This window comes from Staphylococcus simulans, assembly GCF_002994445.1.
Taxonomy (GTDB): domain Bacteria; phylum Bacillota; class Bacilli; order Staphylococcales; family Staphylococcaceae; genus Staphylococcus; species Staphylococcus simulans_B.
Genome location: NZ_MRZJ01000003.1, coordinates 1 through 57,671 on the forward strand (window position 1 = coordinate 1; position 57,671 = coordinate 57,671).

General features: G+C 38.2%; 63 protein-coding genes and 1 pseudogene (1 of these 64 running past the window's edge). 47 read left to right on the plus strand and 17 right to left on the minus strand.

What is annotated here, in order from left to right:
* The 6 genes and pseudogenes from C7N65_RS05015 to tuf all read left to right on the plus strand — a co-directional run.
* A pseudogene (locus tag C7N65_RS05015) lies at window positions 1-1,365 on the plus strand (DNA-directed RNA polymerase subunit beta'); the annotation flags it as partial.
* A 233-nt stretch (window positions 1,366-1,598) separates the two neighbouring features.
* On the plus strand, window positions 1,599-1,853 hold the full coding sequence (locus tag C7N65_RS05020) for a ribosomal L7Ae/L30e/S12e/Gadd45 family protein (protein WP_105993383.1): 255 nt from the start codon (window positions 1,599-1,601) through the stop codon (window positions 1,851-1,853).
* A 97-nt stretch (window positions 1,854-1,950) separates the two neighbouring features.
* A complete protein-coding gene (gene rpsL / locus C7N65_RS05025; protein WP_002481334.1) occupies window positions 1,951-2,364 on the plus strand; it encodes a 30S ribosomal protein S12 in 414 nt (137 codons plus the stop codon).
* Between the two features lie 70 nt (window positions 2,365-2,434).
* Window positions 2,435-2,905 carry a 30S ribosomal protein S7 gene (rpsG, locus tag C7N65_RS05030; protein ID WP_002481335.1) on the plus strand — a complete coding sequence of 157 codons (471 nt, stop codon included), beginning with the start codon at window positions 2,435-2,437 and terminating at the stop codon, window positions 2,903-2,905.
* A 111-nt stretch (window positions 2,906-3,016) separates the two neighbouring features.
* Window positions 3,017-5,098, plus strand: coding sequence for an elongation factor G (gene fusA / locus C7N65_RS05035; RefSeq protein WP_105993384.1), 2,082 nt, complete (start codon window positions 3,017-3,019; stop codon window positions 5,096-5,098).
* Window positions 5,099-5,282: 184 nt separating this feature from the next.
* The gene (gene tuf, locus C7N65_RS05040) at window positions 5,283-6,470 is read left to right on the plus strand and encodes an elongation factor Tu (RefSeq protein WP_105993385.1); all 1,188 of its coding nucleotides are present in this window, start codon (window positions 5,283-5,285) and stop codon (window positions 6,468-6,470) included.
* A 150-nt stretch (window positions 6,471-6,620) separates the two neighbouring features.
* Here tuf and C7N65_RS05045 read toward each other — a convergent pair whose 3' ends face one another.
* Window positions 6,621-7,802 (minus strand): M20 family metallopeptidase, encoded by a 1,182-nt coding sequence (locus C7N65_RS05045; RefSeq protein ID WP_105993386.1) that lies wholly within the window; start codon window positions 7,800-7,802, stop codon window positions 6,621-6,623.
* Window positions 7,803-8,009: 207 nt separating this feature from the next.
* Here C7N65_RS05045 and C7N65_RS05050 point away from each other — a divergent pair, with 207 nt between their 5' ends.
* On the plus strand, window positions 8,010-9,197 hold the full coding sequence (locus tag C7N65_RS05050) for a glycine C-acetyltransferase (RefSeq protein ID WP_105993387.1): 1,188 nt from the start codon (window positions 8,010-8,012) through the stop codon (window positions 9,195-9,197).
* A gap of 100 nt (window positions 9,198-9,297) precedes the next feature.
* Here C7N65_RS05050 and C7N65_RS05055 read toward each other — a convergent pair whose 3' ends face one another.
* Complete coding sequence (locus C7N65_RS05055; protein WP_105993388.1) at window positions 9,298-10,296, minus strand: choloylglycine hydrolase family protein; 999 nt, start codon at window positions 10,294-10,296, stop codon at window positions 9,298-9,300.
* Window positions 10,297-10,408: 112 nt separating this feature from the next.
* Here C7N65_RS05055 and C7N65_RS05060 point away from each other — a divergent pair, with 112 nt between their 5' ends.
* The 8 genes from C7N65_RS05060 to C7N65_RS05095 all read left to right on the plus strand — a co-directional run bounded on the left by C7N65_RS05060 (window position 10,409) and on the right by C7N65_RS05095 (window position 17,316).
* Window positions 10,409-10,870: a GNAT family N-acetyltransferase gene (locus C7N65_RS05060; protein ID WP_105993389.1), complete on the plus strand. Its 462-nt coding sequence runs from the start codon at window positions 10,409-10,411 to the stop codon at window positions 10,868-10,870.
* A 212-nt stretch (window positions 10,871-11,082) separates the two neighbouring features.
* Window positions 11,083-12,045: an L-threonine 3-dehydrogenase gene (locus C7N65_RS05065; protein ID WP_105993390.1), complete on the plus strand. Its 963-nt coding sequence runs from the start codon at window positions 11,083-11,085 to the stop codon at window positions 12,043-12,045.
* 183 nt (window positions 12,046-12,228) lie between these two features.
* Window positions 12,229-13,266 (plus strand): S66 peptidase family protein, encoded by a 1,038-nt coding sequence (locus tag C7N65_RS05070; protein WP_105993391.1) that lies wholly within the window; start codon window positions 12,229-12,231, stop codon window positions 13,264-13,266.
* Between the two features lie 286 nt (window positions 13,267-13,552).
* Window positions 13,553-14,632, plus strand: coding sequence for a branched-chain amino acid aminotransferase (locus C7N65_RS05075; protein WP_105993392.1), 1,080 nt, complete (start codon window positions 13,553-13,555; stop codon window positions 14,630-14,632).
* A 160-nt stretch (window positions 14,633-14,792) separates the two neighbouring features.
* On the plus strand, window positions 14,793-15,179 hold the full coding sequence (locus C7N65_RS05080; RefSeq protein ID WP_105993393.1) for a YbaN family protein: 387 nt from the start codon (window positions 14,793-14,795) through the stop codon (window positions 15,177-15,179).
* Between the two features lie 137 nt (window positions 15,180-15,316).
* Window positions 15,317-16,033 (plus strand): HAD family hydrolase, encoded by a 717-nt coding sequence (locus C7N65_RS05085; RefSeq protein WP_105993654.1) that lies wholly within the window; start codon window positions 15,317-15,319, stop codon window positions 16,031-16,033.
* A gap of 31 nt (window positions 16,034-16,064) precedes the next feature.
* A complete protein-coding gene (locus tag C7N65_RS05090; protein ID WP_105993394.1) occupies window positions 16,065-16,475 on the plus strand; it encodes a hypothetical protein in 411 nt (136 codons plus the stop codon).
* Between the two features lie 19 nt (window positions 16,476-16,494).
* Window positions 16,495-17,316: an HAD-IIB family hydrolase gene (locus C7N65_RS05095; protein ID WP_105993395.1), complete on the plus strand. Its 822-nt coding sequence runs from the start codon at window positions 16,495-16,497 to the stop codon at window positions 17,314-17,316.
* Between the two features lie 69 nt (window positions 17,317-17,385).
* Here the strand turns inward: C7N65_RS05095 and C7N65_RS05100 are convergent, their stop codons facing one another.
* Both C7N65_RS05100 and C7N65_RS05105 read right to left on the minus strand, forming a co-directional pair.
* The gene (locus C7N65_RS05100) at window positions 17,386-18,051 is read right to left on the minus strand and encodes a deoxynucleoside kinase (protein ID WP_105993396.1); all 666 of its coding nucleotides are present in this window, start codon (window positions 18,049-18,051) and stop codon (window positions 17,386-17,388) included.
* Window positions 18,044-18,661, minus strand: a complete 618-nt coding sequence (locus C7N65_RS05105; protein ID WP_105993397.1) for a deoxynucleoside kinase — start codon at window positions 18,659-18,661, stop codon at window positions 18,044-18,046. The genes C7N65_RS05100 and C7N65_RS05105 overlap by 8 nt, the downstream gene beginning before the upstream one ends.
* Before the next feature lie 64 nt (window positions 18,662-18,725).
* Here C7N65_RS05105 and tadA point away from each other — a divergent pair, with 64 nt between their 5' ends.
* The 3 genes from tadA (at window position 18,726) to C7N65_RS05120 (ending at window position 20,946) form a co-directional block, all read left to right on the plus strand.
* The gene (gene tadA / locus C7N65_RS05110) at window positions 18,726-19,214 is read left to right on the plus strand and encodes a tRNA adenosine(34) deaminase TadA (protein ID WP_105993398.1); all 489 of its coding nucleotides are present in this window, start codon (window positions 18,726-18,728) and stop codon (window positions 19,212-19,214) included.
* A 273-nt stretch (window positions 19,215-19,487) separates the two neighbouring features.
* Entirely contained in the window at window positions 19,488-20,357 is an 870-nt protein-coding gene (locus C7N65_RS05115; protein WP_105993399.1) for a Cof-type HAD-IIB family hydrolase, read from the plus strand.
* Between the two features lie 22 nt (window positions 20,358-20,379).
* Window positions 20,380-20,946: an NADPH-dependent FMN reductase gene (locus C7N65_RS05120; protein ID WP_105993400.1), complete on the plus strand. Its 567-nt coding sequence runs from the start codon at window positions 20,380-20,382 to the stop codon at window positions 20,944-20,946.
* Window positions 20,947-21,047: 101 nt separating this feature from the next.
* On the opposite strand, the gene hxlB is transcribed toward C7N65_RS05120, so the two are convergent.
* The 3 genes from hxlB to nagB all read right to left on the minus strand — a co-directional run bounded on the left by hxlB (window position 21,048) and on the right by nagB (window position 23,049).
* Complete coding sequence (hxlB, locus tag C7N65_RS05125; protein ID WP_105993401.1) at window positions 21,048-21,593, minus strand: 6-phospho-3-hexuloisomerase; 546 nt, start codon at window positions 21,591-21,593, stop codon at window positions 21,048-21,050.
* A 6-nt stretch (window positions 21,594-21,599) separates the two neighbouring features.
* Window positions 21,600-22,229, minus strand: coding sequence for a 3-hexulose-6-phosphate synthase (gene hxlA, locus C7N65_RS05130; protein ID WP_105993402.1), 630 nt, complete (start codon window positions 22,227-22,229; stop codon window positions 21,600-21,602).
* 91 nt (window positions 22,230-22,320) lie between these two features.
* A complete protein-coding gene (nagB, locus tag C7N65_RS05135) occupies window positions 22,321-23,049 on the minus strand; it encodes a glucosamine-6-phosphate deaminase (RefSeq protein WP_105993403.1) in 729 nt (242 codons plus the stop codon).
* Window positions 23,050-23,385: 336 nt separating this feature from the next.
* Here nagB and C7N65_RS05140 point away from each other — a divergent pair, with 336 nt between their 5' ends.
* From C7N65_RS05140 to folE2, 3 genes are read left to right on the plus strand one after another with little or no spacing between them, the layout of a single operon-like run.
* The gene (locus tag C7N65_RS05140) at window positions 23,386-23,745 is read left to right on the plus strand and encodes a YojF family protein (RefSeq protein ID WP_162912164.1); all 360 of its coding nucleotides are present in this window, start codon (window positions 23,386-23,388) and stop codon (window positions 23,743-23,745) included.
* Between the two features lie 12 nt (window positions 23,746-23,757).
* Window positions 23,758-24,423 (plus strand): bacillithiol biosynthesis deacetylase BshB2, encoded by a 666-nt coding sequence (gene bshB2, locus C7N65_RS05145; RefSeq protein ID WP_105993405.1) that lies wholly within the window; start codon window positions 23,758-23,760, stop codon window positions 24,421-24,423.
* Between the two features lie 16 nt (window positions 24,424-24,439).
* Window positions 24,440-25,318 carry a GTP cyclohydrolase FolE2 gene (gene folE2 / locus C7N65_RS05150; RefSeq protein ID WP_105993406.1) on the plus strand — a complete coding sequence of 293 codons (879 nt, stop codon included), beginning with the start codon at window positions 24,440-24,442 and terminating at the stop codon, window positions 25,316-25,318.
* A gap of 625 nt (window positions 25,319-25,943) precedes the next feature.
* Here the strand turns inward: folE2 and thiD are convergent.
* Window positions 25,944-26,774: a bifunctional hydroxymethylpyrimidine kinase/phosphomethylpyrimidine kinase gene (gene thiD, locus C7N65_RS05155; protein ID WP_105993407.1), complete on the minus strand. Its 831-nt coding sequence runs from the start codon at window positions 26,772-26,774 to the stop codon at window positions 25,944-25,946.
* Window positions 26,775-26,880: 106 nt separating this feature from the next.
* Here thiD and C7N65_RS05160 point away from each other — a divergent pair, with 106 nt between their 5' ends.
* The 5 genes from C7N65_RS05160 to C7N65_RS05180 all read left to right on the plus strand — a co-directional run bounded on the left by C7N65_RS05160 (window position 26,881) and on the right by C7N65_RS05180 (window position 30,733).
* On the plus strand, window positions 26,881-27,543 hold the full coding sequence (locus C7N65_RS05160; RefSeq protein ID WP_105993408.1) for a uracil-DNA glycosylase: 663 nt from the start codon (window positions 26,881-26,883) through the stop codon (window positions 27,541-27,543).
* Window positions 27,540-27,914: a DUF5327 family protein gene (locus tag C7N65_RS05165; RefSeq protein WP_105993409.1), complete on the plus strand. Its 375-nt coding sequence runs from the start codon at window positions 27,540-27,542 to the stop codon at window positions 27,912-27,914. Before C7N65_RS05160 ends, C7N65_RS05165 begins: the two co-directional genes overlap by 4 nt.
* A 21-nt stretch (window positions 27,915-27,935) precedes the next feature.
* Window positions 27,936-28,319 carry a DUF423 domain-containing protein gene (locus C7N65_RS05170; RefSeq protein ID WP_105993410.1) on the plus strand — a complete coding sequence of 128 codons (384 nt, stop codon included), beginning with the start codon at window positions 27,936-27,938 and terminating at the stop codon, window positions 28,317-28,319.
* A gap of 66 nt (window positions 28,320-28,385) precedes the next feature.
* Window positions 28,386-29,930, plus strand: a complete 1,545-nt coding sequence (locus C7N65_RS05175; protein ID WP_105993411.1) for an APC family permease — start codon at window positions 28,386-28,388, stop codon at window positions 29,928-29,930.
* Between the two features lie 182 nt (window positions 29,931-30,112).
* Window positions 30,113-30,733 carry a DedA family protein gene (locus C7N65_RS05180; RefSeq protein ID WP_105993412.1) on the plus strand — a complete coding sequence of 207 codons (621 nt, stop codon included), beginning with the start codon at window positions 30,113-30,115 and terminating at the stop codon, window positions 30,731-30,733.
* Window positions 30,734-30,804: 71 nt separating this feature from the next.
* Here C7N65_RS05180 and C7N65_RS05185 read toward each other — a convergent pair whose 3' ends face one another.
* The 4 genes from C7N65_RS05185 to hemQ all read right to left on the minus strand — a co-directional run bounded on the left by C7N65_RS05185 (window position 30,805) and on the right by hemQ (window position 34,596).
* On the minus strand, window positions 30,805-31,593 hold the full coding sequence (locus C7N65_RS05185) for a DUF2812 domain-containing protein (RefSeq protein ID WP_105993413.1): 789 nt from the start codon (window positions 31,591-31,593) through the stop codon (window positions 30,805-30,807).
* Between the two features lie 152 nt (window positions 31,594-31,745).
* Window positions 31,746-32,204, minus strand: a complete 459-nt coding sequence (locus C7N65_RS05190; protein WP_105993414.1) for a threonine/serine exporter family protein — start codon at window positions 32,202-32,204, stop codon at window positions 31,746-31,748.
* A gap of 19 nt (window positions 32,205-32,223) precedes the next feature.
* Window positions 32,224-33,006, minus strand: coding sequence for a threonine/serine exporter family protein (locus tag C7N65_RS05195; RefSeq protein ID WP_105993415.1), 783 nt, complete (start codon window positions 33,004-33,006; stop codon window positions 32,224-32,226).
* A gap of 840 nt (window positions 33,007-33,846) precedes the next feature.
* Window positions 33,847-34,596, minus strand: a complete 750-nt coding sequence (hemQ, locus tag C7N65_RS05200; RefSeq protein ID WP_105993416.1) for a hydrogen peroxide-dependent heme synthase — start codon at window positions 34,594-34,596, stop codon at window positions 33,847-33,849.
* 167 nt (window positions 34,597-34,763) lie between these two features.
* On the opposite strand from hemQ, the gene pta reads away from it, so the two are divergent.
* The 6 genes from pta to C7N65_RS05230 all read left to right on the plus strand — a co-directional run bounded on the left by pta (window position 34,764) and on the right by C7N65_RS05230 (window position 40,589).
* A complete protein-coding gene (pta, locus tag C7N65_RS05205) occupies window positions 34,764-35,753 on the plus strand; it encodes a phosphate acetyltransferase (protein ID WP_105993417.1) in 990 nt (329 codons plus the stop codon).
* Window positions 35,753-36,592 (plus strand): biotin/lipoate A/B protein ligase family protein, encoded by an 840-nt coding sequence (locus C7N65_RS05210; RefSeq protein ID WP_105993418.1) that lies wholly within the window; start codon window positions 35,753-35,755, stop codon window positions 36,590-36,592. Before pta ends, C7N65_RS05210 begins: the two co-directional genes overlap by 1 nt.
* Before the next feature lie 439 nt (window positions 36,593-37,031).
* A complete protein-coding gene (mvk, locus tag C7N65_RS05215; RefSeq protein WP_105993419.1) occupies window positions 37,032-37,955 on the plus strand; it encodes a mevalonate kinase in 924 nt (307 codons plus the stop codon).
* Between the two features lie 5 nt (window positions 37,956-37,960).
* Window positions 37,961-38,956, plus strand: coding sequence for a diphosphomevalonate decarboxylase (gene mvaD, locus C7N65_RS05220; protein WP_105993420.1), 996 nt, complete (start codon window positions 37,961-37,963; stop codon window positions 38,954-38,956).
* Complete coding sequence (locus C7N65_RS05225) at window positions 38,953-40,032, plus strand: phosphomevalonate kinase (RefSeq protein WP_105993421.1); 1,080 nt, start codon at window positions 38,953-38,955, stop codon at window positions 40,030-40,032. Before mvaD ends, C7N65_RS05225 begins: the two co-directional genes overlap by 4 nt.
* A gap of 215 nt (window positions 40,033-40,247) precedes the next feature.
* Window positions 40,248-40,589, plus strand: coding sequence for a DUF1450 domain-containing protein (locus C7N65_RS05230; protein WP_105993422.1), 342 nt, complete (start codon window positions 40,248-40,250; stop codon window positions 40,587-40,589).
* A 147-nt stretch (window positions 40,590-40,736) separates the two neighbouring features.
* Here the strand turns inward: C7N65_RS05230 and C7N65_RS05235 are convergent, their stop codons facing one another.
* Window positions 40,737-40,970: a hypothetical protein gene (locus tag C7N65_RS05235; protein WP_105993423.1), complete on the minus strand. Its 234-nt coding sequence runs from the start codon at window positions 40,968-40,970 to the stop codon at window positions 40,737-40,739.
* Window positions 40,971-41,214: 244 nt separating this feature from the next.
* Between C7N65_RS05235 and C7N65_RS05240 the strand changes: the two genes are divergently transcribed.
* The 13 genes from C7N65_RS05240 (at window position 41,215) to C7N65_RS05300 (ending at window position 53,053) form a co-directional block, all read left to right on the plus strand.
* Window positions 41,215-41,775: a flavodoxin family protein gene (locus C7N65_RS05240; RefSeq protein ID WP_105993424.1), complete on the plus strand. Its 561-nt coding sequence runs from the start codon at window positions 41,215-41,217 to the stop codon at window positions 41,773-41,775.
* A 253-nt stretch (window positions 41,776-42,028) separates the two neighbouring features.
* Window positions 42,029-42,505: a GNAT family N-acetyltransferase gene (locus C7N65_RS05245; RefSeq protein ID WP_105993425.1), complete on the plus strand. Its 477-nt coding sequence runs from the start codon at window positions 42,029-42,031 to the stop codon at window positions 42,503-42,505.
* Window positions 42,506-42,538: 33 nt separating this feature from the next.
* A complete protein-coding gene (locus C7N65_RS05250; RefSeq protein WP_105993426.1) occupies window positions 42,539-43,837 on the plus strand; it encodes an HD domain-containing protein in 1,299 nt (432 codons plus the stop codon).
* 64 nt (window positions 43,838-43,901) lie between these two features.
* Window positions 43,902-44,429 carry a YwhD family protein gene (locus C7N65_RS05255; RefSeq protein ID WP_105993427.1) on the plus strand — a complete coding sequence of 176 codons (528 nt, stop codon included), beginning with the start codon at window positions 43,902-43,904 and terminating at the stop codon, window positions 44,427-44,429.
* Between the two features lie 128 nt (window positions 44,430-44,557).
* Complete coding sequence (locus tag C7N65_RS05260; protein WP_105993428.1) at window positions 44,558-45,736, plus strand: M20 family metallopeptidase; 1,179 nt, start codon at window positions 44,558-44,560, stop codon at window positions 45,734-45,736.
* Between the two features lie 137 nt (window positions 45,737-45,873).
* The gene (locus C7N65_RS05265; protein ID WP_105993429.1) at window positions 45,874-46,290 is read left to right on the plus strand and encodes a DUF1934 domain-containing protein; all 417 of its coding nucleotides are present in this window, start codon (window positions 45,874-45,876) and stop codon (window positions 46,288-46,290) included.
* Complete coding sequence (gene argS / locus C7N65_RS05270) at window positions 46,291-47,955, plus strand: arginine--tRNA ligase (protein ID WP_105993430.1); 1,665 nt, start codon at window positions 46,291-46,293, stop codon at window positions 47,953-47,955.
* 137 nt (window positions 47,956-48,092) lie between these two features.
* Window positions 48,093-48,998, plus strand: a complete 906-nt coding sequence (locus C7N65_RS05275; RefSeq protein ID WP_105993431.1) for an ABC transporter substrate-binding protein — start codon at window positions 48,093-48,095, stop codon at window positions 48,996-48,998.
* Window position 48,999: 1 nt separating this feature from the next.
* Window positions 49,000-49,947 carry a FecCD family ABC transporter permease gene (locus C7N65_RS05280; RefSeq protein ID WP_105993655.1) on the plus strand — a complete coding sequence of 316 codons (948 nt, stop codon included), beginning with the start codon at window positions 49,000-49,002 and terminating at the stop codon, window positions 49,945-49,947.
* Window positions 49,948-50,008: 61 nt separating this feature from the next.
* A complete protein-coding gene (locus C7N65_RS05285; RefSeq protein ID WP_105993432.1) occupies window positions 50,009-50,746 on the plus strand; it encodes an HAD family hydrolase in 738 nt (245 codons plus the stop codon).
* Window positions 50,727-51,545 (plus strand): alpha/beta fold hydrolase, encoded by an 819-nt coding sequence (locus tag C7N65_RS05290; protein ID WP_105993433.1) that lies wholly within the window; start codon window positions 50,727-50,729, stop codon window positions 51,543-51,545. The genes C7N65_RS05285 and C7N65_RS05290 overlap by 20 nt, the downstream gene beginning before the upstream one ends.
* A gap of 169 nt (window positions 51,546-51,714) precedes the next feature.
* Window positions 51,715-52,221 (plus strand): SA0570 family protein, encoded by a 507-nt coding sequence (locus C7N65_RS05295; RefSeq protein WP_105993434.1) that lies wholly within the window; start codon window positions 51,715-51,717, stop codon window positions 52,219-52,221.
* 118 nt (window positions 52,222-52,339) lie between these two features.
* On the plus strand, window positions 52,340-53,053 hold the full coding sequence (locus C7N65_RS05300) for a hypothetical protein (RefSeq protein ID WP_105993435.1): 714 nt from the start codon (window positions 52,340-52,342) through the stop codon (window positions 53,051-53,053).
* Window positions 53,054-53,186: 133 nt separating this feature from the next.
* Here C7N65_RS05300 and sarA read toward each other — a convergent pair whose 3' ends face one another.
* On the minus strand, window positions 53,187-53,561 hold the full coding sequence (gene sarA / locus C7N65_RS05305) for a global transcriptional regulator SarA (protein WP_105993436.1): 375 nt from the start codon (window positions 53,559-53,561) through the stop codon (window positions 53,187-53,189).
* A 328-nt stretch (window positions 53,562-53,889) separates the two neighbouring features.
* Window positions 53,890-54,813 (minus strand): hypothetical protein, encoded by a 924-nt coding sequence (locus C7N65_RS05310; protein WP_105993437.1) that lies wholly within the window; start codon window positions 54,811-54,813, stop codon window positions 53,890-53,892.
* A 311-nt stretch (window positions 54,814-55,124) separates the two neighbouring features.
* Here C7N65_RS05310 and C7N65_RS05315 point away from each other — a divergent pair, with 311 nt between their 5' ends.
* Window positions 55,125-55,364: a hypothetical protein gene (locus C7N65_RS05315; protein ID WP_105993438.1), complete on the plus strand. Its 240-nt coding sequence runs from the start codon at window positions 55,125-55,127 to the stop codon at window positions 55,362-55,364.
* Between the two features lie 43 nt (window positions 55,365-55,407).
* Here the strand turns inward: C7N65_RS05315 and C7N65_RS05320 are convergent, their stop codons facing one another.
* Window positions 55,408-55,620 carry a DUF2922 domain-containing protein gene (locus C7N65_RS05320; RefSeq protein ID WP_105993439.1) on the minus strand — a complete coding sequence of 71 codons (213 nt, stop codon included), beginning with the start codon at window positions 55,618-55,620 and terminating at the stop codon, window positions 55,408-55,410.
* 17 nt (window positions 55,621-55,637) lie between these two features.
* On the minus strand, window positions 55,638-55,841 hold the full coding sequence (locus C7N65_RS05325) for a hypothetical protein (RefSeq protein ID WP_105993440.1): 204 nt from the start codon (window positions 55,839-55,841) through the stop codon (window positions 55,638-55,640).
* Between the two features lie 332 nt (window positions 55,842-56,173).
* Here C7N65_RS05325 and C7N65_RS05330 point away from each other — a divergent pair, with 332 nt between their 5' ends.
* Window positions 56,174-57,671, plus strand: partial view of a cation:proton antiporter gene (locus C7N65_RS05330; RefSeq protein WP_105993441.1) — the 5' portion only. The gene runs 551 nt beyond the window's last position; only the first 1,498 of its 2,049 coding nucleotides appear in the window; its start codon is at window positions 56,174-56,176; the stop codon falls past the right edge of the window.

Consider the following 57,671-nt stretch of genomic DNA (forward strand, 5'->3'; position numbering starts at 1 on the left):
CCATCAGGTAAAATCATCGAGTTGCCGATCACATCTTCATTCCGTGAAGGTTTAACAGTGTTAGAGTACTTCATCTCTACTCACGGTGCGCGTAAAGGTCTTGCCGATACAGCACTTAAAACTGCCGATTCAGGTTACCTTACTCGTCGTCTGGTTGACGTGGCACAAGATGTTATTGTTCGTGAAGAAGATTGCGGAACTGACCGCGGCTTGCTTGTATCTGACATTAAAGAAGGTACAGAAATGATCGAACCATTCATCGAGCGTATTGAAGGCCGTTACTCTAAAGAAACGGTACGTCATCCAGAAACAGATGAAGTGTTAGTAGAACCAGATCAATTAATCACACCAGAAATCGCAAAACGCATTACAGATGCTGGTATTGAGCAAATGTATATCCGTTCAGCATTTACATGTAACACACGTCATGGTGTATGTGAAAAATGTTACGGTAAAAACCTTGCGACTGGTGAAAAAGTTGAAGTTGGTGAAGCGGTTGGTACAATCGCAGCACAATCTATCGGTGAACCAGGTACACAGCTTACAATGCGTACCTTCCATACAGGCGGGGTAGCCGGAAGCGATATCACACAAGGTCTTCCACGTATCCAAGAGATCTTCGAAGCACGTAACCCTAAAGGTCAAGCAGTTATCACTGACATTGAAGGTACTGTTGAAGACATCAAACTTGCGAAAGACCGTCAACAAGAAATCGTGATTAAAGGTGCAAATGAAACAAGATCTTATCTTGCTTCAGGTACTTCACGTCTTAAAGTTGAAAAAGGCCAACACGTTGAACGCGGTGAAGTTTTAACTGAAGGTTCTATCGAACCTAAGCACTACTTATCAGTAGCAGGTTTAAATGCGACTGAAAGTTACTTGCTTAAAGAAGTTCAAAAAGTTTACCGTATGCAAGGTGTAGAAATCGACGATAAACACGTTGAGGTTATGGTACGTCAAATGTTACGTAAAGTACGTATCATCGAAGCTGGCGATACTAAATTATTACCAGGTTCATTAGTAGACATCCATAACTTCACAGATGCAAACAGAGAAGCATTCAAAGAACGCAAACGTCCGGCAACTGCTAAACCAGTATTGCTTGGTATTACTAAAGCGTCTCTTGAAACAGAAAGCTTCTTATCAGCCGCATCATTCCAAGAAACAACACGTGTCCTTACTGATGCAGCTATCAAAGGTAAACGTGATGACTTGCTTGGACTTAAAGAGAACGTTATTATCGGTAAATTGATTCCTGCAGGTACAGGTATGAGACGTTACAGCGATGCTAAATACGAAAAACATATCGATCCTCAAGTTAAAGAGGCAGTAGAAGTACTTGCGGAAGATACACCGCAACAATAATAAATGTTAATTTTGAAGCCAATACTGCTTTCGCAAGAAAGCGGGTATTGGCTTTCTTTTATTGGATAATTTGAAATAAAAGTTGTAAGAAATCAGTGAAGATGTTTGAAATTCTTTCTGAATTTGTTATGATTAAAAAAGTCGACAGTATATTGAAAAATAATGTTGACGCAATCTATGGAAAGTGTTACTATTATAAAGGTTGATGCAAGCAAAACTTTGGAGGATAGTCAATGTCTAATGAAAAAGTTGCACGCTTTAACAAACACCATAGTGTTGTTGGTTTGAAAGAGACGCTCAAAGCGCTCAAAAAGAACCGAGTTACATCATTGATTATTGCTCAAGACGTTGAAGTTTATTTGCTGTCAGACGTGTTAAGTAAGATCAATCATAGCGATATATCTGTTTCATTTTTCGAAAGCAAGAAAGCTTTAGGAGAATTTGCAGGTATCAACGTAGATGCAGCAATTGTTGCTCTATTGAAATGAGAATTAGTAAGTAATTATGCTTACTAAATTTTATTTAACCTAAAAATGAACCACCTGGATGTGTGGGATTATAAAACAGGAGAGGAGGACATCTTAAATGCCTACTATTAACCAATTAGTACGTAAACCAAGAAAAAGCAAAGCTAAGAAATCAGATTCACCAGCTTTGAACAAAGGTTTTAACAGTATGAGAAAACAATTTACTGACTTGAACTCACCACAAAAACGTGGCGTTTGTACTCGTGTTGGTACAATGACACCTAAAAAACCTAACTCAGCGTTACGTAAATATGCGCGTGTTCGTTTATCAAACAACATCGAAGTAAACGCATATATCCCTGGTATCGGCCATAACTTGCAAGAACACAGTGTTGTACTTGTACGTGGAGGTCGTGTAAAAGACTTACCTGGTGTGCGTTACCATATCGTTCGTGGTGCACTTGATACTTCAGGTGTAGAAGGTCGTATGCAAAGCCGTTCATTATACGGTACTAAACGTCCTAAAAAATAAGTTTAAGATTACGTAAATTTTCGAGATAGATTATGAGATTATACTATAATATGAAGGGAGGACTCTGATTATGCCTCGTAAAGGATCAGTACCAAAAAGAGACGTTTTACCAGATCCAATTCACAACTCTAAGTTAGTGACAAAATTGATTAACAAAATCATGTTAGATGGTAAGCGCGGAACAGCTCAAAGAATTCTTTATTCAGCATTCGACCTTGTACAAGAACGCAGTGGTCGCGACGCAATGGAAGTATTCGATGAAGCAATCAACAACATCATGCCAGTATTAGAAGTTAAAGCTCGCCGTGTAGGTGGCTCTAACTACCAAGTACCTGTTGAAGTACGTCCAGAACGTCGTACTACTTTAGGTTTACGTTGGTTAGTGAACTATTCACGTCTTCGTGGTGAAAAAACTATGGAAGAACGTTTAGCTAACGAAATCTTAGATGCAGCTAACAACACAGGCGGCGCAGTTAAGAAACGTGAAGATGTACACAAAATGGCTGAAGCGAACAAAGCATTCGCTCACTACCGCTGGTAAGATTCAAGGTTTAACCCTGAGTATGTTCGCATGGTACTACCATAGGCATGCTTAGGGCATCGCCATATACAAAGTATTTACTCAGTAATTACTGGAAGGAGAAACAATACAATGGCTAGAGACTTTTCTTTGGAAAAAACTCGTAACATTGGTATCATGGCTCACATTGACGCAGGTAAAACAACGACTACTGAACGTATCCTGTTTTACACTGGACGTATCCACAAAATTGGTGAAACTCACGATGGTGGGGCACAAATGGACTGGATGGAACAAGAACAAGACCGTGGTATCACAATCACATCAGCAGCAACAACTGCACAATGGCATGATCATCGTGTCAACATTATCGATACTCCAGGACACGTAGACTTCACAGTTGAAGTTGAACGTTCATTACGTGTACTTGACGGTGCGGTTACAGTACTTGATGCACAATCAGGTGTTGAACCACAAACTGAAACAGTTTGGCGTCAGGCTACTACTTACGGAGTTCCTCGTATCGTATTCGTAAACAAAATGGACAAATTAGGTGCTAACTTCGAATATGCAGTAAGTACTTTACACGATCGTTTAGACGCTAACGCTCAAGCGATTCAATTACCAATTGGTGCCGAAGACGAATTTGAAGCTATCATTGACTTAGTTCAAATGAAATGTTTCCAATACAATGGTGACTTTGGTGAAGAAGTAGTAGAAATCGAAATTCCAGACGACTACAAAGACAAAGCAGCTGAAGCGCGTGAAACATTAATCGAATCAGTAGCTGAAGTTAACGAAGAGTTAATGGAAAAATATTTAGAAGGCGAAGAAATTTCAGTTGATGAATTGAAAAAAGCTATTCGTCAAGCAACTCTAGATATCGAATTCTACCCAGTACTTTGCGGTACTGCTTTCAAAAACAAAGGTGTTCAATTAATGCTTGACGCAGTAATTGACTACTTACCATCACCATTAGATGTTAAACCAATCGTTGGTCACCGTGCTAGCAACCCTGATGAAGAAATCATTGCTAGAGCAGATGACGATGCAGAATTCGCTGCATTAGCATTCAAAGTTATGACTGACCCTTACGTTGGTAAATTAACATTCTTCCGTGTGTACTCAGGTACAATGAACTCTGGTTCATACGTGAAAAACTCTACTAAAGATAAACGTGAACGTGTAGGTCGTTTATTACAAATGCACGCAAACACTCGTAAAGAAATCAGCACAGTTTACTCAGGCGATATCGCTGCTGCGGTAGGTCTTAAAGAAACTGGTACTGGTGATACTTTATGCGGTGAGAAAAATGACATTATCTTGGAATCAATGGAATTCCCAGAACCTGTTATTCACTTATCAGTAGAACCAAAATCTAAAGCTGACCAAGATAAAATGACTCAAGCTTTAGTTAAATTACAAGAAGAAGACCCAACATTCCATGCACACACTGATGAAGAAACTGGACAAGTTATCATCGGCGGTATGGGTGAACTTCACTTAGACATTCTTGTAGACCGTATGAAAAAAGAATTTAACGTTGAAGCTAACGTTGGTGCGCCAATGGTTTCATACCGTGAAACATTCAAAACACCAGCTAAAGTTCAAGGTAAATTCTCTCGTCAATCTGGTGGTCGTGGTCAATATGGTGATGTTCATATTGAATTCACTCCAAACGAAGTTGGCGCAGGTTTCGAATTCGAAAACGCTATCGTTGGTGGTGTAGTTCCACGTGAATATATTCCATCAGTTGAAGCTGGTCTTAAAGATGCTATGGAAAACGGTGTATTAGCTGGTTATCCATTAATCGACGTAAAAGCTAAACTTTACGATGGTTCTTACCATGATGTCGATTCATCTGAAATGGCCTTCAAAATCGCTGCTTCATTAGCACTTAAAGAAGCTGCTAAAGTTGCAGATCCAGTAATCTTAGAACCAATGATGAAAGTTGAAATCTTAATGCCTGAAGAATACATGGGCGACATCATGGGTGACGTAACAGCTCGCCGTGGACGCGTAGATGGTATGGAACCACGTGGTAATGCTCAAATGGTTCGTGCATACGTACCGCTTTCAGAAATGTTCGGTTACGCAACTTCATTACGTTCTAACACTCAAGGTCGCGGTACTTACACTATGTACTTCGATCACTATGAGGAAGTTCCAAAATCAATTTCTGAAGAAATCATCAAGAAAAATAAAGGTGAATAATTGATTCATCTTTAGTTCTGAGCCAAGTTTCTGCTTGGCAGGGTTCCTTAATTGATTTTTTGAACCAAATGCTTTATAAAGGAATTAGCCCTTTACAACTTAACAATCAGCTCTCATGGTGGTGAGAAACTATCATGAGAGATAATTTAAATAACTTTTTAACAAGAAGAGGAGAGATTTCATAATGGCTAAAGAAAAATTCGATCGCTCAAAAGAACATGCCAATATTGGTACTATCGGTCACGTTGACCATGGTAAAACAACTTTAACAGCTGCTATCGCAACTGTATTAGCAAAAAATGGTGACACTGTAGCACAATCATACGACATGATTGACAACGCTCCAGAAGAAAAAGAACGTGGTATTACAATCAATACTTCACACATCGAGTATCAAACTGACAAACGTCACTATGCTCACGTTGACTGCCCAGGACACGCTGACTATGTTAAAAACATGATCACTGGTGCTGCTCAAATGGACGGCGGTATCTTAGTAGTATCTGCTGCAGATGGTCCAATGCCACAAACTCGTGAACACATTCTTTTATCACGTAACGTTGGTGTACCAGCTTTAGTTGTATTCTTAAACAAAGCTGACATGGTTGATGACGAAGAATTATTAGAATTAGTTGAAATGGAAGTTCGTGACTTATTATCTGAATACGACTTCCCTGGTGACGATGTACCAGTTATCGTTGGTTCTGCATTAAAAGCTTTAGAAGGCGACCCAGAATACGAACAAAAAATCTTAGACTTAATGCAAGCTGTAGATGACTACATTCCAACTCCAGAACGTGACTCTGATAAACCATTCATGATGCCAGTTGAGGACGTATTCTCAATCACTGGTCGTGGTACTGTAGCTACAGGCCGTGTTGAACGTGGTCAAATCAAAGTCGGTGAAGAAGTTGAAATCATCGGTATCACAGAAGAAAGCAAAAAAACAACAGTTACAGGTGTAGAAATGTTCCGTAAATTATTAGACTACGCTGAAGCTGGTGACAACATTGGTGCTTTATTACGTGGTGTTGCACGTGAAGACGTACAACGTGGACAAGTATTAGCAGCTCCTGGCTCTATTACTCCACACACTAAATTCAAAGCTGATGTTTATGTTTTATCTAAAGATGAAGGTGGACGTCACACTCCTTTCTTCACTAACTACCGCCCACAATTCTACTTCCGTACTACTGACGTAACAGGCGTTGTTAACTTACCAGAAGGTACTGAAATGGTAATGCCTGGGGATAACGTAGAAATGACTGTTGAATTAATCGCTCCAATCGCGATTGAAGACGGTACTCGTTTCTCTATCCGTGAAGGTGGACGTACTGTAGGATCAGGCGTTGTTACTGAAATCCAAGCATAATTTCGACTAGCTTAGTTGAATTTATAATAAAGGGTCTCTCTTATGAGGGACTCTTTTTTTTACATAACAAAGCAGCAATGCGGCCTTTTACGGTGTGCATTGCTGCTTTGTGTTTATATATATATATATTATTAATCCAGTTTGCTTTGATTATAGCCTCTCAGGAGATAACACAGTCTCAAGTTCAAGTATTTTCAAGAATTCTGCTGCCGCATATTTAAGTGCAGCTTCATCAATATCGAAATAAGGACTATGGTGCGGGTAGTCAGTACCTTTTTGAGCGTTGCCGCAGCCTGTTAAGAAGAATGCGCCTGGTCTGACACGTTGATAGGCAGAGAAGTCTTCTCCGACCATCATCATTTCTGCTTCTGTAAATCTTAAATTAGAGTCATGTGCTGCTTGTTTTACTGTTTCATACGCTTGTTCATTATTATGAACAGGGACATAACCGCGTTCGTAATCTAGTGTATATTCGATATCGTTTGCGACTGCTAAACCTTGCAAGAGTTTATCGAGTTTATTCATAATGTGGGTCTGCAGTTCTGAATCGAACGTTCTTACGGTACCGCGGCAGATAGCTGAGTCAGGGATAACACTATCTGATGCACCTGCTTGAATCATACCGAATGTCACCACAGCTTGTTTAATCGGGTCTACAGTACGAGAAACAATCTTTTGCGCACTTAAGATAAATTCAGCTAAGATGACAATCGGATCAATTGTTTCGTGCGGTTTTGCGCCATGTCCGCCTTTACCTTGAATACTGACAGTAAATTCATCAGGTGATGCCATCATAGCACCAGGGCGTGAATAGATGATGCCTGTGGGATAGCCGCTCCATAAGTGGTTGCCGTAAACACGATCTACACCGTCTAAAGCACCATCATCAATCATTTGCTGGGCACCGCCCGGGACAATTTCTTCGCCGTATTGGAAGATTAAAACGACGTTGCCTTTTAAATAGGCTAAGTTTTCATTAATAATTTGTGCCACACCTAGTAAGATAGCAGTATGTCCATCATGTCCGCATGCGTGCATGCAGCCTTCGTTTTTAGAACGGTAGGGCTTATCGTTTAATTCAGTGATAGGCAATGCATCAAAGTCAGCACGCAGCGCAACAGTCGGCCCTTCTTCTTGTCCTTTAAACGTTGCGACAATCCCGTTTTTACCGACAGGACGGCGGATATCGCAAGCAAGCTGTTCGAGCTGATTGACGATATAATCATGTGTGTTGTGTTCTTCGAAAGAGAGTTCTGGATATTGATGCAGATGTCTTCTGATTTGAATCATAGACTTCTCTTTCTCTTGTGCAAGTTGATACCAATTAATCATGGTATTCACCTCTTCTGTAATTAGTATAGATGTACTTATTATAGCACGGACCCTTTGATTTAAACCCGAAAGGAGAAAGACGATATTTTCAAACTTTGAAAATGCTAAAAAATGCGAATTTAAAGTTATTTAAAAGTACTCAGCTTTTCTAAAAGAATAAAATGCGTTATGATATATGTAATCAAATACAAGGGGGATTTACTACCAATGGTTCAATCATTACACAATTTTTTAAGTGAAAATATCCAGCATTTAAAAGATAACGGACTTTACAACGAAATTGACACAATTGAGGGTGCAAACGGACCGGAAATTACAATTAACGGTAAAAACTATATCAACTTATCTTCAAACAACTACTTAGGATTAGCAACAAACGAAGATCTTAAAGAAGTAGCAAAAAAAGCAATTGATAAATACGGTGTAGGTGCAGGTGCTGTTCGTTCAATCAATGGTACTTTAGATGTGCATGATGAATTAGAAAAAACATTAGCAGAGTTCAAAGGTACTGAAGCAGCAATCGCATACCAATCTGGTTTCAACTGTAACATGGCTGCGATTTCAGCAGTTATGAACAAAAACGATGCAATCCTTTCTGATGAATTAAACCATGCCTCTATCATTGACGGCTGCCGTTTATCAAAAGCTAAAATCATTCGTGTGAACCACTCAGATATGGATGATTTACGCCAAAAAGCAAAAGAAGCGGTTGAATCAGGTCAATACAATAAAGTTATGTACATTACTGATGGTGTCTTCAGTATGGACGGCGACGTTGCGAAATTACCTGAAATCGTTGAAATTGCGGAAGAGTACGGTTTAATCACTTACGTTGATGACGCACATGGTTCAGGTGTGATGGGCAAAGGTGCCGGTACAGTTAAACATTTCGGCTTGCAAGATAAAATCGATTTCCAAATCGGTACACTTTCTAAAGCAATCGGTGTTGTTGGCGGTTATGTAGCTGGATCTCAAGAATTAATCGACTGGTTAAAAGTACAATCTCGTCCATTCTTATTCTCAACTTCATTAACTCCAGAATCTTCAGCAGCAATTATCGCAGCAGTACGCAAATTAATGGATTCTACAGAGTTGCATGACAAACTTTGGGAAAATGGCGACTACCTTAAAGAAGGCTTGAAAAAATTAGGCTATGATATCGGAAACTCAGATACTCCGATTACACCAGTAATCATTGGTGATGAAAAGAAAACACAAGAATTCAGTTCACGCTTAAAAGATGAAGGCGTTTATGTAAAATCAATTGTCTTCCCAACTGTTCCAAGAGGTACAGGCCGTGTACGCAATATGCCTACAGCTGCACACACTAAAGAAATGTTAGATGATGCTTTAGCAGCGTATGAAAAAGTAGGTAAAGAATTAGGTATTATTTAATAACAAGTATGAAAAGAAGCGGAAAAGTTCAAGGATGAGCTTTTCCGCTTTATTTTTTGTATTTTATGAGTTTTATGTGTTCTGGTTTGTTCATAAAATATTAAGCATCAGGTGCTGCTTCTGTTAAATCAGTAAAGTTCAACTCAGGTTTGACGACATACGATTTTTCTTCGCCAGACGACAACAAGTCTTCGGTAAGTTTGATTTTATAAATATTGTTGCTGCTGTAGTCTTTGAAATAATAAGTTAAATGATGTGTATCTGCTATGGCTTGGTATTGCGTGTAATAAATTGTGCCTTCGTCTAAGACAATACCGCGCGGAATACTGACAGTATCCAACAGTTTGAAAAGGTTGTTCAAACGTTTGCGATCATCTTTTGTATCTTCGATAAATTGTCTGAAGTGTGCCATCTTCACAAAACGAGATGGTGAAGTATAACCGCCTGGCAATGTTTCAGTGCCTGCTTCTACACCTAAGGGACGTATAGTTTCAATCCCAAGCAAAGAAGGTGAAGGTGCTTCGACATTGAAGTTGGTATATTGTCTTAAGTTTTGGTAGTGCCATTCGAGATTTGGGTTATTCGTTAAGACACGGACAGGATTTTCTTTAATGATGAGCTGCCCATCTGCAGGAATCACTACAACACTTTGTCCTGTTTGATCTGTGACCATAAAGTGAAGCGGCGGTACACTATCTAAAGCGGGATTGACTTGTTTTAACAAGCGTACACTATCCACTTGTTCTTTGAGTTCTTTAATAGAATCATTCATGCCTAATGCCCACATAATAAATTCTTCCGGTTCTAAATTAATGTTGTCGCTAGAAGTGGATGTGGCATAAGATGCTTCTTCTTGATAATAAAGCACTGAAATAGCCAAGCCTTGTTCATTTACGCCATCCGCAAAAACAACACCATTCACAGTCATTGCAGTACCGACAAAGCCGTAATCTAATGTAAAGTCTCGGCCATTCATTGTTGTCCAATCATGATGTCTTGGAATGACTTTAGGAAATGAGTTTAACGCAAAAGAAAAATCCATAGTGCGTGCTAAATAATTGCTGTCGTGTTGCGATGTATAAGTTAAGCTTGTACACATAATGAGCGCCTCCTTAGTTTGAGCAATATTTACGTGAAATTGTTAGAATAAGCATAACATGAAGGAAGAACGATTATCGAATTAAAGGAAGAAGCGAAAGAGGGGAAGAGATATGAAAATATCAACATGCGAAGATGCAGCGTTATTAGCACGCCTGAATAAAAATGTACACACTTTGCATCATCAAGCCTATCCAGATATCTTCAAACCCTATCATTATTTAGATACATTAGATTTATTTCAAAAGCTGATTGAGCGTCCAGAACATTATTTGCTAGTCGCAACAGAGAAAGAAGAAGCAGTAGGTTACGTGTGGTGTCAGGTGCTTACTTTGGATGAAACACCTTTTCGATATGCGCAAAAGACTTTATATGTACATCAAATCGGTATAGAACCTGATTATCAAAATAACGGGTATGGACATGCGCTTATAGATTATATTGAAAAGATTGCGGTTCAAGAAGCATGCGATACAGTAGAATTGGATTACTGGGTACAAAATGATCATGCGGCTTTATTTTATGAAAAAGAAGGCTATGAAACTTTACGGCACTGTTGTCGCAAAAACCTTTAAGATGTATGTGCTTATTAAAGTTATAAGTAAAAATGATAAAATGGTGAAAAATTGCAATATGCAAATGTAAGCGCTTTACTTATCTTTGTACATATGATATATACAATAGTAAGGAGATATAGTAAAATATATTCAAATAGAAACAGAATGTACATCTCAGAAATACACCTTGTCTTTATAAAAACACACTCAAATTCAAGGGGATGAAATTCATGAAAAGAATTATGATTACTGGTGCACTTGGCCAAATCGGTACGGAACTTGTATTGAAATGTCGTGAAATTTACGGAACAGATAATGTATTGGCGACAGATATCAGAGAGCCAGAAGCAGACTCTCCAATCAAGGAAGGACCATTCGAAATTCTTGATGTGACAGATATAGAGCGTATGAAGGAAATCGTTTCTGAGTTTAAACCGGATGCGATGATGCACATGGCTGCATTACTTTCAGCAACTGCTGAAAAGAACCCGCAACTTGCTTGGAATATCAACATGGGCGGTTTAGTCAATGCGTTAGAAACAGCACGTGAATATGACTTGCAATTCTTTACACCAAGTTCAATCGGTGCATTCGGACCGACAACACCTAAGAAAGATACACCTGCACTTACAATCCAACGTCCAACTTCAATGTACGGGGTAAATAAAGTATCGGGAGAATTGTTATGTGAGTATTACCATACTAAATTCGGTGTAGATACACGCAGTGTACGTTTCCCAGGTTTAATCTCATATGTTAAAGAACCAGGCGGCGGAACTACAGACTATGCTGTTGAAATTTACTTTGAAGCAGTACGTAAGGGAGAATACACTAGCTTCATCGATAAAGGCACTTACATGGACATGATGTTTATGGATGATGCGATTGATGCAATTATTAAATTAATGGAAGCTCCTGAAGGTGAATTAAAACATCGCTGTGCTTTCAACTTAAGCGGTATGAGCTTTGAGCCAGAAGAAATTGCAGCATCTATTCGCAAGCATATTCCAGATTTCAAATTAAGTTATGATGTAGATCCTGTACGTCAAGGTATAGCGGACAGCTGGCCGGATGCGATCGACACAAGCTGTTCAAGAGATGAATGGGGCTTCGCACCAAAATATGACTTAGATAAAATGACTGAAGCTATGTTAAACGGTGTCAGAGAAAAAGAAGCAGCAGCACAAAAATAAATCATAATAGGTAAAGCGCAAAAGCAGGGCTGAATGTAATCAAAAGGACTTTTGTATCCAGCTTTACTTAATAGACAGGCAATAAAGAAGCAGGTGAAGCGGGTGACCTTGGGTTGAGGTGATTCGCATCACCTGTTTTTTATTTTTTTATACAGTTTTAGGAAGAAGTTGGAGGAGAACTGAATGAAACAGTTAATAGTACCAGAACACTTAAAAAGAGGAGATACGGTTGCGCTGATTTCACCTTCTTCGGGAGTAGCAGGCGAAGCCTTTGTGCAATATCGTATACAAATAGCAATTGACCGTTTAAAGACAGTTTTCGGTTTGAAAGTAAAAGTGATGCCGAATGCATTGAAAGGTCTGGATTTCGTATATCGTCATCCAGAAAAAAGAGCAGATGATATTCATCAAGCACTCTTAGATGAAGAAGTTAAAGCACTGATTACATTCATCGGCGGTGAAGAATCTATGAGAATTGTACCTTTTCTTGATGAGAAGCTGATACAGCAGCATCCTAAAATTTTCATGGGCTATTCAGATGCGACATCAATTCATTTGAAGTTTTTCAAAGCAGGAGTACGCAGTTATTACGGGCCTGCTGTTTTAACGGATTTCGCAGAACATATAGAGATGGATGAATATACAACAGATCATATATTCAAAACGCTGTTTGCTAACCAGATTATCGGAAATATTGACACTGCTCCTTATTACCGTCAATTCGGTTTGAAGTGGGGAAAACAAAGCCGCTTTGTATCACGGCCGAAAATTGAAAACACAGGCTATGAAGTGATTAATGGTAATGGTATTGCTGAAGGAAAATTAATAGGCGGTTGTTTTGAAGTTCTTAATAACTTGAGAGGTACATCTGTATTTCCTGAAATTGAAGCATTTGAAAATAGTATATTATTTGTGGAAAACTCTGAATCGCAATTACCGCCATACTTTTTAAAACAAGCGCTGCGTTCTTTTGTTTACATGGGTATATTCGATAAAATCAGTGGTGTAATTATAGGGAAGCCTCAGCAAATTGAGCAAGCGCAAATGATTAAAACAACATGGCAAGATGTCTTAAAAGAAAACGGCTATGATCATTTGATTGTTATGTTTAATGCAAGTTTTGGCCATAATGAACCTAAATGTATTTTGCCCTACGGTGCGCAAGCAGTATTAGATACCGAGACGCCTTCATTTTCGATTTCAGAGCAAGGATGCAAATAGAGCTATTATATGCAAGAAAGCAAGCTTCTTAGTAAGTGCTACCCCTCACAGTTGCATTCATCTATCTACTGTACAATAATGGAGGTGTAAACAATTTTAGTGACATGCATCTTAAATCAATGAAACAGATACATAGGGGGAAAATGACAGGGAATACTGTTGATGTATCATTTTGATTAGGGGTATATTTTTGAAATTTTCTAAAAACTCATTGAATACAAGGTGTTTGATTGCTATACTTTTAGTATTATCTTATTTATAAGCAAATTTTTAGGAGGCAAAAATCATGTCAGAAAATGTTAAATTCGAGAAACGTGAAGAACTTAAACAAAAACCAGATCCAAGCAACTTAGGATTCGGTCAACACTTCACAGACTATATGTTAAGTTACGACTACGATGAAGATAAAGGTGGTTGGCATGATTTGAAGATTACACCTTATGCACCGATCGAATTAGATCCAGCTGCACAAGGACTTCATTATGGCCAAGCTGTCTTTGAAGGTCTAAAAGCATATAAACATAATGGAGAAGTTGATTTATTCAGACCAGACCAAAACTTCAAACGTATTAACCAATCATTAGCACGTTTAGAAATGCCTCAAATCGATGAAGAATTATTATTAGAAGGCTTAAAAGAACTTGTTAATGTTGAACGTGATTGGGTACCTGAAGGCGAAGGACAATCATTATACATTCGTCCATTCGTATTTGCGACTGAAGCAGGCTTAGGTGTACACCCAGCAACACACTACAAATTATTAATCATCTTATCACCATCAGGTTCATATTATGGCGGAGATGCATTAAAACCTACACGTATCTATGTTGAAGACAAATACGTTCGTGCCGTACGCGGCGGTGTTGGTTTCGCTAAAGTTGCTGGTAACTACGCAGCAAGTTTATTAGCACAATCTAACGCAAATAAAGAAGGCTACGACCAAGTATTATGGTTAGACGGTGTAGAACAAAAATACATCGAAGAAGTCGGAAGCATGAACATCTTCTTCGTTGAAAACGGCGTACTTGTTACACCGAAATTAAACGGCAGTATCTTACCTGGTATTACACGTAAAACAGTAATCGAACTTGCAAAAGAATTAGGTTACAAAGTTGAAGAACGCCGTGTTTCTGTAGATGAATTATTCGAAGCATACGACAGAGGCGAATTAGATGAAGTCTTCGGTACAGGTACAGCTGCAGTTATCTCACCTGTAGGTACTTTAAAATATGAAGACCGTGAAATCACTATCAACAACAACGAAACAGGTAAAATTACGCAACACTTATATGACCAATACACTGGCATTCAAAGCGGTAAATTAGAAGATAAACACGGCTGGAGAGTTGTGGTCCCTAAACACTAATATGAAACAGATGATTAAGTCGGAAATCGCAATACAGTGCGGTTTTCGGCTTATTCTTTTTTTGTTTTGGTTCGATAGAAGAAGGTTTCTGATTGTATTTTTATTTACAAGTTCCCGTCCTGTTGTATAATTGGAAATGATTATCGACAGAGGTGCTTTTATGAGATATATTTTGATTGCGATTGGACTCATCGCTGCAATTGTCGGGTTTATCGGAATTGTGGTTCCTTTATTGCCGACTACACCTTTTTTACTTTTAGCAGCTGTCTGTTTCTCTAGAAGCTCAGAGAGATTTAATCGATGGTTAGTCAATACAAAAATTTACGACGAATATGTCGAGAGCTTTAAAAGAGATAGAGGCTTCACTTTAAAGAAGAAATTTAAGATATTGATGAGTTTGTATATAGTGATTGCTTTTTCGATTATTATGATAGAACACAGTTTAGTGAGAATCGGCTTATTGATTATGGTAACGATTCAAACAGTTGTTTTGTTTACCTTGGTAAAAACTTTGCCGGAAGATTCTAAAGAAGATAAACAGCGTTAAGCTGAAGCAGTTTGAAATAGGATGATTCCAAGTCTTGTATCCAGTTTTCGGAGACAAGGCTTTTTTAAATTTCCTTCATTTCAGCCGAACTGATAAAATGGGATAAAAGGTTATAGAAAGAAGTGAAATCATTGGCAATTAAGTGGATCTTATTTGATAAAGATGGAACATTAATCGATTTTGATATGAGCTGGATGAAAATTGGTATTCAAATGGTAGACCAATTTGTAGAACGCTTTATTTCGGATGAAGATCAAGCACACGCGTATCAAACATTAGGTGTAAATAAAGAAACAAACCAAATTGAACCAGGGACACCGATGGCATGTGGTTCACTTGATGAAATTATTCAAAATTTCAATGCGCTGGCAGGTGAAGATGTAGGTGAATGGACACGTCAAACCAGTCAATATTTGATTGATCACAGAGAACCTGAAATCAAATGGATTGAGGGTATGGTAGAAGCATTAGAAACTTTAAAAGCACAAGGCTATCGCATCGGTATTATTACCAGCGACACTAAAAAAGGAACAGATCAATTTATAGAGGCGACAGATACAGAAGCTTTCTTTGATTTAGTTATTTCTACAGAAGCCAATGCGGCTGAGAAACCTGACCCTGCTGTATTAAACCCGCTCTTTGACCAAGAGAAGGGGCTTAAAGCAGAAGAAATCGCAATTGTGGGCGATAACCCTAATGATATCCAAACGGCTGTTAATGCTCATCTAGGCCTTTCTGTAGCGGTGTTGACTGGTGTAGGACAAGCACATGAATTTAAACAAGCCGATTATGTCGTTGAAACGGCCCCTGAAGTGGTGAATATCTTAAAAGGACAATCATCAGATAAAGAATAACAGCGCAGATGCATAAAAAGAGGTGATTAACATGAGCAATCCAGGCACAGTAGCAGATGGACGCTACGCAGAATATCAAGGAGAAGTGTTTCGTGTCTTAAATGATTACGGCAAAACATTGCATTTAGTGACTGAAGATGCCGGTGCACGTGCGTTAGGCTTTGAAGCTAAGACCACTAAGCATTCAAGCCATACGCTTTATTATAAAGATGTAGCACGCCATGAAGTGGAAGCACTATATGATCTTAAACATGAAGCACGCTACGGCGGTACCTTATTTGATTTGTATTTTGATATGCAAGGTCAAAGTTATATCGGGACCAGCGATGTAAACAAAGCAGAAGCTTTCGGTTTAACAGAAAAGGATGAGGGCTATTTCAGTAAAGCTGTCAATGATGATGAATATGAACCTGTTATTTATCGCGAGGAATTAGAAATATAATTAATGTTGGAGGGATGATATGATGCGTCAATTAATTCTATTTGATTTTGACGAAACGTATTATAAACATCAAACCACGAAAGAAGATATTCCGAAACTGCGCGAACTTGAATCGACATTGCGACTGGCTGAAGACAAGTATCAAGTGATTACTGCAGTGTTATCCGGCAGTATCTTTGAAAGCATCATGGAGAAAATGAAACATGCTGAAATGGAGTATAAACCGCACTTTATCTTTTCTGATTTATGTTCAAAACTATTTGAGCGAGATGATAAAGGTGTGTATCATCGTTCTAAAGACTATGATCAAGCTGTTTCAGAAACAACATTTACTAAAGAAAAAGTCGATGAAATTATCAGTGACTTTGAGTCTGAACACCACGTTGAACTTCATCCGCAGAGAGCTTTCAGAGATGAAGAAACATTGTATGAATACTACTATTATGCACAAGGTGATGAAGCACAAGATGCGCAGTATTTAAAAGATTTACAAGATAAAGCCGCAGCTTATGATTATGCCGTGCATTATAATAAAACGAATCCTAAAGCAGGCGACCCTGAAGATGCCTATGATGTACACTTCACACCGAAAAATGCTGGAAAGTTATTCGCTGTGCATTATCTGTTAGATATGTATGACCTTGATTCAGAAGGAGTGTTAGGTTTCGGTGACAGTGGTAATGATGAGGTTTATTTAAGTCATATCGGTCATCCGTTTGTGATGCATAACAGTACAGATGATGAAATGAAAGAGAAATTCCCAGTTACACATTATGATTATTATAAAGGATTAAATGATGAAATTAAGCGGTTCATTAGTAAACAACTTAATGCAGATTGATTCAAAGTAAAAGAAAATCATGTATCTCACTCAGCTAAGAGAAGAGATACATGATTTTTTGGCTGCTTATTATTTTCTCGGATCTACATTACGGTGGATATCAATGATATGCGCAATTTTATCCAGCACCGGATCTAAGGTATCTGGGCTTTCATGCAAATCGTATTCGTTGATGTTCACGCGTACGACCGGGCAGGCATTGAAACTTGAAATCCATGTTTCATAACGACGGAAGAGTTTCTTCCAGTATTCTGGATCTGTATCGATTTCCATTTGGCGTCCGCGTTGTCGAATACGTTCAATGACTTCGTCATAATCGCATTCAAGATAAATCAAAATGTCAGGTTTTGGGAAGTAAGGTGTCATGACCATCGCTTCAAACAACTCTGAATAGGTATTGAAGTCTTCTGGTGACATTGTGCCTTGTTCTTCATGCATTTTTGCGAAGATATCAACGTCTTCATAGATAGAACGGTCTTGAATGAAGCCGCCGCCGTATTCAAACATACGTTTTTGTTCTTTGAAACGTTCTGCCAAGAAATAGATTTGAAGATGGAAACTCCAACGTTCAAAATTATCGTAGAACTTATCAAGGTATGGATTATGATCCACATTCTCAAAAGAAGTGCGGAAATTTAATTTTTCAGCTAGAGCACGTGTTAAGCTGGATTTACCAACGCCCACAGTACCTGCGATAGTAATCACTGCATCTTGAGGGATACCGTAATTATTCATGCGTGTTGCCTCCTATCATTGATTGGACAATGTTTAATATATTGTTGTAATCGTCTGGGCGATTAACGAAATCGATATTTGTTGTATTGATGCGGATGACTTGTTTGCCTTGTTGTTTTAAATCTTGATAAAAACGGTAATAAGCATCTTTTAAGTTCAACAGATAATCGTCTTCGATTTGTGCTTCAAAACTGCGATTACGCTTTGCGATACGCTGTTTTAACACGTCTAAATCAGCATCGAGAAAAACAACAATATCCGGCATCATCAAATCTTCAGTTAAAATATCAAAGATACGATCAAATTTATGGTACTCTGTATCTGTCAAAGTTTGACGTGCAAAAATTTTATTCTTATAAACATGATAATCGCCGACAATACCTTTGTTATACTGTTTGAGGTCTTGAACTTGTTTATAGCGATTGCACAAGAAGAACATTTCTGTTTGGAAACTCCATTTTGAAATGTCATCGTAGAAATCGGACAAGAAGGGATTCTCATCCACAATTTCTTGTGCTTCATGGTAGTTAAGAGATTGACTTAATAAGTGTGCTAATGAGGATTTGCCTACTCCTATAGGTCCTTCAATAGCGATATAAGGTTGATTCATAAACAACACTCCAAGTGTTAAAATAGACAATAGATATTGTATCACATGGTAAGGGATTGAACCTATGACATTAGATGAAAAATATATGAAAATCGCATTAGACGAAGCAAAAAAAGCACAAGCCATCGGGGAAGTGCCGATTGGTGCTGTGATGGTTAAAGACGATGAAATTATAGCACGTGCACATAACTTAAGAGAAACCATTCAACTTCCGACTGCACATGCAGAGCATATAGTAATAGAGAAAGCAGCAGAAGCGGTAGGCAGCTGGCGTTTAGAAGGGTGTACGCTTTATGTTACTTTAGAACCTTGTGTGATGTGTTCAGGCGCTATTGTTATGAGTCGGATACCTAGAGTGGTATATGGAGCAACAGACAAAAAAGGCGGATGCAGCGGCAGCTTAATGGACTTGCTTCAAGAAGAACGTTTTAACCACCGTGCTGAAGTAGTAAGCGGTGTATTAGAAGCAGAATGCGGACAAATTTTAAAAGACTTCTTTAAACAATTAAGAGATAAGAAAAAAGCAGCAAAGCAACAAAGAACAGAAGAATAATCAAACATCTTTCAGGATATAATTAAAATAAGCCAATAAGACAGACGAACTCTTGTGAGGAAGTTTGTCTTTGTTTTTTGTAAAGAGTGTAAAAAATATGTGAGTTTAAGGCGGTTTTAAGGCGATTTTAATACTTGATCGGGTTTATCTGAGAAATAGGCCGAACAGACGATAGAAGTATCCGGATGAAATTTGATAGAATGGGGTTAGACTACGTTGTAATATATTAAGTTTACGACACTGCGGTAAAGACAATAGAAACGAGGTTAATTCATGATTAAATTAATTGCGACAGATATGGACGGAACATTATTAAATGCAGCACATGAAATTTCAGAGGAAAATATTAAAGCGATTAAAGCAGCGCAAGAACAAGGGATTACGGTAGTAATAGCGACAGGACGTGCTTTCTATGAAGCCAATGCGCCTGTGGAACCTACAGGATTAAAAGTCCCTTATATTTGTTTGAATGGTGCAGAAGTACGTGATGAATCATTTGATATTATGCATACTTCAAGTTTGAATCATGAAATGATTGAACAGATTACACACGTACTGAATCGTGAAAATATTTATTACCAAGTGTATACGAACTTTGGTATTTATACAGAAGACCCGCAAAGGGATTTAGATATTTATATTGATATTGCTGAGCATGCCGGTCAAAAAGCAGATGTTGATAAGATTAAAAAACATATTCAGCATCGTATTGACCAAGGGACGCTTAAAGTTGTCAGCAATTATGACCAAATTGCGGAAACACCAGGTGAAATTGTGATGAAACTTTTAGCATTCGACGGCGATGTCGAAAAAGTAGACCGTGTCAGCAAAGAATTAGCAGAACATCCTAACTTGGCAATTTCATCTTCTGCACGCGGCAATATCGAGATTACGAATGCATATGCGCAAAAAGGGATTGCGTTAGAAGAAATCGCCAGCCAATTAGGCATTAAAATGGAAAATGTCATGGCTATCGGCGATAACATGAATGATGTATCTATGCTTTCACGCGCAGGTTATCCGGTCGCAATGGAAAATGCGATTCCAGAAGTGAAGGAATACGCAAAATATGTGACAGACACAAACCAAAACAGCGGTGTCGGTAAAGCAATCAATAAAATGTTAGAAGAACAATCAAAATAATCTAGTTGAGGTGACGAATTTCATGAAGGGTGTCATTATTGTCGGGAGTGCACGTGTGGAATCACACACTAAAGCACTGGCACGATTCTTAAAGGGACAGTTTAATGAAAAAGAAGTAGAGGTTGAGATTTTCGACTTAGCAGATCGTCCGATTCATACATTGGACGTTTCAGGAACAAGTAATCCGCCAAGTGACTATCAAGAGAATGTAAAAGATTTACAAACATTGGCAAGAGAAGCGGACTTTATTATTTTAGGTACACCAAACTATCATGGTTCTTATTCAGGTGTACTGAAAAATGCTTTAGATCATCTGACTATGGATGATTTCAAAATGAAACCGGTCGGTCTAGTAGGCAACAGCGGCGGTATTGTAAGTGCGGAACCATTATCCCACTTGCGTTTGATTGTACGTACATTATTAGGTATCGCAGTACCTACGCAAATTGCGACACATGACTCTGATTATGGGAAGCTGGATGACGGAACATTCTTCTTACAAGACGAAGAGTTCCAATTACGTTCACGCTTATTTGTAGAACAAATAGTGTCATTTGCGGAAAGCCGTCCTTATGAACATTTAAAATAAACTAACGATTATACACAAAAGTACAATCGTTTATTGTATAAATAACGCCCTGTATCAAGCGGAAGTACCGCGCGATACAGGGCGTTGTTATTTATATTCAACTATTCTAAATTAGCATGATTTTGCTGCATAGCAGTTTCATCAATGTTGAATGTTTCCATTAAGTTTAAGACAACTGCATCTAAAAATAATTGTGCAGATTGCTCGAAAAGACTGCCTAATGGTTGTGCTGAACCTTCAGCATCGTATTTAGTGCCGGCTGGCAACTCGATTGTTGTATCTGCAAGTTCACCGATTTTTGAATCAGGTTTTGTTGTTACTAATGCAACGCGTGCACCTTCGCCTTTGGCTTTTTCAGCTAATAAGCGTAAGTGTTCTGTGCTGCCTGAACCTGAAATAACGATAAATAAGTCACCTTCATGAATTGAAGGTGTTGTAATACCGCCGATGATGAAAGCAGGTTGCTCAAGTTGATTTAAACGCATTGTGAAGCCATTAGCAACGAATCCAGAGCGGCCTTTGCCTGCGACAAAGATGTTTTTTGCGTCTTTGATTGCTTTTTCAAAGTTTTCAACATCTTCTTCTTTTACGTTAGCTAATGTTGTTTTCAGCTCGTCTAAAATAAGTTGGTATTTTAATTCTGCCATAACTTATTACCCTTCAACTGCGTCGCGGCAAGCTTTAGCAGCTTCGACTGGATCGTCAGCATTTGCGATGCCGCCGCCGACAATGACTAAGTCCGGTCCTTCAGCTACGATGTCTTTGATTGTATCTGGTTTGATACCGCCAGCAACTGCAACTTTAGAATTTTTGATAACTGATTTAACAGTGTGTAAATCATCTAATGGTGATTTACCTTGTGCTTGCAAGTCATAGCCGATGTGTACTGCAATATAGTCCGCACCCATTTCGTCTAATTCTTTTGCACGTTTTTCAATGTCTTGTACAGCAATCATGTCTACTAATAATTGCTTGTCATTTTTGTGTGCTTCTTCGATTGCTGCTTTGATAGAAGCATCTTCTGCAACACCTAAGATTGTTACAACGTCAGCGCCGAATTTCACTGCTTGGCTGACTTCGTAGTCTGCCGCATCCATGATCTTCATATCTGCAAGGACTTTAACACCGTCGATATTATCGTCCATGTATTGAACAGCTGGTAAACCTTCGTTATAAATGATAGGTGTACCGATTTCTACGATATCAACATAATCTTTCACTTTGTTAGCTAACTCTGCAGCGTCTTCTTTATTTAATAAATCAATTGCTAATTGTAGTTCCAAAATGATTCATCCTTTCATAATGTGAGTGTTGTAACTTTTGCTTTACCTAAATTGTATACCCTGTTTGATAATGTACAAACAATAGGCAAGTTTACTTATCAGGTGCTGCCGCATCATCTACATAAACTTCTACATTCGGGTGATCGTACAATACAGTTGCTGGTACATCTGGATCTTGAATACCACTCGCAAGTTTGGTAATTGCATCTTTCTTTTTCTCTCCGAATGCTAATAAGATGATACGTTTTGCAGACAAGATTGTAGAAAGTCCCATTGAAATCGCTTGTTTCGGCACATCTTCTTCGTTGTCGAAGTAGCGGCTGTTAGCTTGAATTGTACTTTCTGTTAAGTCTACGACACGTGTCACACTGTCTTTTGCTGTTCCTGGTTCATTAAAACCGATATGTCCGTTTTCCCCGATACCCAAGATTTGAATATCTACAGGACCTTGTTCTTTAATGAGTTGTTCGTAGCGTGATGTTTCAGCTTCTAAATCTTTTGCATCCCCAATCGGTAAATGTACATTTTCTTCTTTGAAATGCGGATAGCGATCGAATAAAACTTCAAGCATATAATGATGGTAACTTTCAGGGTGATCTGCTGATAAACCAATATACTCATCTAAGTTGAATGTTTCTACATTTGAAACATCTAATTGGTTGCGTTCCAGCAGGTTGACGAAGTTGGAATAAACATCAACCATTGTACCGCCTGTTGCCATACCCAGCTTACTGTCAGGATGACGGCTGATTTGATTGAATAATTCACATGCTGTATAAAATGAAGCATCGTCTCTATTGCCTAAATTAATAATTTTCATTATGAATGACCTCCTTATTATTTATCTGTTATGAAGACATACATGTCCATTATAACGGGGTGTTATACAAACAGATAGTAAATCCCCCTCATTTTATAGAAATGTTTCAATAACCTCTTTAGAAAGTGTTAGAACAGTTATATAATGTAAATATTGTTTCTAAATATTGAATAATAACCGATAATTCCTATGGTTTTTTATGGAATGAGCAAGTGGTTATATTTATTGACGCTGATTTAGTACAATTAAGTGATACAGAATAATAGATAAATTAAACACGGCACAGTATAGATGGGGTTAACAATTGAATTTGTTTTGTGTAAGGGAGTGAGCGACTTGGAGCCGATAGAATATGAGAAAGTGCAATCTTTATTATCATCTTATGTAGACCAGCCGGTATACTTGCATGTTGAGACAACCAATGGCGCGTATGCGAACCATTTTGATCAACGTGTATTCAATGCTGGGACCTTCTTAAGAAACATTAAAGTTGTCTTTGAACATGCAAAGCTTAAGGGCGGCGGTAAAGACCCGTTCAGAGTAGGTTTGAAACTGCAAGATAACGGATGGGTTTATGTACAAGGTTTAACGCATTATGAAGTGAATGAGAATAATGAATTCTTGCTCGCTGGATTTAATTATGAAGGACAGTTAGCGGCAGCGCTGGAAATCAGTACTGTACCGTTTCAAATATAAGGAGGACGTATCATGTCAGAGGAACAACAAGTATTAGTTATCTTTCCGCATCCTGACGATGAGACGTTCTCATCAGCAGGAACATTAGCCAGATATATAGACAACGGTGTACCTGTCACTTATGCTTGCCTGACTTTAGGTCAAATGGCGCGCAACTTAGGGAATCCGCCGTTTGCGACACGCGAATCTTTGCCGGATGTCAGAGAGCGCGAGTTGGAAGAAGCAGCGAGAGTAATAGGTATCAAAGATTTAAGAAAGATGGGGTACCGTGACAAGACGGTAGAATTTGAACCTTATGATAAGATTGATGGGATGGTAGAAAGCTTAATCGATGAACTGCATCCATCAGTAATCATTTCATTCTATCCAGGTTATGCTGTACATCCTGATCATGAAGCGACAGCGGAAGCGGTTGTAAGAACAGTGAGACGTATGCCGAAGGCACAGCGCCCGCGTTTACAATTAGTGGCTTTTAGTAATGATGCAATTGATGAATTAGGGGAACCTGATATTGTGAACGATATCAGTGATTATAGAGAAGTAAAATTAGATGCATTCAAAGCACATGCATCACAATCTGGACCTTTCTTGCAGCAACTTGCTGAACCGCAAGTTCCAGATACAGCCAAAAGTTTCTTAGAACAAGAAGCTTATTGGACTTATAATATTGAATCATGAGTGGAGGCGCACACAGATGACTGAATTTGATTTATCAACACGTGAAGGTCGTTGGAAACACTTTGGTTCTGTTGATCCGATTAAAGGTACAAAACCAACAGTAAAAGAAGAAATGACAGACTTGCAAAGCACGCACAAAGATTTCCTATTTGAAATTGAAGAAGTCGGGATTAAAAACTTAGTCTATCCCGTAATTATAGATGAATATCAAACTGCAGGCACATTCGCATTCTCAACAAGTTTAACAAGAGAAGAAAAAGGCATTAATATGAGCCGTATTTTAGAGAGTGTTGAAAGACACTATGACAATGGTGTGAGATTAACATTCGATAACTTGCACACTGTATTAGACTCGCTTCAAAAACACATGAAGCAAAGTTCTGCGGGTGTAGATGTATCAGGTAAATGGTTCTTTAACCGTTACAGCCCAGTAACAAACTTAAAAGCTGTCGGCAACGCTGATGTAACTTACGGCATGGCAGTTGAAGGGGATAAAGTGACACGCCAAGAATTAACAGTTCAAGCAACAGTCACAACACTATGTCCTTGTTCAAAAGAAATCAGTGAATACTCTGCACACAATCAACGCGGTGTAATCACTGTAAAAACGTATATTAATCCAGAGGCGACATTACCATCAGATTATAAAGAAGTTATCTTAGATGCAATGGAAGCCAATGCAAGCTCAATATTATATCCTATCCTTAAACGTCCAGACGAAAAACGTGTCACAGAACGCGCTTATGAAAACCCGCGTTTTGTGGAAGATTTAATTCGTTTGATTGCAGCGGACTTAGTAGAATTAGATTGGTTAGAAGGCTTCGATATTGAATGCCGCAATGAAGAATCTATTCACCAACACGATGCATTTGCGAAATTAAAACACAGAAAATAATAAATAGACAATCAACAAAAAGCCGCCTTGCGTGATTCGGTACTTTACTGAATCATGCTGGCGGCTTTTTATGTCTTTCAATAAAAAAAGAGCACTGCATATAACCTGTTGGGACGGCAGGCAACAAGAGAGAAGGGACGGTCTCACTTGTTTAGCAGTGCTCTTATTTTTAGGGTGAGCCGATAAGCAGTGTCAGGGGAAGGGTGTTGCTTATCGGCTTTTTTAATTCAATGATTAGATTAACTGTTAATGCTATCGCAATTTTATTGTTAGGATATGATTACCTTTTATTTAGGAGGTTAAATGCGATTTTTGCATTGTCTATGTCGGTGTAGAGGAAGCACTCAGCCTTTTAGGTGGGTAGAAAGGTGTAACGATTATTTATAGAATTTACATTTAGGATTGATTTAGGATTCACACATTACATTTTGCTTCCTCTACATTGATTATTGTATTAAATTTTTTGGAATGATACATGGGGCTTCGGTATCAACTTTTTCTAGGACTAATTGATGAGAGCGTGAACGTTGATTTTTTTTGAATTGCGGTGCTTTTCCTTTTATGTATAAAAAGAGACAAGCTCAAAGAAAGAGCTTGTCTGCATCATGAATTACTATAGGTTTGTTTATACTTCAGCAACGGTTACATCGATTTTTTCGATACGGTTATAGGCACCGTGGTCAACCGGACCTACAAAGTCGTTCATTTTCCAACCGTTTTTAATCGCTGAAGCTACGAATGCTTTAGCGTTGATAACAGCATCTTTAGGTGATTGGCCGTTTGCCAAGTTAGCTGTTGTCGCAGCTGCGAAGGTACAGCCTGCACCATGGTTATAACTTTGTTGGAACATGTCTGTTGTAAGTTGATAGTATTTATCGCCATCGTAGTATAAGTCATATGATTTATCTTGATCTAAAGCTTTTCCGCCTTTGATTACAACGTTTTGTGCACCTTGTTCATGAATGATTTTAGCGGCTTTTTTCATATCTTCGATAGATTTAAGTGTACCTAAACCTGATAATTGACCTGCTTCAAAGAGGTTAGGTGTTGTGACTGTTGCTTTTGGCAATAAATATTTAATCATTGCATCTGTGTTGCCAGGGTTTAAGACTTCGTCTTCGCCTTTACATACCATCACAGGGTCAACAACGAAGTAGTCTGCACCTGATTCTTCAAATGCTTCGCCTGCACGTTTAATGACTTCCTCAGTACCTAACATCCCTGTTTTAACAGCATCTGGACCGATAGAAATTGCTGTTTCTAATTGTTTGTTGAAGACATCAAATGGAATAGGTGTTACATCATGCGACCATGTTTCTTTGTCCATAGTCACAATCGCTGCTAAAGCGACCATTCCGTAAGTGTCTAATTCTTGGAATGTTTTTAAATCTGCTTGCATTCCCGCACCGGCACTTGTATCTGAGCCGGCAATTGTTAATACTTTTTTCAATGCCATAATACTACACTCCCTAACGTTTTCGTTTCTTTAATCATAACACGATTCCAAGGGAGGATTGAACTTTTTGATATATCCTGTGTTATCATATGTTTGAGGTGATACCATGGAGTGGTCTGAAGTATTTCATGACATAACAAGCCGTCATGATTTCAAAGCGATGCATGATTTTTTAGAGAAAGAATATACGACACAAACTGTCTATCCAGACAGAGAAAATATCTATCAAGCCTTTGATTTAACACCATTTGAAAAGGTGAAAGTCGTGATATTGGGACAAGATCCTTATCATGGTCCGAAACAAGCGCATGGTTTGGCGTTCTCGATACAGCCTGGGGCTAAATTTCCGCCTTCATTGCGCAATATGTACCAAGAATTGGCTGATGATATCGGTTGTCAGCGTACAGTATCTCATTTACAGGACTGGGCACGTGAAGGTGTGCTGTTGTTAAATACTGTTTTAACTGTGCGTCAAGGCGAGGCGCATTCTCATCGCGGTATAGGCTGGGAAATCTTTACAGACGAGATTATCAAAGCTGTTTCTGACCATAGAGACCATGTGGTGTTTATTTTATGGGGCAAACCCGCACAACAAAAGGAAAAGCTGATTGATACAACAAAACATGATGTGATCAAGTCTGTGCATCCGAGTCCATTATCAGCGTACCGCGGTTTCTTTGGTTCTAAACCGTATTCACGGGCGAATGCTTATTTAGAAGCACATGATCAAACACCAGTGAATTGGTGCGGAGAGGGGGAAATGCGATGAACAAAGAGAAATTAATCGCATTGATTGAACGTGAATTAGTGCAGGCAGATGAAGCGCACAGCGAAGCGGAATTTAATAAGCATATGTATGCGATTCATACACTGACTTCGCTTTACACAGATGCAGAACCGTCTGAGACAAGCAAAGTGTATGCGAAACAATCAGCACCGTATCAGCAGCCTGCTGCGCATACTTCAGTGCAAAAACAATCTCCTTCAACATCCGGTGTGTCTGTTGAAGAAATCAAAGCGATGGGCGGCAAGGTTGCTTCTTATTCAGAAACACCGAATTCATCGACACCGCCAGGTGCTTCTAATAAAATGGTAACTGATGACCAACTCGGCAATGGCGATTCTATATTTGACTTTTAACTATAAAGGAGCGATTAAGCAATGAATCTTAAATCAATGAAAACATTTGTAGCACTCGGTGCAGGGTGTGCTGCATTATCAGTTGCGACAGGAGCATTCGGTGCACATGCGTTAGCTGATAAATTATCACCGCATTATTTAGATGTGTGGAATAAAGCAACAACATATGAAATGTATCACAGCTTAGGGTTAGTCGGTATCGGGATTTTAAGCGGTACAACTAAATTAAACTTAAAAGCTGCAGGATGGATGATGTTTGGCGGTATTGTCATCTTCAGCGGCTCATTATACGTATTATCATTAACACAAATCAAACCTTTAGGCGCAATTACACCAATCGGAGGCGTGTTATTTATCGCTTCTTGGGTAACTTTACTCGTACAATCACTTAAATTAAAAAAATAAACCAATAAACGGTTCAAAAATTCATCTCACAGGGTATAATGTATCGAATGAGGTGAATTTTTTATTATGGGAGAAAGAGATAGAAAACACCATAAAAAAGTAGACCGAGGAGATTTACAACAGAACCTGTCAGAAAAGTTCGTCTGGGCAATTGCCTATGGTTCATGTATAGGTTGGGGTTCTTTTATATTGCCTGGAGACTGGATTAAACAATCAGGTCCGATTTCAGCAGCAATCGGTATTACAATTGGTGCATTATTAATGATTATTATTGGTGTAAGTTACGGGGCACTTGTGAAACACTTCCCAGTATCCGGAGGCGCATTCGCCTTCAGTTATTTAAGCTTTGGGAGGTATGTGAGTTTCTTCTCATCATGGTTTTTAACTTTTGGTTATATTTGTGTTGTCGCATTGAATGCGACCGCCTTTAGTTTACTCTTGAAGTTTATGATGCCGAGCGTACTCGAGCATGGTAAACTTTACACCATCGCCGGATGGGATGTTTACATCACTGAAATTATTATCGCAACTGTTTTATTATTACTCTTTACGTTTATTACGATACGTGGTGCACACGTGTCAGGGAGCTTGCAGTATTATTTCTGTGTTGCGATGGTAATAGTTGTATTACTGATGTTCTTCGGATCATTTTTCGGAAGCGAATTTTCATTCAGTAATTTACAACCTTTAACAAATGAGTCCAAAGGCTGGTTTACTTCAATTATCTTGATAGTGGCTGTAGCGCCATGGGCATATGTCGGGTTTGATAATATTCCGCAAACCGCAGAAGAATTCGACTTTGCGCCGAATAAAACATTCAAACTGATTGTTTATAGTTTGCTTGCGGCAGCAGGGACGTATGTCTTGATGATTCTTTATACAGCATGGTTGAGCAAAAGCAGTGAAAGCTTAAACGGCAACTTGTGGTTAACAGGTGCTGTAACACAACAAGCTTTCGGCTATATTGGCTTATTCATACTTGCTATCGCAATCATCATGGGTATCTTTACAGGACTTAACGGTTTCTTGATGAGCTCAAGCCGTTTATTATTCTCAATGGGCCGTTCAGGAATTATGCCGGGAGTATTCAGTAAACTGCATTCAAGATACAAAACACCGTATGTCGCTATTTTATTCTTAGGTGCTTTAACACTGATTGCGCCGTGGTTAGGACGTACTGCATTAACTTGGATTGTAGACATGTCTTCAACGGGTGTATCAGTCGCATACTTAGTCACATGTTTATCAGCTGCGAAATTATTCAGCTATAACAAAGCAAGCAATACTTACGCTCCGGTTTATAAAACATTTGCGATTGTTGGTTCGGTATTTGCGTTTATTTTCTTAGGATTATTATTAATCCCAGGATCACCAGCTGCTTTATCATTGCCATCTTATATTGCTTTAATCGCATGGCTAGTGTTAGGTTTGATTTTCTTCATCGTACGTTATCCTAAGCTTAAACGTATCGATAAAGATGAACTCAGCCGCTTGATTCTTGATACAAGTCAAGAAAGAGTAGATGAGATTATTGAAGAACCGGGAGATAACGACACACCAGAAACAGATAGACCTTTAAATACAAGAGATTCAAATTATAAAAATCAATAGATACTTTTAAATAAGGTGAGGCCATCATAAAAGGTGCCTCACCTTTAATCGTTTATAGAGTTTGTTAAGCAACCCTATTTTACTTGCAAAATGCTTGGAATTTTTATAAGTTATAGCGAGTAAGAAAAAAGCAGATTGAGAGAAATCTGTTGTTTTTCTAAATAATAAATAGGAGGAACCTTATGGAACAGATGGTCGAAAATTTTATCGATCAGTTTGGTTACCTGGGAGTATTCTTATTAATCGCTCTAGAGAATATCTTCCCTCCAATCCCTTCTGAATTGATTTTAACTTTCAGCGGATTTTTAACGTTGCATTCAGATATGAACGTTGTTGGTGTAATTATTGCGTCTACACTCGGTTCAGTAGCAGGCGCTATTGTACTTTATTATGTAGGACGACTGCTCTCTGTAGAAAGATTGCAGAAACTGGTAAACGGTAAAGTAGGAAAAATATTGCGTTTTAAAGCAAGCGACTTAGAAAAAGCAGATGACTGGTTTGATACACACGGCAATAAAGTCGTTTTCTTCGCAAGATTTATTCCAGTGATTCGCAGCCTGATTTCAATTCCAGCCGGAACAACAGGCATGCGACTCATACCATTCTTAATCTTTACTACACTTGGTACATTAATTTGGAACACCGTTCTTGTAATATTAGGTCAGCAAGCAGGATCAGCTTGGCCGAAAATTTCAGCTGCATTCGATTCATTCTCAAGTATAGTACTTATCGTCTTAGTTATTTTATTTATTATTTTAGTTCTATTATTTGTGAAGAAACGTTTCAGCAAGTCAAATAAGTAAACATAAATACCGCACTTTCCGATGAAGAGGGAAGTGCGGTTTAATTATATTGCTTTATGCATATAAACGTATTAAAAGTGTCCGCGAATAGGAAATAAATCCAATGCTGAATATACAAAGATTTGTTCTGGTTTCATGTCCAATCTTGTACAAATAGAGTGGATGATGGAGTCTTTTGGTTGTTTGCTGTGTAAGTTGTAGTAATACTTACCGTTCTTTTCCAGCACGTAACGCCATGCCCCTAAATGTTTGAGTTTATTTAAGTCAGGCGGTCCATCAGTTGTTCGAATGGAAACGGAATAACTGAGATAGAACTGATCGACGTAAGTTGGACAGCTTGTTCTGATTCGGTGTTTAATCATCAAATAAAATAGTACTATCGCAATAAATACACCGCTCATGATTTTCATAGGTAATGGTGCCATTACATTTGTATAGCCGATTGAAGTGAAATAAGCCCATAAAGCAATACAGATAAATAACGCTAAAATAGCAAGAGTTAAGATGGTATTTTGAAAGTGTTTAAGGTATTGATATTCTTCTGCTTTAGTATCTGTGTTGCTATAGATAGGGTTTTCAGTGTCTTTTAAATAGCTGTACACCAATGTATGTTTTGAGTAGTTGAGTTGTTTGGTTGTCATTGCGAAATAAGGACTGTTGTTATCGAGCGCAGGTTGTGTTTCTATATCCTTTGTTTTAATAAAGTTGACCTGTAGTTTCATATTCTTAACTGCAGGATTATGTTTGAAAGTATAAACGCCGTTGATAACACGTGTTAAATAATAACCTTCTTGTTTTTTCTGTTCGAGAAACTTTTGTTCAGCAAGTGATCCTTTAAGGGTCAATTTAAGCTTTTTCATGATGTCTTCCTTCTTCCTGAATCTTATGTAAACGCTTTAATTATATTTTAGATATTCGGAAAATAAAAAGCAAGACTGATAGAGAAATATATGGATAAGTACTAAAGAACGCCTCGCTTTCGATAGAAAGGAGACGTTTCGTATTCTGAAATTCATTTTACTTTTTGTTTTACTGCACTCTTCCAAGTAATCAAAAGACGTGAAAGCTGATCGGCAAAAAGAAGACCTGCCGCAATTGCACCGGCAATTAAAGTAACCTCAAGCATGGTAGGTACTGCTTTGTTAAATTGAAGTATCACCAGGCTTTTTGTGGTGTCGAATGCGAGCCCTCCGGGTACCAAAGGGATAATACCAGGTACCATAAAGATAATGACGGGTTCTTTTTTCAGACGAGCCATGATATGGCTCAGCAAACCAAGTGCTAAACTGCCGAAGAAAGAAGCATAGATTGTATGAATATGCAGACCGGAATATAAAAAGATATACACCATCCAACCGCATGATCCTACTAATCCTGCCCATACATACATGCGCTTCGGCGCATCGAAAATGACACAAAAGAAGAGGGAGGCAATATAACTAAAGAAAAAGTGAGAAATCCAATATAACATGTTGTGTCAGCCTCCTCTTTTAAAATATCAGCAGCATCGTACCTACGCCTGCACCTATGCCGAACGAAGTAACGAGTGCTTCTAATGATTTAGTCGTGAACATCATCATGTGTCCCCCGAATAAGTCTTGGATTGCATTGGTAATTAACACTCCTGGGACAATCGGCATGACTGCGGCGATAATAATCGCAGAGAGCGAACCGTCGGGGACCATATTATTTCCGAGTATTGCAATCCCTCCGATTACAACAGAACCTAGAAATTCTGGTATAAATAAAGTTTTTAAATTAGCGCGGTAGAGCATTTCTACAACCAGATAACCAAGGGAGCCAGCAAAAACGGTCGCAACAATATCTACGAAATTACCCGTCTGCAAGTATAAAAAGCTGATAGAAATGATAGCGGCAGCTATTCCTTTATAAATTAAATCATGTGTTTGTTTAGTTCTATAGACCTGTTTCAAACGTGTGTAAGCTTCTTCTAAACTAATATCACCAGATGCTAATTTACGAGAAACAGAATTGGTTTGGGAAATTTTAATTAAATTAGTATCACGTGATTCGATTCTATACATTCTTGGCGTGGTTTGATTATCAAGCAAGAAGTTAATCACTGTATTAGTCACAAAGCTGTTGCTTTGGTTAAAGCCTAATGTTTCCGCAATACGTGTCATCGTACCTTCGACACGAGTACCTTCGGCACCAGACTCTAATAATATACGACCTGCAAGCATAATCGTATCTTTCGCTAGGCGTTCTTTAGGCGTATCTTCTATATAACTTACTCTGTTATCTAATTCCATATCATCACTCATTTTCTTCTGTCGTTAAGCTGTCCTTATATTTTTGTGAATATTCAAATCAATACATCAATTATGTAGGAAAACAAGGAGAGAAACAACCGAAGAATTCGTTTCGATTGTGTAAATTTTGAAAAATGAGGTATTCATATACCAACCCGTTATCGATAGTGACCTTTACATAGTCAATGTGTTTTTTATCCTATCAATAATTTCATAATTGCATTTTTATAATTAAAAGAAGACAATCAAATAATCCAATATTCTATCCAATGTTTCAAATATTTCAAAACGGTTAAAGTTATAGTGGTTGACTGTTGAAGCGTGTTAACTGGGTAGCGACGGTAACCGCTTCACAGTTAACCTGCTAAACAAGTAGTGGCAAAGTTCTCCAAGGACACTACAGGAGGGATGAGCAACACTGCATTCAAGCCGTGCAGTTGTATGCTTATACTATACGGCAGAAGCTGCCAACATTGGGAGTGATAGATGCCGAAGAACGTGCCCGCTAGCATGCAGGCTCAGATAGCCAGCATACGTGTGGTACATAGGTGTCATTTATTTCTCGGTGCTGGCTAGCATTCTGCTTTAATTAATGAATCACACCTTTATATAAATCCATCAAAAGAGAGCTTTCAACAACATGAGTTTGTTGGGAAGTTCTCTTTTGTCTTTACACCATTTGATTACATCCTGTTTTGTGCCCTGGAGACACGAACTTTTGATGTTGTGGTAAATGATAGAAAGATAGCAAATAAAATAAATATGCATAAGAAAAGGGACACAAAAATCATGAAATCTCCATGACTTGTGTCCCTTGCTTTATCTAATTTATCTCTTATCTTAAATACTGAAGAATTTTTCTAAACTGTCTTCAGGTAATTTATGGCCGACAAAGAAACTGCCGAATTCGCCATAACGCGCAGTTGTTTCATCAAAGCGCATTTCATAAACGATTTTCTTGAATTGAAGTACGTCATCTGCAAATAATGTAACGCCCCATTCGTAATCGTCAAATCCAACTGAGCCAGTGATGAATTGTTTGATTTTACCGGCATATTTACGACCAATCATACCGTGGTCATACATTAATTTTTTACGTTCATCCATTGAAAGCATATACCAGTTATATGTTTCATTGCGGCGTTTGTTCATTGGATAGAAGCAGATATAATCTGAATGCGGCAATTCAGGATAAAGACGTGCTTTAACATGCGGGTTCTCATATGGATCTTCGTCTGATTTGCCTGCAAGATAGTTGCTTAATTCGATAACAGATACGTATGAGTACGTTGGGATAAAGTAATCTGCGATACGTAATTTGTTTAATGCAAGTTCAATAGCATTAAGCTCTTGCATTTCTGGACATAATACCCAAAGTAAAACATCTGCTTTTTGGCCTGTAATATTATACAGTGCGTGATCACCGTTTTGATCTTTACGTACTGAACCTAATTTGTCTAAGAAGTCTTGGAATTCTTTGACAATTTCTTGACGGTCTTCACTAGGTACAAGACGTAATGTCGGCCAGTCGATTGCATAAAATAAATGGAGGCTGTACCAACCATCTAATGTTTCTGCTGCTTGACTCATTATTATCGCTCCTTTGAAATATCTATTGATTCACATCAAAGTTTATCATAAAGGTTGATGCAAAGCATACAAATTGATTGAAAGTAAGAGCGTGGTAATTACTTGTAAAATAGCGTATAATAATGGATGAAAAAATTTATAAAACCGTGATTTCCAAGGAGGATATTATGCCTAGTTTATTAGATGTATTGAAAGACAAACTTTCAGGAAAGAATGTAAGAATCGTATTACCTGAGGGTGAAGATGAACGCGTATTAACTGCAGCAACAAAATTACAAGCTTCAGATTTTGTGGAACCTGTTGTTTTAGGTGATGAAGACAAAATCAAATCACTCGCAGAAGACAAAGGTTTAGATATTTCAGGCATCGAAATTATTACACCAGAAACAAGTGAATTGAAACCTGAATTGGTGGAAGCATTTGTAGAACGTCGTAAAGGCAAAGCGACAAAAGAACAAGCAGAAGATATGCTGAACAATGTAAACTACTTCGGTACAATGCTTGTTTATACAGGTAAAGCAGAAGGGCTTGTCAGCGGTGCTGCACACTCTACAGGCGATACTGTACGTCCTGCATTGCAAATTATCAAAACAAAACCAGGCGTTGCGAAAACTTCAGGTGTGTTCTTCATGATTAAAGATGATGCACAATATGTATTCGGCGACTGTGCAATCAACCCGACACTAGAAGCAACAGACTTAGCTGAAATTGCTGTAGAAAGTGCAAAAACAGCGAAAAGCTTCGGTATGGACCCTAAAGTTGCATTATTAAGCTTCTCAACAAAAGGTTCTGCAAAATCAGACGACGTTGAAAAAGTAGCACAAGCAACAAAAGCAGCACAAGAAAAAGCTGAATCAGAAGGTTTAAACGATGTTGTTATTGACGGAGAATTCCAATTCGACGCAGCAATCGTACCAGAAGTTGCAGCGAAAAAAGCACCAGACGCTAAAATCAACGGTGACGCTAATGTCTTTGTTTTCCCTAGCTTAGAAGCAGGCAACATCGGCTATAAAATTGCACAGCGTTTAGGCGGTTATGAAGCAATCGGACCTGTATTGCAAGGCTTGAATTCTCCAGTAAACGACTTAAGCCGCGGCTGCTCAACTGAAGATGTCTTCAACTTATCAATCATCACTGCAGCACAAACATTACAATAATGGATTTGGCAGAGCGCTATTTTAAAGATCAAGAATGGCGTTATATTGACCATTCTACAGGCTTTGCGCCGATGCAGTCTTTTGCATTTGATGATACATTTTCAGAAAGTGCGGGCAAGGATTTATCATGCAGTGTCGTCCGCACTTGGATTCATCAGCATACCGTAATACTAGGAACACATGATGCACGCTTGCCGCATTTAAATGACGGCATACGCTATTTGGTCGATGAACGCGGTTATAATGTAATTGTCCGCAATTCAGGCGGCTTAGGTGTGGTGCTCGATCAAGGTATTTTGAATTTCTCCCTTATCTTTAAGGGCAAGACCGAAGTTTCAATAGACGAAGCATTTAACCTAATGTATTTGGTAGTCGATAAAATGTTCGAAGATGAGCATGTTACTATCGAAACGAAAGAAATTGAACGCTCTTATTGCCCGGGAAAATTCGACTTGAGTATCAATGACAAAAAGTTTGCTGGTATTTCTCAACGCAGAGTGAGAGGCGGTATTGCGGTACAGGTTTATCTTTGTGTAGAAGGTTCAGGCGAAGAACGTGCTGAAATGATGAAAGCTTTCTACGATAGAGCGCTGCAAGGCGAAGAAACAAAGTTTAAGTACCCTGATATTGAGCCATCTTGTATGGCTTCGCTTGAAACTTTGTTTGGACATTCCATGACGGTTCAAGATGTGATGTTTAAATTGCTTTATGCGATTAAAGATTTAGGCGCAACATTAAATATGGAACCGATCAGTGATGAAGAATGGGAAAGATTTGAAAAATATTTTGAGCGTATGATAGAACGCAATGCAAAAATTAATGCAAAAATGAACGATTAAGCACAAAGGGATGTAAATAGCTGCATAAGCTGTCTGCATCCCTTTTCTATTGCCTGTTTGCAAGTTGCGTCCTTTGGTTTATGCGGATTTTTATGACGAAGATATGAACAAATCGTTTAAATAAAGTGAAATTTTCGGTAGAATGAGGAAGTAGTTTATTATCAGGTATTAATTTTACAACTTAGGTATGATAAAACAAAGAGATAAATAGGGTATAATAAAACGGTGTTTGAAGAAAAGTGAACAGTAAAGTGCAACATATTTTATAAATGACAAAAATATATAGGTTGAAAAATAAATGAGTATATTAAGTCCCATGCATAAGCTTCCTGTCATTTTCATAAGGGCAACAAAGAAAATGGCTGGAGGTCTTTGCATGTATACAACAGGAATTCAATATACTTTGAGAAACTAGGAAAGTATTAAAGGTGATGCAGATATGACACAAAAAGGCTACGGGGAATCTAATGGGAAAATCATATTAGTAGGTGAACATGCGGTGACGTTCGGCCAGCCTGCGATTGCAATTCCGTTTTCCTCTGGGAAAGTAACAGTTGAAATTGAAGAAATGCCGGAATTGGCAGTGTCTACGATGATCAGTGATGTCTATGAAGGCGAAGTTGCGGATGCACCGGAGCATTTACATGCATTAATCAGCAGATTCGAAGAAGAAAATCATATTGATTCACCTGTGATGATTAAAATCGATGCACAATTACCGCCTTCAAGAGGTTTAGGTTCTAGTGCTGCTGTAGCCGTAGCCTTCACTAGAGCTGCTTTTGATTATATGGGCAAACCTTTATCTGATGAAGCATTGATTGAACATGTCAACTGGGCAGAAATGATTGCGCATGGGAAACCTAGCGGTATTGATGCACAAACGATTGTGTCGAATAAACCGACCTGGTTCCAAGAAGGTGTCTTTACACCTTTGAAAACTTTGAATGTTGCGGGATATATGGTCGTTTTAGATACCGGCATCAGAGGGAATACCAAAGAGGCAGTGAGCGATGTGCATGAACTTGTGCAGCACAATCATGAGAATATGCAGTTTATCGAACGTATCGGCCGACTGGTACATGCAGCGAATCAAGCCATCAACACGCATAATTTTGAAGCGTTAGCTGACATTTTCAATGAATGCCAAACTTATTTAGCGACATTGACAGTCAGTCATCCGAAAATTGATCGGTTGCTGCAAGTGGCAAAACAAGCAGGTGCTGTGGCAGGCAAGCTGACAGGCAGCGGCCGCGGCGGCAGTGTCATTACGTTAGTGAAAGATTATGCGACAGCGAAAAAGGTAGCACAAGCGGTAAAAGAAGCAGGTGCTAAGCATACGTGGATAGAGAATTTAGGAGGTTAATTCAATTGGCTAAGACGGGCAAAGCGAGAGCGCATACGAATATTGCGTTGATTAAATATTGGGGGAAAGCAGACGATGCACTGATTATTCCAATGAATAATAGTTTGTCGCTGACTTTGGATAAATTTTATACGGAAACACGTGCAACATTTGATGCGCAATTTGAAAAGGACCGTTTCTTCTTAAACGGGGAAGAAGCGGATGACAAAGAAACGCAAAAAATTTCAGCATACTTAGACATTGTCAGAGCACGCGCAGGTACTGACATGAAAGCACATATCGATAGCACTAATTTTGTGCCGACGGCAGCTGGATTAGCTTCTTCTGCCAGTGCGTTTGCGGCACTTGCGGCTGCATGCAATGAAGCATTGGACATGCAGTTGTCTGATAAAGATTTATCCCGCCTCGCTAGACGCGGTTCAGGTTCTGCAAGCCGCAGTATTTACGGAGGATTTGCGGAATGGGAAAAAGGCCATGATGATGAAACGTCTTATGCACATGCCATCGATGCAGATCATTGGGAAGATGATTTAGCAATGATATTCGTAGTGATTAATCAACAATCTAAAAAAGTAAAAAGCCGTGCTGGGATGTCCTTAACGCGCAATACTTCTCGCTTTTACCAATATTGGTTAGACCATATTGATGCGGATATCAAAGAAGCAAAAGCAGCGATTGCAGCTAAAGATTTCAAACGTTTAGGCGAAGTATTTGAAGAGAATGGACTGCGTATGCATGCGACAAACTTAGGGGCACAACCGCCATTTACATATTTGGTGCCGGAAAGTTATGAAGCCATGGCTTTAGTACATGAATGCCGCGAAGCAGGATTGCCAGCATACTTCACAATGGATGCAGGCCCTAATGTAAAAGTATTAGTACAAAAACAGCATCAGCAAGCAGTCATTGATAAATTAACAACTTACTTTGATCAAGACCAAATTATCGCAAGTGATATCGGTACCGGGATTGAAATTATAAATGAGGAAGATGAATCATGATTACAGTCAAAGCGCCAGGCAAACTCTATATCGCAGGTGAATATGCAGTAACGGAACCAGGTTATAAGTCTGTATTGATAGCAGTGGACCGTTTTGTGACGGCTACGATTGATACAGCAGCCGCAAATAACGGCGGTTCAATTCATTCTAAAACGCTGCATCATGAGCCGATTACATTCCAAAGAGAAGGCGATAAGATTGCAGTCTCAGACGCGAATGCGGCTAAACAATTAGAATATGTGATTACTGCAGTTGAAGTCTTTGAGCAATATGCTAAAAGCTGCGGTAAAGCGCTGAAACACTTTGATTTAGTGATCGACAGCAATTTAGATGATGCCTCTGGCCATAAATACGGTTTAGGTTCGAGTGCTGCTGTTTTAGTTTCTGTCGTTAAAGCACTGAATGAATTTTATGAGCTGGATTTAGCGAATTTAAATATTTATAAGCTTGCGGTGATTGCGAATATGAAACTGCAAAGTTTAAGCTCATGCGGCGACATTGCAGTCAGTGTCTTTACAGGCTGGTTAGCTTACAGTACTTTCGACCATGATTGGGTCATGCAGCAGATTGAAACGTCTTCTGTTGCTGAAGTGGTAAAGAAAAACTGGCCGGGATTATATACTGAACCCTTGCAAGCCCCTGAGAATATGGAAGTGCTTATCGGCTGGACAGGTTCTCCAGCGTCATCTCCTTACTTAGTCAGTGAAGTGAAACGATTAAAATCAGATCCAGAGTTTTACACCCGTTTCTTAGAACAATCTCAATCTTGTGTTGAACGTTTGATTTATGCTTTTAAAACGAACAATTTAAAAGGTGTACAAGCTATGATTCGACGCAACCGTTCTATCATCCAAATGATGGATGCAGAAGCAATTGTCGACATTGAAACACCTCAGCTTAGACAATTATGCGATATCGCAGAGACTTATAATGCTGCTGCTAAAACATCAGGTGCAGGCGGAGGAGACTGCGGTATAGCGATTATCGGCAACCAAAAACACCGCAAAATGATTTATAACAGCTGGAAAGCAGCAAACATCAAACCGCTGCCATTCCACGTTTATCAAGGTCAATAATATAGTGTGCTGTCTCACTGTGAACCATTGCAGTGCGGCAGTTTTTTTATAGCAGATTTCAGTGTACTGCTGAGGTGTTAAAGACTGAGTATCATACGGTTCAAAGAATTGGGACTTGAAATTTTACGGAAAAAGCGTAGAATAGATAAGGTTAAATAATAGAAGTCGTTAGAGAAAATAGATGATTATAGAGATAAAGTGAGGTGGACATAGCAGTGCAAAACAAATTTTTGATTTGTGATGATTGCCAAGCCGTTAATTGCAAATCCCTAGAAAGAAAATTAAAGAAATTAGATCCAGAAGCTGAAATAGAAATAGGCTGCCAATCATACTGTGGTCCAGGTCGCAGAAAGACATTTGCGTTCGTCAACAACCGCCCTTTAGCAGCATTAACAGAAGATGAGTTAATGGAGAAAGTTGAAAAGCAGCTTCAAAAACCGCGTGATCCAGAAGAAGAAGAGCGCTTGCGTCAACGTAATGAAGAACGTAAACGCAGAAAAGAAGAACAAGACCGAAAACTTAAAGAAAAATTAGCGAAACGTAAACAAGCTAAATAAATAGAATTTCAATTACAAAAAGACAGACCCTTAACTGTTTGCATATAGGCAAAACAGAGGGTCTGTCTTTTTATCGTTTGAACTATCGCGAGATTCATCGAATATTGACTGCGGATAATGCCGTTGTTGTCTCGTGGTAGTGGATTCTCAATAAACTTTTACATATGACCTGCAAGCATTTAAAACATCTTTAGTATAGAAATGACGCAAATTGTCCTTTGTATACGATGGGATAAGTTCTTTTCTTTTCACCCATTTATCTATAAGAGATGGCGGGATGCCATCAACTGCCATTTCAGATTCATCAGTTACTAAAGTGTCCCAATCTAACGTTACAGGCTGCGAGTCAATATAAATGTTACTAAAGCTCGTATCATCCATATTTTAATCACCTTTTATTGAGTTATTAAGTCCCTTTTGCTTGATTGAATAGGGTACCTTTTATCCTTCTTACTCAGTTCATATACCCAGTCTATCTTGAAGGTATTCGCATTTTTTACAAAAAATTTACGTTAGATTCATTAAGTTGGTATATTTACATAATGTAACCTATAATTAGGCTTATTAAACAAGAGATAACAATGTTCATAAAAAGTTCACTTATATTCCAGAAAGGAACCTGCACATGATAACTGTTATATTCGGAGGAAGCAGACCAGAAGGCAATTCTGCTTCACTCGCAAAATTGGTTGTAGAGGGTTTAGATTATCAATGGATTGATTTAACGCAATACCGCTTCGCACCTGTCAGGGATGTCAGACATAATGGGGGACAAATTGACGGCTACCTAGATGATTATCCTGATATTATTGATCGTGTGTTAGAAAGCGATAGTGTGATATTGGTGTCGCCGGTATATTGGTATAGTGTTTCAGCCTCAATGAAAGCATTCATCGACCACTGGTCAGAAACATTGCGCGATAAAAATTATCGTGATTTTAAAGAAAAGATGGCACAAATCGAATTTCGTTTAATTTTAGTAGGCGGTGATTGTCCTAAAATCAAAGCACGTCCATGTATGCATCAAATAGAATACAGCTTGGAATTTTTAGGTGCCCGCTTAGAAGATTATCTGATTGGTACAGCGAATGTACCGGGTGATATTTTAAAAGATACATACGCGATGCATCACGCCAAGCAGTGGCATGAGCAATTAAAAGAAAAAGCAAGCACACGTAAGTTATAGATAATGTGTTGTATTAGATTTGAAGCGCTTAGGGTTATATCTGAATGCTTTTTATATTTATAAACACAACAACTGATTCAGGCTATATATTTATCATGTATATTGCGCTGTGTTTAGTAACACCCTGCAAGCGGGGTAGAACAATAAATAAGTCGTCATACGCGTGTTTGTTTAAACACAATTTTATATCTCGTATGATATAATTAATTTATTCATTTTGAAAGTTGAACTATGTAAGGAGACGTGATTAACGATGCATAAAGTGAGAGAAGCAACACCAGCGGATGTTGTCGGCATCAGAGATGTGGCAACAAAAGCATGGTATAACACGTATTTGAATATCTATGCTGCGACGACTGTCAATGAGTTATTGACAGCTTCATACAATGAGCAGCATTTGCTCAAAAGATTAAAAGAACAATTATTCCTAGTGGCAGAAGAAGATAATGAAATTGTAGGGTTCGCTAATTTTATTAACGGCAGCGAACTTTTCTTATCTGCGCACTATATTCATCCTAAAGCACAACGTAAAGGCTATGGTACTGCCTTATTAAATAAAGGATTGGACCATTTCAAAGGACAATATGATGCGGTTTATTTAGAAGTAGATAACCAAAACGAAGAAGGTGTCGAATACTACCGCCAACAAGGCTTTGAAATGGTACGCGCTTATAACCGAGAAGTATACGGGGAAGTCATGGACCTTGCGCTAATGAAAAAGGTATTTTAAATATATTGAATAGAATGAGATGGAGGGATCCTCATGGCGGAGACAGATTACGGCACTAAAAAATTATTTGAAGAGAAAGTATTCAAAGATCCGATTCACCGCTATATTCATGTTAAAGATCAAGTCATTTGGGATTTAGTAAAAACAAAAGAATTCCAGCGTTTGCGCCGTATCAAACAGCTAGGTACGCTGTATTTGTCTTTCCACACTGCAGAACACAGCCGTTTTGGCCATTCGCTGGGTGTGTATGAGATTGTCCGCAGAATTATTGACGAGTCGTTTCGCGGACGCGAAGCATGGCATGATGATGACCGTTTGCTCGCATTATGTGCTGCTTTGCTGCATGATTTAGGTCATGGTCCTTTCTCTCACAGTTTCGAAAAGATTTTCAATACAGATCACGAAGCATTTACACAAGCCATTATTACCGGAAATACTGAAGTGAATGCCGTGCTGAGCAGAGTTTCAAAAGACTTTCCGAAACAAGTTGCAGACGTGATTAATAAAACACATCCTAATAAGCTGGTCATTTCTATGATTTCATCTCAAATCGATGCAGATAGAATGGATTACCTGCAAAGGGATGCTTATTTTACAGGTGTGCAATACGGCAAATTCGATATGGAACGTATCTTAAGATTAATGCGTCCAACTAAAGAGGAAGTCTTGATTAAAGACAGCGGTATGCATGCGGTAGAAAACTTTATTATGAGCCGCTATCAAATGTATTGGCAGATTTATTTCCACCCGGTCAGCCGAGGCGGAGAAGTCTTGCTGAATAACTGTTTGAAACGTGCAAAAGCGCTCTATCAAGAAGGTTATGAGTTTAATTTGTTTCCTAAAGATTTCATTCCGTTCTTTGAAGGAACGATGACAATCGAACAATATGTAGAGCTGGATGAAGCGGTAGTCTTATATTACTTGAAAGAATGGATTAAAGAAGAAGACGATATCTTAAGTGATTTAGCACGCCGTTTTATTAATCGGGATTTATTCAAATATCTGCCGTTTGACGGTTCGATTATTACAATGAATGAGCTGAGAGAGTTGTTTGAAGCCGGCGGTATTAATCCGGATTACTATTTCGTGAGCGAATCGTTCTCTGATCTGCCTTATGATTATGACCGTCCGGGGTCTAACCGCCAACCGATTCATCTCCTTCAGCATAACGGCAAAATCCGAGAAATCAGCAGTCAGTCTATGGTGATTCAAAGTATCACAGGAATTAATCGCCAAGATTATAAATTATATTATCCTAAAGAACTGGTTCATAATATCAAAGATGATGCAGTACGCGAACGTATTTTGAGTATCTTAAATGAACTGAATTAAACGATGTGCATTGTATTCGAAAAGATACAGATGATACAGTAAAATAGAATAACATGAGCATATAATGGAGGTGTGGCTTGTGGCAGAGAATAAAGGGTTTAAATTCAATATTATTAAAAATGACCCGCTAGACGGCCATAAAGGAACAAATATCGGGGCAATCAGTTTAGATAACGTTGCACCTGTATTTATAGACATGCAATCTAAAGAAGCATTTATTGATATCGGTGCGATGCACGCACGTGCAGATGTTGAAAAAGGTGTAAAATGGATTACAGATAAAGAAACAGTCGAAGGACCTGAAGCGAAAGAATATTGGTTATGCTGGGTAACGACTGAACGCGGTGAACAAGGTGCATATTATGCAGGGTTAACCGCATGTTACCTCATGGTAAATAAAAAAATCCGCAGAGGCTACAAAAGCATGCCTGAACATGTGAATATGATGGATAAATCTATGAAACATAAAGTAGTCATCGATCATATCGGAGATGAATACATCGCGATTATCAGAGACTTCCTTAAAAATCATGATATTGAAATGTGGAATCATTCAAGCGATGAATTAAAAGAAGCATTGCACGATAAGTAAATGTTAAGCAGAAATCACACAAAGTGGTTTCTGCTTTTTTTGCCCGTTCATCATTCTAAGTATGTTACAGTAAGTATATAAATTTTAGAATAATCTAAATTGCAAGATTATTGAAAAGGGGAGATAGTATGAGTTCAGAATTAATTCAGCGATTAAAAGAGAAAGAGGACCGTATGGTTGAAATCAGACGTTATCTGCATGCACATCCGGAACTATCTTTCAAAGAAGTTGAAACACCGAAGTATATTGCAGAATTCTATAAAGATAAGGATTGTGAAGTAGAAACTAATGTCGGAGAAAATGGTTTGAAGGTCACTATCGACAGCGGGAAACCGGGTAAAACGATTGCGATTCGTGCCGATTTTGATGCATTGCCGATAGAAGAAGCAACAGGTTTGCCGTTCGCGTCAGAAAATCCTGGTGTTATGCATGCTTGCGGTCACGATGCACATACAGCTTATATGCTGATATTGGCTGAGACATTAATCGAGATGAAAGATCAATTCTCAGGAAAAGTAGTTGTGATACATCAACCAGCTGAAGAAATGCCTCCAGGCGGTGCAATCGGAATGATTAAAGATGGCGTTTTAGATGGTGTAGATCATGTATTAGGGGTACATGTGATGAGTAATGGTGAGCGCGGTACAATTTATTATCGAGAAGGCAATGTACAAACAGGGCGCGGGTTCTTTAAATTAACGATTCACGGTAAGGGCGGCCATGGTTCATCACCGCATGACGCGAATGATGCGATTGTCGCAGGCGCAAACTTTGTGACGACTGTACAATCTATCGTTTCAAGACGTTTGAGTCCATTTGAAACGGGTGTCGTTTCTATCGGTTCATTCGATGCCAAAGGCCAATTCAATGTAATTAAAGATAAAGTTGTCCTTGATGGAGATGTACGCGGACTGCAAGATGAAACAAAAGATAAAATCGCACAAGAATTGCAGCATGTCGTAGATGGTTTAGAAACAACATTCGGTGTGACTTGCGATTATGAATATACAGACGATTATCCGGCTGTCTATAATGATCCAAAATTTACGAAATATGTATCAGAGACATTAAACAACGCAGAAAAATCTGCAATACAAAAAGTCGAACGCTGCGAACCTTGGCCGCCTTCAGAAGACTTTGCATATTATTTACAAGAAGTCCCAGGCGCATTTATCTTTGCAGGTGCAGAACCAGAAGAAGGGGAGGTTTATCCGCACCATCATCCGAAATTCAATATCAGCGAATCTTCTATGATGAGTGCAGCTGAAGCAGTGGGTACGATTGTGTTAGATTATTTGAAAGACTAAGTGAAGTGAGACACAATTTAATTTTGATTTTTAGGGTTATCAGCGCATACAGTGTGAATTTAGTCACTGTGTGCGCTGTATATTTATGTTATAATTCAGAGTATTAATGAATAAATAAGAATAGGGTGAGCGCGTCTTTGAATGAAAACATTCGTATACAAACATTTCAGATGATTGAACGCGATGGAGAAATAGATGAGTTTGAATTTGAAACCAACGGCACTTGGCAAGAGAAGCGGCAAGCTGAATATATACGTTATGATGAAGTCGTAGAAAACTTGGAAGTGCATGTTACATTGAAGATTCAAAATGGCGAAGTGAGGTTGCTGCGCAGCGGGAATATTAAACAGAATCTGCATTTTATAGAAGGTAATGATACGATGTCATTATACGAAATACCTACTGGCAAGATTCCTTTAACGATTCGTACGCTCAGCATTAATCATTATGTACAACCAGAACAGTCAAAACTCAAAGTTCGTTATGAACTCTATCAAAATGAAGAGAAGATGGGCACATACCTTTACCAAATTACCTACAAGGAGCTGAAGTAAGTGAATATTATTGATCAAGTCAAACAAACATTAATTGAAGAAATAACAGCAAGTGTTAAAGCCGCTGGACTTGCAGAAGAAGTTCCTGAAGTCAAAGTGGAAATTCCAAAAGATCCTAAAAATGGGGACTACTCTACAAATATCGCAATGGTGCTGACAAAAATTGCGAAACGCAATCCGCGTGAAATCGCACAAGAGATTGTTGATAACTTGGATAAATCAAAAGCGAATGTGCAAAAAATCGAAATTGCAGGTCCTGGATTTATCAATTTCTATTTAAACAATGAATACTTAACTGAAATTATTCCGCAAGCCTTGAAAAAAGATAAAGACTTCGGACGTGCAGAAGTACCTAAAAATCAAAAAATCTTAGTTGAATATGTATCTGCGAACCCAACTGGCGATTTGCATATCGGACATGCGCGTAATGCGGCAGTCGGTGATACATTAAGCAATATTTTAGATGCAGCAGGCTATGATGTGACACGTGAATACTACATCAACGATGCCGGCAACCAAATTACTAACTTAGCACGCTCTATTGAAGCGCGTTATTATCAAGCGTTAGGCAAAGAAGCGGAATTACCAGCTGATGGTTATCATGGTAAAGATATCGTGAATATTGGTAAAGATTTAGCAGAAAAACGTCCTGACCTTCAAGAGCTGCCCGATGACGAACGCTTAAAAGTGTTCAGACAATTAGGTGTCGATTATGAAATGGAAAAATTGAAAAAAGACTTAGCAGACTTCAATACACACTTTGACGGATGGTTCAGTGAAACAACTTTATATGATTCAGGCGAAATCAAACGTGTATTAGAGCTGATGAAAGAAAATGGTCATACGTATGAAGCGGATGGTGCGACATGGCTGCGTACGACAGAATTCAACGATGACAAAGACCGTGTGTTAATCAAAAAAGACGGCACATACACTTACTTCTTGCCTGACGTTGCTTATCACTATGACAAATTCCATCGCGATGGCGGTCAAGATATCTTAATCAACTTATTCGGAGCGGATCATCACGGTTATATCAACCGTTTGAAAGCTTCAGTTGAAACATATGGTATCGATGCAGATCGTTTAGAAATTCAAATCATGCAAATGGTACGTTTAATGCAAGACGGCGAAGAAGTTAAAATGAGTAAACGTACAGGCAATGCGATTACATTGCGTGAAATCATGGATGAAGTCGGCATTGACGCAGCACGTTACTTCTTAACGATGCGCAGCCCGGATACGCACTTTGATTTTGATATGGAACTTGCGAAAGAAAATTCAGCAGAAAACCCTGTGTATTATGCACAATATGCACATGCGCGTATTTCTTCAATCTTAAAACAAGCGGCAGAACGCGGCATTGTGCCGACGCAAAATGCGGACTTCAGTGTTATCAAAAATGATAAAGCAATCGACCTATTGAAAAAAATAGCTGAATTTGAACCGATGATTGAAAGTGCTGCAGAACAACGTGCACCGCATCGTGTAACAAATTACATTCAAGAACTTGCAGCAGCATTCCATAAATTCTACAATGCGGACAAAGTATTAACAGACGATGAAACTAAGACACAAGCTTATGTTTCAATGATTGCGGCAGCGCAAATTACATTACGCAATGCCTTAGCATTAGTGGGTGTTACTGCACCGCATACAATGTAATTCACTTATTCGAAGTACTCTTTTCAGAGTGCTTCTTTTTTTATGCAAAATGTGTATAATTTTTTTGTAAAATTGACCTTTTCAGCAAGAGTAAATGTGCTAAAATGAGATTTACAATACAATATGAGGAGAAGTTGATGAAACAAAAATTATGGGTTTTTCTAATCTTAGTTATTTTGGTTGCGGCAGGGTGTGCTTCACCTGCAGAAAAGGATAAGAAAGACGATAAAAAACAATCTGAGCACAAAACTGAGCAGTCTATCAAATACCACCGCATCATCTCATTGATGCCGAGCAACACGGAGATATTGTATGAATTAGGTTTAGGTAAAGAAGTGATTGGGGTTTCTACTGTAGATGACTATCCTAAAGACGTTAAAAACAAGCAGAAATTCGACGCGATGAAGTTGAATAAAGAGCAATTGCTTAAAGCCAAACCGGATTTGATTTTAGCGCATGAATCTCAAAAAGGCATGGATAACAAAGTATTAAGCGACATAGAAAAGAAAGGCATCAAGGTGGTTTACATACCTGAAGCCAAAAACTTTGAAGAAATCTATGGAACGTTTGAACAAATCGGCGATATTACAGGACGCAAATCACAAGCAGATACATTAGTGTATGATACTAAGCACCGTGTTGAAGCAGTGTTGAAAGATGTGCCGAAACATCAAAAAGCACCTAGTGTCTTCTTAGAAGTTTCGCATGAACCTGAAATTTATACAGCAGGCAAATCTACGTTCTTTAATTATATGTTAGAAGAGCTGCAAGCACAGAATACGTTTGATGATTTGACAGGTTGGAAGAAAGTCAGCAAAGAAAGTATCATTAAGCATAATCCAGATGTATTAATTACAACTGAAGGGATTACGCGTTCAGATTACTTGAAGATCATACGTAAGCGCGGCGGCTTTGAAAATATAGATGCTGTGAAGAAGAAAAGAATTGAAGCGGTGAATGGCGATACGATTTCAAGACCTGGTCCGCGTATCGACCAAGGACTTAAAGCGTTAAGAGATGCCATTTATCGAGATGAACAATAAAATGAAACAAATTACAATGATTATAGGATGGTGTCTTGCACTGACAGCAAGCATCGGCATCAGCTTGTTTTGGAATTTAGGCAGCTGGTCGGACCCTTTAAATCAAAGTATCCTGTTTGAAGTGCGTTTGCCAAGAGTATTGGAAGCACTGCTCGCAGGTATCGGCTTGTCGATTGCAGGCCAAATGTTTCAAACCGTACTGAATAATCCGCTTGCAGACAGCCTGACATTAGGCTTAGCGAGCGGTTCTGTTTTAGGCGGCGGTTGTGCAGTCTTCTTAGGTCTCAGCAGTCTATGGATTCCTATGGCCTCAATGACAGCAAGTTTCATCACATTAGGTGTTGTGCTGGGTGTGACGGCTGTTATTTCGCAAGGTTATCCGATGCGCGCTTTGATATTATCAGGTATTATGATAGGTGCTTTGTTTAATGCGTTGTTATATCTGTTGATATTGTTAGATGAACGCAGAATGAAAAGTATTGTGATGTATATGTTCGGCGGTTTTTCCAATGCGGAAATGTATGAAATCTACTTCATTGTACCTGTGATGCTTTTGTGTGTCTTGCTTCTAGGTGTATTGCTGCCGAAGATTAAACTGCTTCAAGTCGGTACACTGAAAGCTCGTTCGTTAAGTTTAAATGTGCAGCAGATGATGTTTATGGTATTAACACTTGCCTCTATTATGACAGCGATTATTGTTTCATATACTGGTATTATAGGGTTTATCGGAATGATAGTTCCTCAGTTGATAAGACGTACTGTTAAATCGACATTGGGTGTACAGATGCTGATGAATGGTATTGTCGGCGGTGCGGTCATGGTCTTTGCGGATACTTTAGGTGCACAACTTTGGCATCCGATTGAAATTCCAGCCAGTATTATCTTGGCATTATTAGGAATACCTGTACTTGGGTATTTAATAGCAACACAGAAACGCTCGTATGAATGATCTTATTAATAAAGAAATGATAACAGAGATGCTTGATATGCATTTATAGGAGAGAAGAATAATGAATTTAGAGGGTATTAAGGCGGTCGTATTTGATTTAGAAGGAACACTGTTAGATCGTAATAAATCGAGAGAGAAATTTATTGAAGAACAGTATGAACGGTTCCATGACTACTTAGTTCATGTACAAGCTCAAGATTTCAAAAAGCAGTTTATTGAATTGGATGATGACGAGGATCATGATAAGCCGGAACTTTATAAAGCGATTATCAAACGTTTCCATGTCGATCGTTTAACGTGGAAAGATCTATTTCATGATTTTGAGAATCACTTCTATCGTTATGTCTTTCCGTATCATGATACACAGTATACGTTGGAACGTTTAGTAAACAGAGGATATTTGACAGGTGTGATTGCGAATGGTAAATCTAAAATAAAGCAATATCGTTTAGATAGCTTGGGTATATTGTCTTATATTCATTTTTTGTCTACGTCAGAGATGGTAGGCTACAGAAAACCGCATCCAAAAATCTTTGAAGATATTATGGAACAGCTCGGTGTAGAACCAGAAGAAGTGCTGTATGTAGGCGACGATGCTTTAAATGATGTTGCGCCGGCACGAGCGATGGGAATGGTCAGTGTTTGGTTTAATCATGAAGATGATGAAGTTGAACTTGAGCCGGAACCGGAAGAGATGGATTTTGAAATTGCGACGTTAGAAGAACTTTTAGAGATTCTACCGCAAGAAGCCCCAGATTCTAAGGAGAGTGAGCAAGCGAATGGAACTATTTACGACTAAAGATCATACAACATTGCATTATGCGGCGATGGGAAGCGGACAGCCGATTGTATTGATACATTCCGCATTTGAAAATTTTTCAATCTTTAGCGATATCGCTACAAAACTGTCTTACAGTTATGAAGTGATTTGTATAGATTTACGCGGTCATGGCTATTCAGACAAACCGCTGCAAATTGATTTTGCGGACTATGCTTCAGATATTAAAGAATTACTGGATTACTTATACATCCGACATGCATTCTTTATCGGACAAGAACTAGGCGCAACCATTGCGGCAGACTTTGCGTCTAAATTTGATGCATATGTGGATGGGCTTGTACTGGTTAACCCGGCAACACTGCAAGCAGAACTGCCAGAAGCACGTCTGTTTAGAAAATATGCTGATACAATCAGAACATGGGAAGACAACAAGCAGCAGAAATTCTTAGATAAGCACACATATGGTTCAAAGAAAAAAGCGGGGAAAATGCTGAAGAATTATTCAGATATGACACCGATTATGACAGGACTCGAAAAGCGTTCTGTTACAGCTTCATTTGAACATACCGAAATTCAACCTGCTTTAAATCATATTCAAGCACCTGTATTAATTATTCAAGGCAAACATGATGAACGATTAACATCAGAAGAGTTAGCAGCATATACTGATCATATTCAGCATGCAGAAGTCGAAACATTTGAACGTTCCGGTCTGTATCCGATGGGTGAAGAGAAGAAAAGATTCTTAGAAACGGTGACAGCTTTCATAAATGTCAATGAAGTATTAGAAGACGAGCAGCAACGTATTAAAGCCTAAAAGCAAAGTTATTCATTATTATTTGCAATTAAACTCCTGATTATTATACAATATTACAAAATATTACATCCGAAGACCGATTACATAAAGGGTATTTAAGGGTATAGTATAATAAGCGCAGAAAAAATTACAAGAACATTACAAAAAGAGAGCGAAGGAGTTATTGCTTATGAAAAAATTACTTTCAGCGGCTATCGTTTCTGCAACCGTGGTAACCGGACTTGGCATCCATCAAGCAGATGCAGCGTCTGGCAATACAATTCAAACCGTGCAGCAAATCCAACATGGCGACACATCATTAGAGGGTGTGAAGTTGGGCCAAAATATTAAAGATGTTTTGAAAACGCACAAACTCACAGGCTATTCTTATAAACCTGATAAAACTAAACACTATTATGAATTTAATTCTGACAAAGGATTAATGATTGTGACAGCGAATGGCCAAAAAGATCGCGGCCAAGTCACGCACATCACAATGAAGTACAACAAAATAGATGGACCAAGTTTCAAAACAGTACGCAACCAACTCGGTAACACTGTAACTTGGAGATATAACTATAATGAACAAACAGGTAATTTCGGCTATATCAAAGATAAAGATACTTCTTATCAATTTGCAAGCCAATCACCTAAAGATAAAAACCTGAAACTTTATCGTATTGATATCGGTAAATAAGAACAGGTTTGTGCAGGAAGACGGGAGAGCAAACTCCTGTCTTCTTTTTTCATTGAGTGGATAAATTAAGTGTGAAATGATAAATTGATAAGGATAGAATATTTAAAGGAGACACATCATGCGTCCTAATGACAAAATATTATTAGAAAATATCACCGATTATTTTAACTATAAAGGGATTTCTCCTAAGATGATTGATGATATTAAAGAAAAAATACGTAATGACCTGCCAAAATCAGAAGCAAAAGATGAAGATTATATAGAATACCGCAAGAAAGCACCAGCTGAAATTATTTTAACGATTCAACGTAATTTGTTTGGGATTCAATTGAATCCGATACTGTTCTTTATCGTCAATTTCTTGTTGATATCGTACTTATATGATAAACAGTTTGTGCCGTTTCAGGCTGCGACAGGCTTATCGATTGTCTACTGCCTCATTATTTTCCCGATAACAGTTTTTGTTTATACCAGAATTGTTAAAAAGAACTATTTATACAGCAATCGAACTGAAGTCATGATAGGTATAGGGATTATCATCATTGCGGCCATTTTAGTGATGCTGCATGCATTTAATATAGATTTCGGTGTTGTGGTAGTAACGAAATATGCGCATATTTTTGTGTTCTTCTTCGGTATTATCATGGCGATATTCGGTGTTTATTACAAACGCTTTGAATTTACAGGTGTCGGATTGCTGCTGAGTCAAAAAACAATTGATGCAGTGGTATTAGATCCGAATCTGGCACAAATCGGCACAGTCATTATTTGGATTTTAATCTTAGTAGTAATTATTTATTATTCCATTAAATTATCAACACGTGAGAAGTAGGCTGATACAAGCTTCATAATCAAAATAAAAAGGTTCTCCGCCATAAAAGGTGAAGAACCCATAAAAAAGCGTGATGCTAAAATGAATCATCATTTTTGCATCACGCTTTTTGTATATACATACCTTAAACAAATCAGATTTTAATTTCTTTGTTTGCAGTTAAGATACGTTCATTAATACGGTTTAATAACTCGTTAATTTTTTCGCGTTGTGTTGCATTCACTAAAATTAATACTGTTCTTTCATCTTGTTCGTTACGTTTTTTATCGAAGTAATCTTCTTGAGATAAATTTTTAACCGCTTTAACAACTTGTGGTTGTTTGTAGTTCAAGTGGTTAATGATATCTTTTAAGTAGTATTCCTCGTCATTTGATTGACTAAGGAAAGTTAATACTGCAAATTCCTCGAAGCTGATTGTGAATTCTTTCTTGATAATACTTTTCATTTTATCAGCATATGTCACCATTGCTAATAAATCTGATGAATTTTTAATTTTTGATACTGCCATGTGTATTTCCTCCCTTAACATTCCCATTATCATTATACTATAGGTAAACAGACAGATTTTTAAACATTAATTTTCATAATTGGGACGAGATACTTTTCAAACAAAATATTCGTGTCCCTATTATTTATTTAATTATAACTAGATAAAAATGAATTGTAAACAAAAAAACATTATAAAACAATGGTTTTTTCAAACTAATGATTCTTTCAAAAAATTACCGAATGAAGCAAGACAATTTATTGAACATCATTTGAATAACACATTATTAATTAAGATAATGTCTATTTTCCTATTTACCGATATGATATGGGTTAATTATATAAGAACTCTAGTTTGATGTGAAGTTTTTGGGTTGAGCAACAACTTTTTCTCCCGGTAAAAGTCCTTCACTAATAATAACCATACCCGAATTTTCGCTATATTTAATAATTCTTTTAACCATTTGTTGATTTTTTTTAATTATTACTGCGTTTTTTCCGTATAAAACATCCTTAGGAAGTGCAATGAAATGCGTAGAAATTGAAATGTTAAAGCGGCTTCCTATAGGAAGACGTGCATTTGTGGAGATTTGTACTTCGTATTGCGAAGATTTACTATCTTCAGACTGTGTGATAGGGAATGCGTCGATTTTTTTAATTTTACCTTTAAACAAAGCAGCGCTCTGTCCTTTGATCTCTGCTTCTTGATTAAGCTTCAGCTGACTTAAGACAGATTCAGAAACGTAGGCTTTAATGATACGTTTAGGGCTGTATACTTCAGCGAACAATTGCTGCGGTTTGCTTGGGTGCTTGTCTATAATATGGACTACACCTTCCAAGGCAGTGAATTGTTTTACGCGCAGTCCGGCTTGGACAGCGTAAAATTGCTTTTCAAGGTCTGTATGCAAATTTAAGAAATTCGAACGTTTAGAATGCTGATCTAAATAATTCAGTTGTTTACGAAGTAAAGTCAGGTGCTGCTCGTTTTCCTTATTGTAGTATTCGAATAAGGGCTGATCTTTCTTAACTGTTTTACCTGAATCAACATACCAATCATGAATCATTCCCATCTTAGGGTCGTAGTAAAAAGAATGTTTTGTTTCGGCTGCTTGATGACCTGTAAATCGAATCGGGTGATTGTAAGCAGCAGTGTAGGTTTTAATATTTTGCTTTGCCTGGGGTGTGTGATGTCGGAGAGCGGCGTATAATCCGACGGCAGCTGCACTTAATAAGAGGATAGTTATTAAGGCGGACAACCAGTGGGTTTTTAACAAATAAAGCCACCTCTTCTTATATAATTTTATAGTTATTATACAATGAAGATAATGGTTGGGGCAACGCTGAAAATAATTATTTTGTTCCTTTTATTGAATTGTTATAATAAAAGAAAAAATAAAGGTATATCATGCTGAAAAAAGTGTTTTTTTTTCAGTTTTTCGATTATTTCGTAAAGAATTAGGGAATAATAAGTACTTTTTATTTGTTAATTGTAAAAGTTGTAGATTTTTTCAATGTATCAATATATAATTTGGTAAACTGGCAATAAACAGAAGCGTTGCAAAATGAGAAAATAGGGGGAACAGCCATGACACAGGTGTCTATTATTCGTTTGTTAGATGAAGAAATGTTTTTTATTGATGCAGGCCAAGATTCAGACATTCAGAAAAAGCAATTTGTTGAAGTATTAAATCCCAAACATGCTTATAAAAACTTAGCACAAGTCGTGGATGTTTTTGAAAGCTATGCGTTATGCAAAAAGCTTGGTAAAGATCGCATCTTTTTCGGTGATATTGTAAAGCCGAGACCGCTTGATGCAGAGCAATAAAAAATCGAGCATACTCATTTGAGTATACTCGACATGCAATGATTTAGAAAATGATGTGTGTTTCTTTTTCTATAATTTGTGCGCCTTTAATCGCAGCAATCTTGCCAGATGCGGGGTTTAAGACATTCAAGTCCAATAATGTACTCATCGCATTTCTGACCGTTTCTTCTTGCACTTGTCCTGATACGTCCGGAATTTGGAATTTAACAGGCTTGTGTGCTTCATTGAGATAGATAAGTTCTAATGTTTTAGTCATAAAGTGACAGCTCCTTCTTATAAAGTTTCTACAGTAGTGATTTCGACGTTGTCGAAAGTTTCGCCAGTTAATTTTTCAATAACTGATTTAAAACCGTTTAATTGTGTTTCAGTGCTTTGAGGGTTTAAACGAGCGAAACGACGGCGTTTTGCGACAGGTTTTCCATCTTTTGTTTCTTCTAAACGAATTAGAGTCACAGCAAGTTCTTTGATTGTTTTCATGTTTCTCACCTCCTTGCTCACTCTATATATCGAAATCCGCAGAAAAAAAGCACACCCTTTTTGTAAATTATTTTAATTTTTTTCGTCTTAAGCATAAGCAAACGGGTAAACGTAGTGTGTATCGCTATTTCTATAGCTTTAGTTATAAAGATGTTGTGTGTAGAATTTAAGAGAATGAAAGATTATGGCTAAAGTTATATAAATAGATTTCACGCAATTGAATATAGTACTATAAATAAAGACACTTAATAGATGTATGTGAAAAGACATCATTATTTTCAATTGGGTTATAAACACAAGAGAGTGCACACAACATAGAAAGAGGTGACGCTGTGGAAATAGTTGAAGGATTACTCATATTTATTGCGGCTATTATCCTAAGTTCATTAATACATTCACTATTTCTCCCTAAAGTCCCTTTGGCATTCATCCAAATTATTTTAGGGGCATTAATATTTGTAACACCTATTCCTGTGGCATTTGATTTTGACACAGAGGTGTTTATGGTCGCATTGATTGCGCCGCTATTATTTATTGAAGGGGTTCATGTTTCTCGTGTCGGCTTAAAACGCTACATAAAGCCAGTAATGATGATGGCTTTAGGATTAGTCTTCACTACCGTGATTGGTGTAGGCTTCTTTATTCATTGGGTTTGGCCGAGCTTGCCTATGCCTGCAGGCTTTGCGTTAGCAGCGGTATTATGTCCGACAGATGCGGTGGCAGTTTCAGCGATTACTAAAGGTAAAGTGCTGCCGAAAGGTTCTATGACGATTTTAGAAGGGGAATCGTTATTAAACGATGCCGCAGGTATCATTTCCTTCAAGATTGCGGTGGCTGCGCTGATTACCGGCGCATTTTCTATTACTGACGCAGTAGGGCAGTTCTTAGTATCTTCCATCGGCGGTTTAGTCGTTGGTTTGATTGTAGGTATTGTCTTAGTCAGATTGCGTATTATACTTGCGCGCCGCGGTGTTGAAAGTAATAACATGTTTATCTTTATTCAATTATTGACACCGTTTATTACTTATCTAGTCGCTGAAGTCTTCCATGCTTCTGGTATTATTGCGGCTGTTGTATCCGGGTTGGTGCACGGCTTTGAACGTGATCGTATTACCCAAATCAGTACGCAGCTTCAATTAAGTTATACGCAGACATGGAATTTATTAAGTTATGTATTAAACGGCTTTGTCTTTGTAATTTTAGGTTATATTGTGCCTGAAACAGTGAAGAATATTATACGCACAGAGCCGCAGAACCTAGTATTCTTATTAGGTACTACTGGACTTATTGCATTAGCAGTATACGTCTTTCGTTTCTTATGGGTATATGTATTATATCCTTACTTCTACTTGCCGGTCAGTCCATTCCAACGTGCAATGAACGAAGGGGATGAACAAGGTCCGGGTGAAGTTAAACCTAAGCGCAGCAAATATGCATTGGTGATGACACTTTGCGGTGTGCATGGGACAATTTCACTTGCTATCGCGTTGACATTCCCGTATATGCTGGCAGAAGATAGAACATTTATTTATCGTAATGATCTGCTCTTTATTTCTTCAGGTATGGTGATACTCAGTCTTGTAATCGCACAAGTATTGCTGCCGATTGTGACACCAATGATGAAACAAGTCAAAGTGGAAGGTATGAGTTTCAAAGAAGCGCGTATCTACATTTTAGAACAAGCAATCGAGTATTTAAGAAGCCATGCAACACCTGAAACATCATTTAAATACGGCAGTGTGATTAAAATTTATCACGACCGTATCGCATTTATGAAAGTCTTAGATGATGATGACGAAAACTCAAAAGAGCTCGAACGCCTGCAAGGGA

Bases quoted from the DNA above. Each gene is read 5' to 3' on its own strand.
- hemQ (WP_105993416.1), bottom strand. From the start codon at position 34,596: ATGAGTCAAGCAGCAGAAACATTAGATGGTTGGTACAGCCTCCATTTA.
- C7N65_RS05290 (WP_105993433.1), top strand. From the start codon at position 50,727: ATGGAACTATTTACGACTAAAGATCATACAACATTGCATTATGCGGCG.
- C7N65_RS05255 (WP_105993427.1), top strand. From the start codon at position 43,902: ATGGAGGTGTGGCTTGTGGCAGAGAATAAAGGGTTTAAATTCAATATT.
- C7N65_RS05275 (WP_105993431.1), top strand. From the start codon at position 48,093: ATGAAACAAAAATTATGGGTTTTTCTAATCTTAGTTATTTTGGTTGCG.
- C7N65_RS05315 (WP_105993438.1), top strand. From the start codon at position 55,125: ATGACACAGGTGTCTATTATTCGTTTGTTAGATGAAGAAATGTTTTTT.
- C7N65_RS05160 (WP_105993408.1), top strand. From the start codon at position 26,881: ATGGAGTGGTCTGAAGTATTTCATGACATAACAAGCCGTCATGATTTC.
- C7N65_RS05050 (WP_105993387.1), top strand. From the start codon at position 8,010: ATGGTTCAATCATTACACAATTTTTTAAGTGAAAATATCCAGCATTTA.
- C7N65_RS05190 (WP_105993414.1), bottom strand. From the start codon at position 32,204: ATGTTATATTGGATTTCTCACTTTTTCTTTAGTTATATTGCCTCCCTC.
- C7N65_RS05120 (WP_105993400.1), top strand. From the start codon at position 20,380: ATGAAGGGTGTCATTATTGTCGGGAGTGCACGTGTGGAATCACACACT.
- C7N65_RS05285 (WP_105993432.1), top strand. From the start codon at position 50,009: ATGAATTTAGAGGGTATTAAGGCGGTCGTATTTGATTTAGAAGGAACA.
- C7N65_RS05105 (WP_105993397.1), bottom strand. From the start codon at position 18,661: ATGAATCAACCTTATATCGCTATTGAAGGACCTATAGGAGTAGGCAAA.
- C7N65_RS05080 (WP_105993393.1), top strand. From the start codon at position 14,793: ATGAGATATATTTTGATTGCGATTGGACTCATCGCTGCAATTGTCGGG.
- folE2 (WP_105993406.1), top strand. From the start codon at position 24,440: ATGACTGAATTTGATTTATCAACACGTGAAGGTCGTTGGAAACACTTT.
- pta (WP_105993417.1), top strand. From the start codon at position 34,764: ATGCCTAGTTTATTAGATGTATTGAAAGACAAACTTTCAGGAAAGAAT.
- C7N65_RS05225 (WP_105993421.1), top strand. From the start codon at position 38,953: ATGATTACAGTCAAAGCGCCAGGCAAACTCTATATCGCAGGTGAATAT.
- C7N65_RS05100 (WP_105993396.1), bottom strand. From the start codon at position 18,051: ATGAATAATTACGGTATCCCTCAAGATGCAGTGATTACTATCGCAGGT.
- C7N65_RS05060 (WP_105993389.1), top strand. From the start codon at position 10,409: ATGAAAATATCAACATGCGAAGATGCAGCGTTATTAGCACGCCTGAAT.
- fusA (WP_105993384.1), top strand. From the start codon at position 3,017: ATGGCTAGAGACTTTTCTTTGGAAAAAACTCGTAACATTGGTATCATG.
- C7N65_RS05195 (WP_105993415.1), bottom strand. From the start codon at position 33,006: ATGGAATTAGATAACAGAGTAAGTTATATAGAAGATACGCCTAAAGAA.
- rpsG (WP_002481335.1), top strand. From the start codon at position 2,435: ATGCCTCGTAAAGGATCAGTACCAAAAAGAGACGTTTTACCAGATCCA.
- nagB (WP_105993403.1), bottom strand. From the start codon at position 23,049: ATGAAAATTATTAATTTAGGCAATAGAGACGATGCTTCATTTTATACA.
- C7N65_RS05280 (WP_105993655.1), top strand. From the start codon at position 49,000: ATGAAACAAATTACAATGATTATAGGATGGTGTCTTGCACTGACAGCA.
- C7N65_RS05170 (WP_105993410.1), top strand. From the start codon at position 27,936: ATGAATCTTAAATCAATGAAAACATTTGTAGCACTCGGTGCAGGGTGT.
- C7N65_RS05325 (WP_105993440.1), bottom strand. From the start codon at position 55,841: ATGAAAACAATCAAAGAACTTGCTGTGACTCTAATTCGTTTAGAAGAA.
- C7N65_RS05115 (WP_105993399.1), top strand. From the start codon at position 19,488: ATGATTAAATTAATTGCGACAGATATGGACGGAACATTATTAAATGCA.
- rpsL (WP_002481334.1), top strand. From the start codon at position 1,951: ATGCCTACTATTAACCAATTAGTACGTAAACCAAGAAAAAGCAAAGCT.
- C7N65_RS05185 (WP_105993413.1), bottom strand. From the start codon at position 31,593: ATGAAAAAGCTTAAATTGACCCTTAAAGGATCACTTGCTGAACAAAAG.
- mvk (WP_105993419.1), top strand. From the start codon at position 37,032: ATGACACAAAAAGGCTACGGGGAATCTAATGGGAAAATCATATTAGTA.
- tuf (WP_105993385.1), top strand. From the start codon at position 5,283: ATGGCTAAAGAAAAATTCGATCGCTCAAAAGAACATGCCAATATTGGT.
- C7N65_RS05055 (WP_105993388.1), bottom strand. From the start codon at position 10,296: ATGTGTACAAGCTTAACTTATACATCGCAACACGACAGCAATTATTTA.
- C7N65_RS05210 (WP_105993418.1), top strand. From the start codon at position 35,753: ATGGATTTGGCAGAGCGCTATTTTAAAGATCAAGAATGGCGTTATATT.
- C7N65_RS05090 (WP_105993394.1), top strand. From the start codon at position 16,065: ATGAGCAATCCAGGCACAGTAGCAGATGGACGCTACGCAGAATATCAA.
- C7N65_RS05235 (WP_105993423.1), bottom strand. From the start codon at position 40,970: ATGGATGATACGAGCTTTAGTAACATTTATATTGACTCGCAGCCTGTA.
- C7N65_RS05240 (WP_105993424.1), top strand. From the start codon at position 41,215: ATGATAACTGTTATATTCGGAGGAAGCAGACCAGAAGGCAATTCTGCT.
- thiD (WP_105993407.1), bottom strand. From the start codon at position 26,774: ATGGCATTGAAAAAAGTATTAACAATTGCCGGCTCAGATACAAGTGCC.
- hxlB (WP_105993401.1), bottom strand. From the start codon at position 21,593: ATGGCAGAATTAAAATACCAACTTATTTTAGACGAGCTGAAAACAACA.
- C7N65_RS05295 (WP_105993434.1), top strand. From the start codon at position 51,715: ATGAAAAAATTACTTTCAGCGGCTATCGTTTCTGCAACCGTGGTAACC.
- C7N65_RS05245 (WP_105993425.1), top strand. From the start codon at position 42,029: ATGCATAAAGTGAGAGAAGCAACACCAGCGGATGTTGTCGGCATCAGA.
- C7N65_RS05075 (WP_105993392.1), top strand. From the start codon at position 13,553: ATGTCAGAAAATGTTAAATTCGAGAAACGTGAAGAACTTAAACAAAAA.
- C7N65_RS05020 (WP_105993383.1), top strand. From the start codon at position 1,599: ATGTCTAATGAAAAAGTTGCACGCTTTAACAAACACCATAGTGTTGTT.
- C7N65_RS05070 (WP_105993391.1), top strand. From the start codon at position 12,229: ATGAAACAGTTAATAGTACCAGAACACTTAAAAAGAGGAGATACGGTT.
- C7N65_RS05250 (WP_105993426.1), top strand. From the start codon at position 42,539: ATGGCGGAGACAGATTACGGCACTAAAAAATTATTTGAAGAGAAAGTA.
- C7N65_RS05175 (WP_105993411.1), top strand. From the start codon at position 28,386: ATGGGAGAAAGAGATAGAAAACACCATAAAAAAGTAGACCGAGGAGAT.
- C7N65_RS05320 (WP_105993439.1), bottom strand. From the start codon at position 55,620: ATGACTAAAACATTAGAACTTATCTATCTCAATGAAGCACACAAGCCT.
- tadA (WP_105993398.1), top strand. From the start codon at position 18,726: ATGACATTAGATGAAAAATATATGAAAATCGCATTAGACGAAGCAAAA.
- C7N65_RS05180 (WP_105993412.1), top strand. From the start codon at position 30,113: ATGGAACAGATGGTCGAAAATTTTATCGATCAGTTTGGTTACCTGGGA.
- sarA (WP_105993436.1), bottom strand. From the start codon at position 53,561: ATGGCAGTATCAAAAATTAAAAATTCATCAGATTTATTAGCAATGGTG.
- bshB2 (WP_105993405.1), top strand. From the start codon at position 23,758: ATGTCAGAGGAACAACAAGTATTAGTTATCTTTCCGCATCCTGACGAT.
- C7N65_RS05095 (WP_105993395.1), top strand. From the start codon at position 16,495: ATGATGCGTCAATTAATTCTATTTGATTTTGACGAAACGTATTATAAA.
- C7N65_RS05260 (WP_105993428.1), top strand. From the start codon at position 44,558: ATGAGTTCAGAATTAATTCAGCGATTAAAAGAGAAAGAGGACCGTATG.
- C7N65_RS05165 (WP_105993409.1), top strand. From the start codon at position 27,540: ATGAACAAAGAGAAATTAATCGCATTGATTGAACGTGAATTAGTGCAG.
- C7N65_RS05045 (WP_105993386.1), bottom strand. From the start codon at position 7,802: ATGATTAATTGGTATCAACTTGCACAAGAGAAAGAGAAGTCTATGATT.
- C7N65_RS05065 (WP_105993390.1), top strand. From the start codon at position 11,083: ATGAAAAGAATTATGATTACTGGTGCACTTGGCCAAATCGGTACGGAA.
- C7N65_RS05300 (WP_105993435.1), top strand. From the start codon at position 52,340: ATGCGTCCTAATGACAAAATATTATTAGAAAATATCACCGATTATTTT.